The organism is Lebetimonas sp. JS032, from assembly GCF_000523315.1.
Taxonomy (GTDB): domain Bacteria; phylum Campylobacterota; class Campylobacteria; order Campylobacterales; family Nautiliaceae; genus Lebetimonas.
In genome coordinates, this window is record NZ_ATHS01000001.1 from 381,531 (window position 1) to 439,201 (window position 57,671).

At 31.7% G+C, this 57,671-nt stretch carries 57 protein-coding genes (2 of these 57 cut by a window edge); 27 read left to right on the forward strand and 30 right to left on the reverse strand.

The window, feature by feature from the left end; all coding sequences use genetic code 11:
* On the reverse strand, nt 1-345 hold the 5' portion of the coding sequence (gene cobA / locus DZ65_RS10530) for a uroporphyrinogen-III C-methyltransferase (protein ID WP_024790636.1). Its footprint begins 786 nt before the window's first position; 345 of the gene's 1,131 nt are visible here — the first part of the coding sequence; its start codon is at nt 343-345; the stop codon falls past the left edge of the window.
* Between the two features lie 165 nt (nt 346-510).
* Here cobA and DZ65_RS09720 point away from each other — a divergent pair, with 165 nt between their 5' ends.
* The 4 genes from DZ65_RS09720 to DZ65_RS0102055 are packed head-to-tail and all read left to right on the forward strand — an operon-like array spanning nt 511 to nt 3,529.
* Nucleotides 511-1,770 carry a CmpA/NrtA family ABC transporter substrate-binding protein gene (locus DZ65_RS09720; RefSeq protein WP_201767785.1) on the forward strand — a complete coding sequence of 420 codons (1,260 nt, stop codon included), beginning with the start codon at nt 511-513 and terminating at the stop codon, nt 1,768-1,770.
* On the forward strand, nt 1,710-1,907 hold the full coding sequence (locus tag DZ65_RS10830; protein WP_201767786.1) for a hypothetical protein: 198 nt from the start codon (nt 1,710-1,712) through the stop codon (nt 1,905-1,907). Before DZ65_RS09720 ends, DZ65_RS10830 begins: the two co-directional genes overlap by 61 nt.
* A 9-nt stretch (nt 1,908-1,916) precedes the next feature.
* A complete protein-coding gene (gene ntrB / locus DZ65_RS0102050; protein ID WP_024787031.1) occupies nt 1,917-2,732 on the forward strand; it encodes a nitrate ABC transporter permease in 816 nt (271 codons plus the stop codon).
* A complete protein-coding gene (locus DZ65_RS0102055) occupies nt 2,732-3,529 on the forward strand; it encodes an ABC transporter ATP-binding protein (protein ID WP_035003050.1) in 798 nt (265 codons plus the stop codon). The genes ntrB and DZ65_RS0102055 overlap by 1 nt, the downstream gene beginning before the upstream one ends.
* Before the next feature lie 39 nt (nt 3,530-3,568).
* Here the strand turns inward: DZ65_RS0102055 and DZ65_RS0102060 are convergent, their stop codons facing one another.
* From DZ65_RS0102060 to moaA, 12 genes are all read right to left on the reverse strand, one after another.
* Entirely contained in the window at nt 3,569-5,521 is a 1,953-nt protein-coding gene (locus tag DZ65_RS0102060; RefSeq protein ID WP_024789262.1) for a molybdopterin oxidoreductase family protein, read from the reverse strand.
* Entirely contained in the window at nt 5,511-7,274 is a 1,764-nt protein-coding gene (locus DZ65_RS0102065) for a hypothetical protein (protein ID WP_024789263.1), read from the reverse strand. Before DZ65_RS0102065 ends, DZ65_RS0102060 begins: the two co-directional genes overlap by 11 nt.
* A gap of 105 nt (nt 7,275-7,379) precedes the next feature.
* Complete coding sequence (gene xseA / locus DZ65_RS0102070) at nt 7,380-8,723, reverse strand: exodeoxyribonuclease VII large subunit (RefSeq protein ID WP_024789264.1); 1,344 nt, start codon at nt 8,721-8,723, stop codon at nt 7,380-7,382.
* A 40-nt stretch (nt 8,724-8,763) separates the two neighbouring features.
* Nucleotides 8,764-9,747 (reverse strand): alanine racemase, encoded by a 984-nt coding sequence (locus DZ65_RS0102075; RefSeq protein WP_024787035.1) that lies wholly within the window; start codon nt 9,745-9,747, stop codon nt 8,764-8,766.
* Between the two features lie 24 nt (nt 9,748-9,771).
* On the reverse strand, nt 9,772-10,056 hold the full coding sequence (gene rpsR / locus DZ65_RS0102080) for a 30S ribosomal protein S18 (protein ID WP_024787036.1): 285 nt from the start codon (nt 10,054-10,056) through the stop codon (nt 9,772-9,774).
* Nucleotides 10,057-10,066: 10 nt separating this feature from the next.
* On the reverse strand, nt 10,067-10,531 hold the full coding sequence (ssb, locus tag DZ65_RS0102085; RefSeq protein ID WP_024787037.1) for a single-stranded DNA-binding protein: 465 nt from the start codon (nt 10,529-10,531) through the stop codon (nt 10,067-10,069).
* Nucleotides 10,521-10,856: a 30S ribosomal protein S6 gene (gene rpsF, locus DZ65_RS0102090; protein WP_024787038.1), complete on the reverse strand. Its 336-nt coding sequence runs from the start codon at nt 10,854-10,856 to the stop codon at nt 10,521-10,523. The genes ssb and rpsF overlap by 11 nt, the downstream gene beginning before the upstream one ends.
* Nucleotides 10,857-10,935: 79 nt before the next feature.
* Complete coding sequence (locus tag DZ65_RS0102095; RefSeq protein WP_024787039.1) at nt 10,936-12,594, reverse strand: chloride channel protein; 1,659 nt, start codon at nt 12,592-12,594, stop codon at nt 10,936-10,938.
* Complete coding sequence (locus tag DZ65_RS0102100) at nt 12,587-13,975, reverse strand: chloride channel protein (RefSeq protein WP_024787040.1); 1,389 nt, start codon at nt 13,973-13,975, stop codon at nt 12,587-12,589. The genes DZ65_RS0102095 and DZ65_RS0102100 overlap by 8 nt, the downstream gene beginning before the upstream one ends.
* A 92-nt stretch (nt 13,976-14,067) precedes the next feature.
* Nucleotides 14,068-14,451, reverse strand: coding sequence for a hypothetical protein (locus tag DZ65_RS0102105; RefSeq protein WP_024789265.1), 384 nt, complete (start codon nt 14,449-14,451; stop codon nt 14,068-14,070).
* 10 nt (nt 14,452-14,461) lie between these two features.
* Nucleotides 14,462-15,253 (reverse strand): Sir2 family NAD-dependent protein deacetylase, encoded by a 792-nt coding sequence (locus DZ65_RS0102110; protein ID WP_024790637.1) that lies wholly within the window; start codon nt 15,251-15,253, stop codon nt 14,462-14,464.
* A 178-nt stretch (nt 15,254-15,431) separates the two neighbouring features.
* Nucleotides 15,432-16,388: a GTP 3',8-cyclase MoaA gene (gene moaA / locus DZ65_RS0102115; protein ID WP_024790638.1), complete on the reverse strand. Its 957-nt coding sequence runs from the start codon at nt 16,386-16,388 to the stop codon at nt 15,432-15,434.
* A gap of 82 nt (nt 16,389-16,470) precedes the next feature.
* On the opposite strand from moaA, the gene DZ65_RS0102120 reads away from it, so the two are divergent.
* On the forward strand, nt 16,471-17,253 hold the full coding sequence (locus tag DZ65_RS0102120; protein WP_024787043.1) for a ferritin-like domain-containing protein: 783 nt from the start codon (nt 16,471-16,473) through the stop codon (nt 17,251-17,253).
* On the opposite strand, the gene DZ65_RS0102125 is transcribed toward DZ65_RS0102120, so the two are convergent.
* Nucleotides 17,250-17,849 carry a hypothetical protein gene (locus tag DZ65_RS0102125; protein WP_024790639.1) on the reverse strand — a complete coding sequence of 200 codons (600 nt, stop codon included), beginning with the start codon at nt 17,847-17,849 and terminating at the stop codon, nt 17,250-17,252. The two genes, DZ65_RS0102120 and DZ65_RS0102125, sit on opposite strands and share 4 nt — an antisense overlap.
* Nucleotides 17,850-17,924: 75 nt before the next feature.
* On the opposite strand from DZ65_RS0102125, the gene DZ65_RS10305 reads away from it, so the two are divergent.
* The 17 genes from DZ65_RS10305 to DZ65_RS0102215 all read left to right on the forward strand — a co-directional run bounded on the left by DZ65_RS10305 (nt 17,925) and on the right by DZ65_RS0102215 (nt 35,695).
* A complete protein-coding gene (locus DZ65_RS10305) occupies nt 17,925-18,479 on the forward strand; it encodes a TetR/AcrR family transcriptional regulator (RefSeq protein ID WP_024790640.1) in 555 nt (184 codons plus the stop codon).
* Nucleotides 18,476-19,744, forward strand: coding sequence for a TolC family protein (locus DZ65_RS0102140; RefSeq protein WP_024790641.1), 1,269 nt, complete (start codon nt 18,476-18,478; stop codon nt 19,742-19,744). Before DZ65_RS10305 ends, DZ65_RS0102140 begins: the two co-directional genes overlap by 4 nt.
* Nucleotides 19,741-20,826, forward strand: a complete 1,086-nt coding sequence (locus DZ65_RS0102145; RefSeq protein ID WP_024790642.1) for an efflux RND transporter periplasmic adaptor subunit — start codon at nt 19,741-19,743, stop codon at nt 20,824-20,826. Before DZ65_RS0102140 ends, DZ65_RS0102145 begins: the two co-directional genes overlap by 4 nt.
* Nucleotides 20,827-20,972: 146 nt before the next feature.
* The gene (locus DZ65_RS0102150; RefSeq protein WP_024791138.1) at nt 20,973-24,092 is read left to right on the forward strand and encodes an efflux RND transporter permease subunit; all 3,120 of its coding nucleotides are present in this window, start codon (nt 20,973-20,975) and stop codon (nt 24,090-24,092) included.
* A gap of 49 nt (nt 24,093-24,141) precedes the next feature.
* Entirely contained in the window at nt 24,142-24,498 is a 357-nt protein-coding gene (locus DZ65_RS0102155; protein ID WP_024791139.1) for a rhodanese-like domain-containing protein, read from the forward strand.
* A complete protein-coding gene (locus DZ65_RS09730; protein ID WP_051428156.1) occupies nt 24,498-24,704 on the forward strand; it encodes a hypothetical protein in 207 nt (68 codons plus the stop codon). Before DZ65_RS0102155 ends, DZ65_RS09730 begins: the two co-directional genes overlap by 1 nt.
* Nucleotides 24,705-24,807: 103 nt before the next feature.
* Nucleotides 24,808-25,569 carry a sulfite exporter TauE/SafE family protein gene (locus DZ65_RS0102165; protein WP_024790645.1) on the forward strand — a complete coding sequence of 254 codons (762 nt, stop codon included), beginning with the start codon at nt 24,808-24,810 and terminating at the stop codon, nt 25,567-25,569.
* A gap of 9 nt (nt 25,570-25,578) precedes the next feature.
* Nucleotides 25,579-25,857 carry a hypothetical protein gene (locus DZ65_RS0102170; protein ID WP_024790646.1) on the forward strand — a complete coding sequence of 93 codons (279 nt, stop codon included), beginning with the start codon at nt 25,579-25,581 and terminating at the stop codon, nt 25,855-25,857.
* Nucleotides 25,858-25,929: 72 nt separating this feature from the next.
* Nucleotides 25,930-26,589 carry a DNA repair protein RadC gene (radC, locus tag DZ65_RS0102175; protein WP_024787052.1) on the forward strand — a complete coding sequence of 220 codons (660 nt, stop codon included), beginning with the start codon at nt 25,930-25,932 and terminating at the stop codon, nt 26,587-26,589.
* Entirely contained in the window at nt 26,589-28,151 is a 1,563-nt protein-coding gene (locus DZ65_RS0102180) for a class I SAM-dependent DNA methyltransferase (RefSeq protein ID WP_024790647.1), read from the forward strand. Before radC ends, DZ65_RS0102180 begins: the two co-directional genes overlap by 1 nt.
* Nucleotides 28,114-29,583, forward strand: a complete 1,470-nt coding sequence (locus tag DZ65_RS0102185; protein WP_024790648.1) for an RNA-binding domain-containing protein — start codon at nt 28,114-28,116, stop codon at nt 29,581-29,583. Before DZ65_RS0102180 ends, DZ65_RS0102185 begins: the two co-directional genes overlap by 38 nt.
* 114 nt (nt 29,584-29,697) lie before the next feature.
* Nucleotides 29,698-30,858, forward strand: coding sequence for a restriction endonuclease subunit S (locus tag DZ65_RS0102190; RefSeq protein ID WP_024790649.1), 1,161 nt, complete (start codon nt 29,698-29,700; stop codon nt 30,856-30,858).
* Between the two features lie 46 nt (nt 30,859-30,904).
* Nucleotides 30,905-31,297, forward strand: coding sequence for a four helix bundle protein (locus tag DZ65_RS0102195; protein ID WP_201767405.1), 393 nt, complete (start codon nt 30,905-30,907; stop codon nt 31,295-31,297).
* Nucleotides 31,281-34,499 (forward strand): type I restriction endonuclease subunit R, encoded by a 3,219-nt coding sequence (locus DZ65_RS0102200; RefSeq protein ID WP_051428159.1) that lies wholly within the window; start codon nt 31,281-31,283, stop codon nt 34,497-34,499. Before DZ65_RS0102195 ends, DZ65_RS0102200 begins: the two co-directional genes overlap by 17 nt.
* A gap of 68 nt (nt 34,500-34,567) precedes the next feature.
* On the forward strand, nt 34,568-34,723 hold the full coding sequence (locus DZ65_RS10685; protein ID WP_156919562.1) for a hypothetical protein: 156 nt from the start codon (nt 34,568-34,570) through the stop codon (nt 34,721-34,723).
* Nucleotides 34,720-35,190, forward strand: coding sequence for a cyclic pyranopterin monophosphate synthase MoaC (moaC, locus tag DZ65_RS0102210; protein WP_024787057.1), 471 nt, complete (start codon nt 34,720-34,722; stop codon nt 35,188-35,190). Before DZ65_RS10685 ends, moaC begins: the two co-directional genes overlap by 4 nt.
* A 49-nt stretch (nt 35,191-35,239) precedes the next feature.
* Nucleotides 35,240-35,695: a molybdenum cofactor biosynthesis protein MoaC gene (locus DZ65_RS0102215; RefSeq protein WP_369792327.1), complete on the forward strand. Its 456-nt coding sequence runs from the start codon at nt 35,240-35,242 to the stop codon at nt 35,693-35,695.
* Here the strand turns inward: DZ65_RS0102215 and DZ65_RS0102220 are convergent.
* Nucleotides 35,679-37,811 carry a WD40 repeat domain-containing protein gene (locus tag DZ65_RS0102220; protein WP_024790651.1) on the reverse strand — a complete coding sequence of 711 codons (2,133 nt, stop codon included), beginning with the start codon at nt 37,809-37,811 and terminating at the stop codon, nt 35,679-35,681. The genes DZ65_RS0102215 and DZ65_RS0102220 overlap by 17 nt on opposite strands.
* A 48-nt stretch (nt 37,812-37,859) precedes the next feature.
* Between DZ65_RS0102220 and polA the strand changes: the two genes are divergently transcribed.
* Both polA and DZ65_RS0102230 read left to right on the forward strand, forming a co-directional pair.
* Entirely contained in the window at nt 37,860-40,466 is a 2,607-nt protein-coding gene (polA, locus tag DZ65_RS0102225) for a DNA polymerase I (protein ID WP_024787060.1), read from the forward strand.
* Entirely contained in the window at nt 40,463-41,554 is a 1,092-nt protein-coding gene (locus tag DZ65_RS0102230; RefSeq protein ID WP_024787061.1) for a hypothetical protein, read from the forward strand. The genes polA and DZ65_RS0102230 overlap by 4 nt, the downstream gene beginning before the upstream one ends.
* Here the strand turns inward: DZ65_RS0102230 and DZ65_RS0102235 are convergent.
* The 5 genes from DZ65_RS0102235 to DZ65_RS0102265 all read right to left on the reverse strand — a co-directional run bounded on the left by DZ65_RS0102235 (nt 41,526) and on the right by DZ65_RS0102265 (nt 45,771).
* On the reverse strand, nt 41,526-42,032 hold the full coding sequence (locus DZ65_RS0102235; protein ID WP_024787062.1) for an isoprenylcysteine carboxylmethyltransferase family protein: 507 nt from the start codon (nt 42,030-42,032) through the stop codon (nt 41,526-41,528). The genes DZ65_RS0102230 and DZ65_RS0102235 overlap by 29 nt on opposite strands.
* Nucleotides 42,029-43,501 carry a DNA recombination protein RmuC gene (rmuC, locus tag DZ65_RS09735; protein WP_051428162.1) on the reverse strand — a complete coding sequence of 491 codons (1,473 nt, stop codon included), beginning with the start codon at nt 43,499-43,501 and terminating at the stop codon, nt 42,029-42,031. The genes DZ65_RS0102235 and rmuC overlap by 4 nt, the downstream gene beginning before the upstream one ends.
* Before the next feature lie 9 nt (nt 43,502-43,510).
* Nucleotides 43,511-44,074, reverse strand: coding sequence for a M48 family metallopeptidase (locus DZ65_RS0102250; protein WP_024787063.1), 564 nt, complete (start codon nt 44,072-44,074; stop codon nt 43,511-43,513).
* Nucleotides 44,067-44,732, reverse strand: coding sequence for a 3-methyladenine DNA glycosylase (locus tag DZ65_RS0102255; protein WP_024787064.1), 666 nt, complete (start codon nt 44,730-44,732; stop codon nt 44,067-44,069). Before DZ65_RS0102255 ends, DZ65_RS0102250 begins: the two co-directional genes overlap by 8 nt.
* A gap of 217 nt (nt 44,733-44,949) precedes the next feature.
* A complete protein-coding gene (locus DZ65_RS0102265) occupies nt 44,950-45,771 on the reverse strand; it encodes a TIGR00282 family metallophosphoesterase (RefSeq protein ID WP_024790652.1) in 822 nt (273 codons plus the stop codon).
* Between the two features lie 40 nt (nt 45,772-45,811).
* Between DZ65_RS0102265 and DZ65_RS0102270 the strand changes: the two genes are divergently transcribed.
* The 3 genes from DZ65_RS0102270 to speA all read left to right on the forward strand — a co-directional run bounded on the left by DZ65_RS0102270 (nt 45,812) and on the right by speA (nt 49,735).
* Nucleotides 45,812-46,603, forward strand: coding sequence for a hypothetical protein (locus tag DZ65_RS0102270; protein ID WP_024787066.1), 792 nt, complete (start codon nt 45,812-45,814; stop codon nt 46,601-46,603).
* 26 nt (nt 46,604-46,629) lie between these two features.
* Nucleotides 46,630-47,793, forward strand: a complete 1,164-nt coding sequence (hisS, locus tag DZ65_RS0102275) for a histidine--tRNA ligase (protein WP_024790653.1) — start codon at nt 46,630-46,632, stop codon at nt 47,791-47,793.
* 115 nt (nt 47,794-47,908) lie between these two features.
* Nucleotides 47,909-49,735 carry a biosynthetic arginine decarboxylase gene (speA, locus tag DZ65_RS0102280; RefSeq protein WP_024790654.1) on the forward strand — a complete coding sequence of 609 codons (1,827 nt, stop codon included), beginning with the start codon at nt 47,909-47,911 and terminating at the stop codon, nt 49,733-49,735.
* Here speA and DZ65_RS0102285 read toward each other — a convergent pair.
* The 10 genes in view from DZ65_RS0102285 to lpxB are tightly spaced (at most 33 nt apart) and all read right to left on the reverse strand, a layout consistent with a single transcriptional unit that may run on beyond the window.
* Entirely contained in the window at nt 49,732-50,256 is a 525-nt protein-coding gene (locus tag DZ65_RS0102285) for a chemotaxis protein CheW (RefSeq protein ID WP_024790655.1), read from the reverse strand. The genes speA and DZ65_RS0102285 overlap by 4 nt on opposite strands.
* A 9-nt stretch (nt 50,257-50,265) precedes the next feature.
* A complete protein-coding gene (locus DZ65_RS0102290) occupies nt 50,266-52,614 on the reverse strand; it encodes a response regulator (RefSeq protein ID WP_024787069.1) in 2,349 nt (782 codons plus the stop codon).
* A gap of 2 nt (nt 52,615-52,616) precedes the next feature.
* Entirely contained in the window at nt 52,617-53,570 is a 954-nt protein-coding gene (locus DZ65_RS0102295) for a chemotaxis protein (protein WP_024787070.1), read from the reverse strand.
* On the reverse strand, nt 53,560-54,228 hold the full coding sequence (locus tag DZ65_RS0102300; protein WP_024787071.1) for a UDP-2,3-diacylglucosamine diphosphatase: 669 nt from the start codon (nt 54,226-54,228) through the stop codon (nt 53,560-53,562). The genes DZ65_RS0102295 and DZ65_RS0102300 overlap by 11 nt, the downstream gene beginning before the upstream one ends.
* A gap of 26 nt (nt 54,229-54,254) precedes the next feature.
* Nucleotides 54,255-55,232, reverse strand: coding sequence for an N-acetyl-gamma-glutamyl-phosphate reductase (gene argC, locus DZ65_RS0102305; RefSeq protein ID WP_024790656.1), 978 nt, complete (start codon nt 55,230-55,232; stop codon nt 54,255-54,257).
* Nucleotides 55,225-55,593: a DUF86 domain-containing protein gene (locus DZ65_RS0102310; protein ID WP_024787073.1), complete on the reverse strand. Its 369-nt coding sequence runs from the start codon at nt 55,591-55,593 to the stop codon at nt 55,225-55,227. Before DZ65_RS0102310 ends, argC begins: the two co-directional genes overlap by 8 nt.
* On the reverse strand, nt 55,586-55,885 hold the full coding sequence (locus DZ65_RS0102315; protein ID WP_024790657.1) for a nucleotidyltransferase family protein: 300 nt from the start codon (nt 55,883-55,885) through the stop codon (nt 55,586-55,588). The genes DZ65_RS0102310 and DZ65_RS0102315 overlap by 8 nt, the downstream gene beginning before the upstream one ends.
* 15 nt (nt 55,886-55,900) lie before the next feature.
* Nucleotides 55,901-56,329 carry a dUTP diphosphatase gene (dut, locus tag DZ65_RS0102320; RefSeq protein WP_024790658.1) on the reverse strand — a complete coding sequence of 143 codons (429 nt, stop codon included), beginning with the start codon at nt 56,327-56,329 and terminating at the stop codon, nt 55,901-55,903.
* Nucleotides 56,330-56,362: 33 nt separating this feature from the next.
* A complete protein-coding gene (greA, locus tag DZ65_RS0102325) occupies nt 56,363-56,848 on the reverse strand; it encodes a transcription elongation factor GreA (RefSeq protein ID WP_024787076.1) in 486 nt (161 codons plus the stop codon).
* Between the two features lie 32 nt (nt 56,849-56,880).
* On the reverse strand, nt 56,881-57,671 hold the 3' portion of the coding sequence (gene lpxB, locus DZ65_RS0102330) for a lipid-A-disaccharide synthase (RefSeq protein WP_024790659.1). Its footprint extends 241 nt past the window's final position; the window shows 791 of its 1,032 coding nt (coding positions 242-1,032); its start codon lies beyond the right edge, outside the window; the stop codon is at nt 56,881-56,883.

The window sequence follows — 57,671 nt, forward strand, 5'->3', positions numbered from 1 at the left end:
GCCATTTGAACTTACACAGACTTCTAAATCATCCTTTTTAGCGATACTTCCGAAATAAAAATCACAAAATTTCGGCTTATCAACCACATTTAATAAAAATTTTTTATTTTTAACTAATTTTTTAGTTATTTCTTCATTACCCGTTGCATCAATAACTATATCATAATTATTTAAATCGCTTATTTCAAATTCTTTTATTTTTACAGGATAATTAAATTCATCTATTTTTTCTTTTGCTATTACATCAAACTCTACGTAACACTTATTTAAAACATCAGCCTTTTGTTTAGCAACTTTTCCTGCACCTATAATTAAAGCTTTTTTAATTTTTAAATTGATAAGCATTTTCTTCCTTTAATTTTAATGGATTATATCGGAATGTTTTTTTAAGTTTATTTATAAAATGTATAAATTTTTTAATTTTACTGATTAATTTTTATACAATATATTAATACTATTTTTATCTTTTTATTGTTAAAATTCGTCTGTATAAATTTAAAAGGAGATTTTATGAAACTTAAAAAATTATTAACAATCGGACTTGGGGTGTCGGTATTCGCTTCAACACTGCTTGCAGATGTGGAAAAGAAAAAAGTAACAATTGGATTTATTGCACTAACTGACTGTGCACCAATTGTAATTGCAAAAGAGAAAGGTTTCTTTAAAAAAGAAGGACTAAAAGTTAAATTAGTAAAAGAGGGCGCAGGATGGCCTGGAATTCAGCAAAAAGTAATTAATGGACAATATGATTTTTCACATGCTCTTGCTGGTATGCCAATTGCTGCAACTCTTGGACTTATGGGACATGCCCATTTAGTTGCACTTTTAAGCTTAGATTATAATGGAAATGCTATTACTTTTGGTAATAAACTGGTAAAAGAAATGGTTAAATTTGGTCTTGATAAATATAAAAGACCGGTAGGAAGCGAACCACTTAAAAAATATATTGATTACTTAAAACAAAAAGAAGGGAAAAATTATAAACCACTTGTATTTGGTATGGTAGGACCATACTCAACTCATAATTATGAAATTAGATACTGGATGGGAACAAGCGGAATAGACCCAGACAGCGATACAAAATTAAAACCATTCCCGCCTCCAACAATGCCTCAAAACTTAATTGCAGGAAATATTCAAGGTTATTGTGTTGGTGAACCTTGGAATGAAAGAATAGTTATGGCAAGAAAAGGCAGTGCCTTAGTTACAAACTATGATATCTGGAATAACAATCCTGAAAAAGTTTTGCAAGCTAGAGCAGATTTTGTAAAAAAATATCCAAAAACTACAAAAGCTGTAATGAAAGCTATTATTGAAGCCCAAATGTGGCTTGATGAAAGTTGGAAACACAGAAAAGAAGCTGCAAAAATTTTAAGTAAAAAACAATATGTTTATGCACCTGTAAAAGTTCTTGAAAAATCAATGACAGGAACATTCCAATATGTAGCCGGGCATAAGTCAGAGCCAAATCCAATGTTTAACGTATTTGCAAATTATTATGCCGCATATCCGTTTTATTCACACGGAATGTGGTTTATAACTCAAATGTATAGATGGGGACAGTTAAAAAGACCTGTTGATATGAAAAAAGTAATTGAATCAGTTTATAAACCGAAACTGTTCTCAGAAGTTGCAAAAGAAGTTGGTTATAAACTGCCACCAAGTCCATGGAAAGTAGACGGAATTGATAAATATAATAAATTTATGGTATGGATGGAAAAGTATTTGACCCGAACAAAGCTGTTGAATATATTTACAGCTTCAAAGTAAAACATCCGGCAGTTAGTGAAAATGAGCTTAAAAAAGTAAATACTTGGGAAGGAAGCCTTAAAACAGTTCAGCCAAAATATGAATGCCCATATGGTGTAGCCGGATGTGCAGACCCTAAATATGTAACAAAAAAATAAAGGTTTTAGATGAAAAAAGTGAATTGGGTTGTAAAAATAATTTTGCCAATACTTACATTTATTGCAATAATAGGGGTTTGGGATGCCCTTTCAGCCAATATTGAGAATTTACCGGGCCCAAAAGATGTCTGGATTGCAGCATTTGGGGGAAATGTTGACGGAGAAGTTGTAAAAGGGGTTTTAACTGATCCTTTTTATATAAATTCTGATGAGGATAAGGGTATTTTTTGGCAGGTGTTAGCCTCTTTGGAAAGAGTGTTTGGAGGATTTATCCTGGCGATAATAATAGGTGTTCCAATCGGTTTTATGATTGGAATGAGTAAAAAATTTTATTATGCCCTAAATCCTTATATTCAAATATTAAAGCCGGTGTCTCCGCTTGCCTGGCTTCCACTGTTTTTATTAATTTTTCAGGCAATTAACCCAACGGCAATTGCAACAATTTTTATTACATCAATATGGCCGATTATTTCCAATACGGTTTTGGGGGTTCAGAGTGTAAATAAAGATTATATCAATGTTGCAAGAGTACTTAAATTTTCACCGATAGAAATGGTGTATAAAATTATGCTTCCTGTATCGGTACCTTATATTTTTACGGGAATGAGACTATCCCTTGGTATAGCATGGATTGTAATTGTCGCTGCCGAAATGCTAACAGGTGGAACTGGTATCGGTTTTTGGATTTGGGATGAATACAATAATCTAAATTATCCGCATATTATTATTGGAATTATCATAGTTGGGATTGTTGGATGGATATTAGATACCATCATGGGTAAAATAGCAGACTTTTTTGATTACAGAAAAAGAGGGAGAGCGTAATGAGTATTGAAAATTATTTAATTTTAGAAAATATTGAAAAAAGATTTCCTATTCCGGGAAAAGAAGATTATGTGGCCATAACTGATATAAACTTAACTATCAAAAAAAATGAAATAGTCTCAATCATTGGGCACAGCGGCTGTGGTAAATCAACATTGCTTAATGTAATTTCACAGCTTGAGCCTCAGACAAAAGGTAATGTAATTTTAGAAAACAAAGAAATAAAAGGCCCGGGACCTGACAGGGCGGTGGTTTTTCAAAACCATTCTCTTCTTCCTTGGCTTAGTGTTTATAAAAATATTGAAATGGCGGTAAAAAAAGTAATGCCTGATTTATCAAAAAATGAATTAAAAGAAAGAGTGGAAAAATTTATTGACATGGTACATTTAACTCAGGCAAAAGACAAATATCCCGATGAAATTTCAGGCGGTATGAAACAAAGGGTCGGTATTGCAAGAGCAATTGCAGTAAGACCGAAAGTATTGCTTATGGATGAGCCTTTTGGTGCACTTGATTCATTAACAAGAGCAAATTTACAAGATCATTTAATGAGAATTCAGCAAAACGTTAAAAATACAGTTATTATCATTACACACGATGTTGATGAAGCTGTACTTTTAAGTGACAGGGTTGTTATGATGACAAACGGACCTGCTGCCACTATTGGTGAAATCCTTGAAGTAAATCTCCCTCGCCCAAGAGACAGGGTTGCTCTTCAGGAAGACCCTGAATATATCAGATGCAGAGAAGCCATACTCGAATTCTTATATCAAAAATTTGCAAAAGAAGACGAATAATATCCATTCTATTCCTCCTTTTTGCCCTCCTTAAAAAATTTAAATTTTTCTTATATTTACAGGAGTATGGTTGTAGTCCGGCTCTTTACTGACCGGATCTAAAATAGGGTTAGTTAGGAAATTAACTTTTCTATAATGCATTAGAATTGCCACAACTCCTTTTTTTATTTTACTTTTTTTGACTTTCAATGTAACTTTTCCAAATTTAGATTCAATATTAACTAAATCACCTTCTGCAATTCCTAAATCTTTCATATCCTCTTCATTAATTTCTACAAATTCAACTTCATCTTTTATAACCTGTCCTGTTTTTGTCATACTATGCCAGTGGTTTTCATGGCGTGTAGTAATTAGTAAAAACGGATATTTACTATCAGGTTTTAAGCTTCTGTTTTGTTTTTCAACCCATAAAAGATTTGCTTTTTTATTAGGTGTTAAAGCTTCTTTTAAATTTTCTCCCCATCTAAAAGGCTTTTCTTTTAATTTTTCATAATCACACTCATAAACGTTCATATCAGGGCTTAGTCTTGTCATCTCTTTATACTCGTTAAACACTTCTTTACCTGAATTAAAATCAAATCCGCTAAATCCAAGAGCTTTTGCTATATTAGCAAAAACTTCCCAGTCCTGTTTTGTCTGTTTTTTTCTAAAAGGCATTTGCAAAGTAATTAATCTATCCAAATTAGTCTGAGTACCTTCCTTTTCTCCCCAAGGAGCAACCGGAATTATCAAATTAGCAAATTTGCTCGTTTCACTTCCTTTATATGCATTTAGTTCAACTACTAAATCAATTTCACTAAAAGCTTTCTCAGTTTCGCTTCTATTTGGCAAGTGATACACAGGGTCTGTATGAGCTACAATTAAGACTTTTAATTTGCCTTTTTTTACCATTTCATCAGCAGTTAGACCAGGTTTATTTGGAATATTTTCAGTTTTCCAAAATTCTTCTACTTTTTTTACATTCTCAGGAGTATAATCTAAATGAACAGCTAAGGTTGTAGCAAGTCCCCCGACTTCTCTTCCTCCCATAGCATTAGGCTGACCGGTTAGAGATAAAGGACCGTTTAAATCTTTAAACATTTTACCTGTTAATATAAAAAGATTTATAAAAGCAATATTTTTTTCAACCCCCTCGCTGCTTTGATTAAGCCCCATTGTCCAGCTTCCGACAATATTTTCATTTTCTCTCCACATCTCAGCTAATTTTTCAAACTTATCTTTGCTAACCCCGGCAAGTTTTAAATATTTATCAATATCTACTTTTTTTAGTTCTTCAAAATATTCATCATTAAAATTAACTTTTTCTTTTAAAAACTCAAAATCAACCATTCCTTCATCTAAAAACTTTTTAGCAAGAGCTAAAAATAGATAAATATCCCCACCCACATTTATATCAATATACAAATCAGCTATTTTTGCCGTTTTTGTAAATCTTGGATCAATTACTACTACTTTTAATCCATTTTTTTTAGCTCTTTTAATTCTATTGAAAAATACAACATGCGCTTCTGCAATATTGCCTCCGGCTACAATATATAAATCTGAATTAATAGCATCTTCCATAGTTAAAGGCACATAATCGCTTCCTATTGTTTTTTTATATCCTACAACAGCGCTTGCCATACATGTTCTTGAATTAGTATCAACATTTGCTGTATTTATAAATCCTTTACCAAGTTTGTTTGCTATATAATAATCTTCATTTAAAAGCTGGCCTGAGAGATAAAATCCGATTTTCTCAGGAGTTGAAGCTTTTATTTTATCTGTAATGATTTTTATTGCTTCTTCATAGCTTATTTCTTTAAACTCTTCATTTTTATTTTTACGAAATAGTGGTTTTAAGATTCTATTATTTACAACTTTATCTTCAAGACTTCCTTTTTTGCATATAAGCCCTCTATTTGCAGGATAATCTTTTAGAGGTTTTATTCTGTTTTTAATCTCAAATCCGCATCCAACGCCACAATAACTGCAAACACTTTTAAATTTCATCTATCACCTCACTCCATACCTGATATTTCCCGCTTACCATATTATCAATAATTTCATAAATTCCGCCTTTATATCCAAATTCTTTTAAGCTTTTAACTTGTAGCGGATTGAATAGATTGTCAAATGCGTGTGTTTTTGTTATTTGATAAAATAGCTTATCTCCAATTTCTTTTATTTCAAAATATTCAATTTTATTTGATTTGAGAGGCAGGGTTGGTAAAAACTCAAAATGTTTAGCATTGAATTTCATAATAAATCCTACTGCCCACTCGCTCATATTAGTTTCTTTATACCACTCTTCATAAGGCAGTTCACTACCTTTATAAAGTTTCATCATAGGAATAATATATTTTTCAAGTTCATCCAATGCAACTTTTAAAACTTTTTTGCCTTCTTTTTTAGAATTTCCTCCCACATAAATTTCTACACCCGGGACTATACCGGAATCTTTTTTAACTTTTGCGCCTACAAATCCAAAATCTCCAACCCCGTGAATCCCGCAACCTTTAACACATGCAGACCAGTGAAATTTAACAATTCCATCAATCGGCACTAAATCATTAAGCCTGTTTGCCAAATTTATAGCATCGTGTTTATTTTCAATTACCCCAAAAGAGCATGTTTTTATACCTGCACATGCTACGAGATTGTTAAAATATGGATTTGGAGCATATTTTTTATATAATGAACTTTTTTCAACAATACCGGATACTTCAGTAATATAAAAGTTTTGGTCAAATGTTAATTTAATCACACCTCTGACACCTTTTGCAATTCTTGCTGCTTCAATCATATCACTTCCGCTAAAAATTCCAGAAGGAACTATAAATTTATATGCATATTTTCCTGAAACAAGTTCTTCTTTTAGGAAATAATTTATTTTAATATCTGTTAAAAGCTCACTTGTCTTAACAAATTTATAATCTAAATATTCTTCTAATGCTTTTATGAAATTTTCAATTCCGACTTCTCTAATTAAAAATGCAAAGCGGTTTTTATTTCTGTTGTCTCTAAATCCATATTTTTTATAAATTTCTTTAATTCCCCTAAATAACAAAACAGCCTCGTTAATATCTACAAAAATTTTAGAATCAATTCCCATCATACCGACTCTACCGCCCATAAAAACCCTAAATCCGTATTTTCCTCCGCTTTTAGCAAGTGCAAATCCCAAATCCTGGGTAAATACGTTTGAAGTGTTCTTAAAATTTCCACAAATACCAATATTGAATTTTCTAGGAAGCGTGCATACTTCTTTTTTTAAAAACTCTTCTTCTAATTTTTCTCTTAAAATCCTATCATCTATTACCGAGCTTTTAGAAATTCCTGCCATTGGGTCGGTTAAAATACCCCTGAAATTATCAACTCCTGTCTGATAGGTTATTACTCCCACACTTTCAAGTTCATTCAATACTTTATAAAGATTTTCTTCTTTAATATATCTAAGCTCAAGCTGGGCTCTTGTAGTAAGGTCTATATAATTATTTCCGTATTTTTTAGCAATTTCTCCAATTTTAAGAGCTTTTATCGGAGTTAATTCTCCGTCTTGGATTCTTACTCTTAGCATATAATCATCTGTATTTTTTTTATAAAAAGCCCCAAAACATTTTAGAAAAAAATTTCTGTCTTCCGGTAATAATTTGTTATTTTTCAGTCTTTCAAGAGCTTCAAAAGGAGTTGAGGTTTCTTTTATTTTTTCAATTTTATTAATTTTTTTGTGTCTGTTTGAAACTTCTTCTAAAATCTTTAACATTTTATTCCTTTTTTTAAAGATTTTATCAAAAATAGTTCCATTTAATAATCATATTATTGAATAAAATTTATACATTTATGAATAAATTTTTTTATTTATACAGTTTTACTGCCCACCGCTTACTATCTTAAGCGCTTTTGAAAGAATTGAAGTTGTGGCATTTTCAACATAAAATTCATCATCTTTTTTTATACAGTTTAAAGAAACTTTTTTATCCCCTATCCTAACCTGTGCAAAACCTTCTTTTTCTCTGTTTTTCGGATTCATTCTTTCATATGCGTTTTTAACGGAGTTTAATTCTTTTTCTTTAAAATAAATTATTTCATTCATTTTGTTTTTTAACTGATTTTTCAACAAATTTATTTCTTTTTCAAATTCTTCTATTTTTCTAAGCGGAGAAGAAAGAATCATACTTTTTTGAAGATTTATAAAATCATTCTCTTTTTTTCTTAAAATTCCATCCGTTAAAATATAAAAATTTTTTTGTAAAACCCTTATTTCATCAAGCCTCATATCAAATTTTTTAACAGGTGAATTTGATATAAAAAGCTCTTTTGTATGAATAAGTATTTTTTCTTTTTTTTGCAGAATCTGATTTATTTTATAATTAAAACTTTCCATCATTTCATCAATTGAAAGTAAAATTTCATTTTTATCAGGAAGTGCAATTTCCATGGCGTTCGAAGGAGTTGCGGCTCTTTTGTCCGCCACAAAATCACTTATTAAATAATCAATCTCATGTCCTACCCCTGAAATTACCGGTGTTTTTGCCTTAAATATCGCATCAGCCACAATTCTTTCATTAAAAGCCCATAAATCTTCACGGCTTCCGCCTCCTCTTCCGAGTATTATTAAATCAAAACCTTTTCCGTCATCAAAAATATATTCATCCGCCATTTTTATTTTCATTGCAATATCGCCAGGGGCGCCATCCCCCTGAACCAAAGTATTAAAAAGATAAAATTCACTTAAAAGCCATCTTTTTTTTGCAATCCTCAGCATATCCTGCAAAGCCGCCGCCGTTCTTGAAGTAACAATTGCTATTCTTTTTGGAAATTTCGGAAGCGGTTTTTTATTTTTTTCATCAAAATATCCGAGGTTTTTTAATTCTTCTTTTAACTGTTCATAAGCTTTTTGCAGCGCCCCTATTCCGCTTGGGGTAATACTTTGAGCTATTAGTTTGTATTCCCCTCTGGGAACATAAATATTTACAGCTCCGTAAACCAGGACTTTTTCACCCTCAGTGAGTTTAAATTTCATTCTTGAAAGATTACTTCTCCACATTGCACAGTTTATAGAAGAATTTTCATCTTTTAGTGTAAAATAGAGATGCCCTGAATTATGATAAACAGCTTTGCTCACTTCCCCTTCGACATAAACTATTTCAAAATGAGAATCAACAACGGATTTTATCTGATTGTTAAGCTGGGTTACACTTATTGCTTTCATTTATTGCCTTTTACTCTTCTCACCACTCACTACTCACCACTCACAACTCACTATTTATAACTTCTCTTTTTATTCTCGGGGAAATTTTCACTAAAATATCATAAGTTATAGTGTCAAAATTTTTAACAAACTCTTTCACATCATCAAACACAACCACTTCGTCAAAATCACCTTCAACTATCATGGAATCCATAGAAATTTTTCCAAGTGCATTTGTGTTTTTTAATTTGCACCCCTCTGTGAAACAAGGCAGTCCGTCACCGTATCCCACATCAACGGTTGAAACCGTTATATTTTTATCACTCATAAATTTTTTATTATATCCCACACCCTGAAGCGAAAAAATTTTTCTTTTTGAAATTGTTTTTGCAACTAATTTCATAACTGGTTTAAACCCTTCAATTCCACCGTACATTGCAATTCCGGGACGTACATAATCAAAAGTATAAGGCAGTTTGTCTAAAGCGGCTGAATTTGCTAAATGAAAATACGGTATTTTTAAACTGTTTTTTTCACAAAAATTAATAACTTTTTTTCTTATTTCTTCAAATCTCTTAAGTTGTATAAATGTATCGTTCCCAATTTCATCCGCACAGCAAAAATGGGAAAAAACGCCTCTTAATTCAAAATTTTTTTCTTTTATAATATTTAAAGCCTCATTTAACTCATCCGTTAAAATTCCGTTTCTGTGCATTCCTGTATCAATTTTTAAATGAATATAAGGGTGACGGTTTTTTTTAAGCTGAATTACTGAATTAATTCCGTAAGAAATATTTTTCGCATTTCTGTTAGTACCGGGGTAAAATACAATTACTTCTTCAAAAAAGCTTTTTACCATTTCGGCTTCAGAATTGTTTTTAACACAGACTTTTTTAATACCGTATTCATTTAGCATTTTTGAAAAAGTAATTATTCCGTGTCCGTAAGCATTGTCTTTAATTACGGCAAGTATATTAGGATTTATTTTTGAAATTTTATCGAGGTTAAAAAAAAGATTTTTTTTGTTTAAATAAACTGTAGCCATAAATAAGCCCCGAAAAAGGGGGAATTATTTGGCTTTAAGAGGTTTGATGGCCTCAAACGGATTTTCGACAACTCTTTTTCTGTCAACTACATAAGGGATTAACGCCACTTGTCTTGCTCTTTTAATGGCTTTTTGAACCATATCCTGATGTTTTTTACAGGTACCTGTTAATCTTCTTGGCATAATTTTATATCTTTCAGACAAAGAATATTTAATTAAGTCAATATCTTTGTATCCGATATAATCTACTTTCATTTCACAATATTTACATCTTTTTTTTCCGTATTTTTTCTTTGGATCCTGTGCCATTATCTATCCTTTAAAATGGTATTTCGTCTTCGTCAATATCTATTGACGGTATATCTTTGTTTTGTTTAGGCTGTGAATGTTCTTTAGGTGCTTGCGGCTGAGGAGCTTGATAAGAATTTTCATAATTTCTGTTTCTCTCAGCTTCCGCTTTTGTTTCCATAAACTGTATTTTTTCAGCAACTACAGAATGTTTGCTTCTTTTTTGTCCGCTGCTGTCAACCCACTGGTCTAATACCAATCTTCCCTCAACTAATACTTTAGAGCCTTTTCTTAAATATTGATTGGCTATTTCCGCGCTTCTACCAAAAACAGTGACATCTATAAACATAACTTCTTTTTTGTTTTCTCCGCTCACACTGTCTTTATATGTTCTGTTTGTTGCAATTCCGAATTTCGCTATTGCCGTCCCTGCAGGGGAATATCTGAGTTCAACGTCTCTTGTCAAATTCCCTACAAGGATAATTTTATTGTACATTTTTTGCCATTTCTTCGAAACGTTTTATTTCTTTTTTATTTTCATATTTAACTGTCATAAATCTTAACAAATCTTCGTTATATCTCATTTGTCTTTCAAGTTCAAGCATTGCGCCTGATGGAGCTTTGTAATAAATTATATAATAATCTCCTCTTTCAAACTTTTTAATAGGATATGCCAACTGTCTGATTCCTATTTTATCCATAGCAACAACTTCTCCACCTTCTTTAGAAATTACATCCTGAATATTTTGAAGGTTTTTTTCCTTGTCTTCGTCCGTTAATGTCGGTTTTAAAATAAACATTGTTTCATAATGTCTGAGCATTAATTCTCCTTCTGGCTAATTTAGCCCCTTAGCTTGGAGCAAGGAGGCATTGAAACGAAATTATACTAAAAATAAATTTTTATTTCAAATAGTATGCCGAATTAGCGGTCGAGAGCTCTTTTACAAGTTTTCTTAAATCAATAAACCCAAGATATTTCCCATTTTTATCAACAAACGGAACAAATCTGTTTCCTATAAGGCTTATCGCTTTAATCAACTCTTCCATAGACGGATTTTCTTTTATACAAAAAGGTTCCCTGGTCATTATGTCTTTTATTTTTATGTTTTTTTTATGCAGCAGGACACTTTTTCTTATATCTGTAAGGGTAACTATGCCTATTAATTTTTCCTCTTCATCTACTATAGGCAAAATTGCATACCTGCTTTTTTTTAAAATTTTTGAAGCCATATATACTGAGAGATTTTCTTTTAGGGGATTTATTTTCACTAAATATTTTTCCAGTTTACAGTTTTTTAAAAAGTTATAAATATCTTTATTATCAATATCTATACCTTTTTGAAGCAATGCCCTTTTAAAAAAAGAATCTCCCTGAAAACATGAAATTAAATAAACGCTGATGCTTGAAGCCACCAAAATAGGCAAAATCAACTGATAAGAATGGGTAAGTTCGGTTATAATAATTGAACTTCTAAGAGGTGTTTTTGTAATTCCGGCAAGCATTGAAGAAGCCCCCACCACCGCAAAAATTCTCGGATCTATCCCGTATTTTGTAAAAATATCTCCAAACCAGAAGCCTCCGAATGAACCTATAAAAATACTCGGAGACATTATTCCTCCAAAAAGCCCGCTTCCTATACTTAAAATAAGCCCTGCCGTTTTTGCGAGAAAAATTATTAAGATATAATCAAGTGAATAATTATTATTATTTAAAAGTGCGGTAATATGTTCATATCCCACTCCGGCACTTTCCGGGACAAATGCAACAATCATCCCTACAGCAAAACCTGAAAAAACAATATATCTGTGCCAGTAATGCCTGTTTTTTAACTTAAAAATTCTTAAATATTCAAGACCCTTTATAATTACAAGACACAACAAAGCAATAAAAACCGCCTCAAAAGGCACAAATATGACATATTCCTCATTCCAATGTAAATGAGGGACAATAAAAGCCGCAAAATTACCTATAAACTCCCTTGAAATAAAGGTTGCGGTTACAACCGAAACAATAAGGGGGATAATAACATATGAATTTATTTTACCGATTATTATTTCAAGCCCCAAAAGCGCCCCGGCTATCGGTGCATTAAATGTTGCGGCAATGGCGGAAGCAATGGCGGCTCCCAGATAAATAGGAAAATTTATTTTCTCTATTTTCAGTTTTTCCAAAAAAACTTCGCTCAAAAGTCCTCCCATTTTTGCTATAGGGCCTTCCCTTCCGACAGGCACACCGAATCCTATGCTTACGCTTGTTAAAAACAGAACCAAAAAGCCTTTTATTTTGGAAAATTTACCTTTTAAAAGAATCACCTTTTTTGCAATAAGCTCAAGCGTGACATTTTCAGAAGATATTTTAAATTTTTTTACCAAATAATCTGATATAAAAAACAAAAAAGGAACAGAAATCAAATAAAAATAATGGGTTTGAAAAATGTTCAGTTTATCATTTAAAAATGTAAAAATTTTTATCAGCCACCTGAATAAAATAGCTGAAAAACCGCCTATTGCCCCCAAAAGAAGAGGAATTATAAAAAAATGCCCCGTATTTTTAAGCATTTTTGTTTTTCATATGAGAATGTAGTGATTTCAAATCCCCTCTGAAAGGATTTTCAAGTCCAAGATAGAGACTGTAACCGAAACTTGTAAGATAACTTGTAATAACAGCCGCCGTCATAGGTATCACAACATCATCATGACTCATTTCCGTAATCATTACAATTGCGGCAAGCGGTGTTTTTGCAGCCGCACTCAAAGCAGCCCCCATACCGGCCAGTGTAAACATAGCAATTTCATCTGGAAAATAATTTCCGAAAATATTACCCACTGCAGCACCTATTATCAAAACAGGCAAAACAAGACCGCCGGGAATTCCAAAAGCCAGAGTAAAAGATGTTATAACTATTGTATATAAAATAAAGGCAATGTCCATTTTTATTGTAAAATGATTCTGGGCTAAATTTGAGAGAATTTCCATATTCGCAGGAGCAGAGAGTATATCGATATTATTGGTGGAATAATAAATTCCTATCAAAAAAGGAATTGAAATAAGCGTTCCGATTAACGGTCTTCTGTTGACAGGAATTATCCTTGATGTTTTTTGAAGAAAATGAAAAGTTATTGTATAAACATAAATAATTATTGAAATTACAATTCCCATTAATATAATATACGGAATATCATTTAAATACCAAATAGGCTTTTTAACCAAATTGATAAATGCGTGATTACCCCTGAAAAATGAAAAAGTCAGATAACTCGTAATGGATGCAACAATCATAGGCACAAAAGGCCTGTAATCAAAATCATAAGTATTTTCAAGCTCCATTGCAAAAATTGAACTTCCAAGGGGCGCTTTCAGTAATGCCCCTGTAAAGGCGCCCCCTCCGATTAAACCAAGCATATTTTTAAATTTTCTTGAAAATCCGTATGCTTTGCCAAGCCACTCTCCTAAACCTACCCCCAGGAAAAAAGAAGGCCCTTCCCTTCCCGCGATAAACCCTCCGGATAAGGTGAAAATAGAAACTATAAGTTTTAATAAAAGAGTTTTAACCTTTAAATAAAGAGGGGTTTTTAGATGTAAAACGGCAAAACCTATTCCAGGTCCCCCTATTTTTGAATCCTGGTTTAGGGCAAATCCGGTAATAACAGAAACCAAAAAAGGATAAATAAATAAATAAATTATATTGGTATTAAGATATTTGTTTATATGAACTATCAACAAATCCATAAAAGAGGCTATTACACCTGTAGTAATACCGATAGCAATGGCAAACGGGAGCCATTTACCGACAAAAAACAAAATTGAAAGCATATCCACTTTCATAACCTGGGAATGTATGATATTTTTATATGTTTTTTTTATGTAATCAATGAAATCCAAATGCTCGTTTTTTCCAAGAATTAGTTTGGCAAAAAAATTTTCCAATTTTTCTTTCATTTTTATCCCCTTGGGATATTATACAAAAATTAAAAATAAATTTAATAAAGTTTTAAAAAAAACTTTATTTTTTATCTAAAAAGTAACAATTTTTATTTACACTGATAATATATGACTATCTGCTGGGAAGGTATTTTTAATGCGATTTGTGAAACGTTTTTATCTGCGAAAACAATTACCTGTTTATCTTTTGTTACATAAACGTCAAACTGGTTTTTTATAGTCTGTATATAAGGCAGTGTGTCGTTTTTATCACCTATTTTTAAAAACAAAGAATTATTTAAGGGTTTTATATCTATTTTGTATAAGTTCTTCAAATCTTTTCTAATCTGTTTATTTGTTTTTACATCATTGGGCACATTAAATATTTTCCCGTTTTTTTTAAACGCAAAACCGAGTGTTTCACAACTGTAATTTTGATTCAGGTTAAAACCAAAAGAAAATACTGCAATTAAAAATAAAAAAATTTTTTTCATAAATTTTCCTTTATAAATATTTTCTGATTTTTTTTAGCGCATCAAGAGCGCCTTTTTTAATCTCAATATCAGCCCCGTGACTCTCAAGCGGATTTATTCTGATAAGAGTAGCGCCAAAGCTGTTTTTTACTTTTTCGCTCATATTTCTAACGGTAGGCACTTCACTTCCGGCCCCTATTTCAATAATAACCAGATTATCAACCCTTTGAAGCCAATATTCAAATCTGGCAATCTGAAGATTTACTCTTTTTTCAATAAATCTGAAATCTCCAAACATTAAAATATTCGGTCTTGCTATTATGCCACAATTTTTGCATTTAGGAAAGTTTAAAGCTTCAAACTTTTCTTCATCAATTTCAATATTTTCATTGTTTTCCCAAATTTCACTGCTGCACGGTTTAGTGCATTGCAAATAATGAATACTGCCGTGAATTTCTACAATTTTAAGTTCGCTAAATCCGGCTTTTTGAAACTGAGAGTCAACATTTGAAGTAAAAACAAATTTATCCTGCGGAAGATTTAGTAAAATATTAAAGCCTTCATGCGGCGTGGTTTCTCTATACATTTTGAGTCTATGACCATAAAAAGCCCATGCTAGTTTTGGATTAATATCAAACCATTTTGGATTTGCCAAAGCTTCAAATGAAAGTCCAAGATTTTTTGCTATAGGATAAGCTCTCCAAAATCCTTCTTTTCCTCTAAAATCAGGCAAACCACTATCAACCCCCATCCCGGCCCCGGCTGTTATTAATATATGGCTTGATTTTTTTATAGCTTCTGCGGCTTTTTTTATATTTTCCATTTTCCCCCTTAATTTTCCATTTTTAACTTTATTGGCTTCTTGGCAACTTGGTACTTGACTACTAACAACTCACCACCACGCCGCTTTATAAGCGGCCGGGCAGACTCACAATTCACCACTCACCATTTTCACTACTCACCATTTTCACCACTCACTATTTTCACCAATCACTATTTAATCACCCTCCTGTCTCCCAAAACGCCCTGTCACTTATTTTTTCTTCCTGCCAGTCATTTTTTTCCGGCTTATTTTTTACAACATCCCTTAAAATTTCGGCCGCTTTTTGTATGTTTCCCTCTCTTATGGCTTCTTTAATATTATAACTTTCAGTAAAGAAAAGACATGGTATCAAATATCCTTCAGCAGTAAGCCTAATTCTGTTACAGCTTTTACAAAATTCTTCATTGTGAGGCTCTATAATACCGAATATATTACCATCCTCCAACATAAAATTTTTACTCGCCTCGTTTTTTTTCGGAAGTTCTTTAAAAGAATATCTGCTTCTTATTTTTTCCAAAACCTCTTTTGAATCCACCCTTTTAATTCCGGGATATGCCCTTTCGTTTTCCATAAACTCAATAAATCTGATTATCACATTTTTATTTTTTGCAAATTCCAGCAAATCTAAAATTTCATTATCGTTAATTCCCTTCATAACCACTGTATTTAATTTCACTTGAAAGCCAACCTTTATTGCCTCGTCAATTCCTTCTAAAACATTATTCAAGCAGTCTCTTTGAGCTATTTTTTTGGCAACTTCAGGTTTTAGGGAATCTATTGAAATATTAACTCTTTTAAGCCCGGCATCTTTTAATCTTTTAGCATATTTTTTCAGATAATATCCGTTCGTGGTTATGGCCAAATCAAGCTCCGGTTTATAATCATGGAGCATTTTTACAAATTTATCCAAATCTTTCCTGACCAAAGGCTCACCGCCTGTTATTCTTATTTTTTTAACACCTTCATCAATGGCAAGGCGTAAAAATTCAAACATTTCTTCATACCTCATAACATTTTCATGTGGTATCCATTCAAAAGGGGTATTCGGCATACAGTAAAGACACCTGAAATTACACCTGCTTGTAACCGAAACCCGTATATAGTCTATTGTCCTGTTAAACGAATCTATTAACATAATTAGCCTTATATATAATATTATATAGCGGATTGTAACATAAAAAATAAAAAAATGCTATAATTTATAAAAAGGTTTTTAAATGTATTCCATTTTGGAAAAAGCTATAATTTCAACTGATGCCAATGAAAAAGAAAAATTAATAAAAGAAATTAACGTTAATCCCGAATCAAAAGAAAAACCGAAATTTTTTGAAAAACCAAGTTACGCAACACTCTGCAAAATTGTCCCTCCCGCCAATGTGCCAAGAAGAAGAGGATTTGAAACAGATGAAAAAAAAGCGGTATTGCTTCATGCTTTAATTCATATTGAATATTCAGCCATTGATCTGGCACTTGACGCCTGTTACAGGTTTAGAAATTTACCGGTTGAATTTTATAAAGACTGGCTGGAAGTTGCCGCTGATGAAATAAGGCATTTTAGACTCATAAATAATTTATTAGAAAAAACAGGGCATAAATACGGGGATTTTCCCGTTCACAATTCACTGTTCGAAGCCGCTCAGAAAACCCAGGATTTGATTTCACGTATGGCCGTAATTCCGAGATGGTATGAGGCAAACGGGCTTGATGCTAATGAAAAGATAATCCGTAGAGTGCAAAAATATAACGACCCTTTTGCACAAGAAGTAATTGCAGTGCTTAAAATTATTTTAAAAGAGGAAATCCCACATGTAAAAAAAGGCGATAAATGGTTTAAATTCTCTTGTGAAAAAGAAAATTTAAAACCCGTACAAACATATTTTCAAATAGTGGATAACTTTTTTAAAGACTGGAAGAAAAAAGATTTAAATGTGGCCGCAAGGCTAAAAGCCGGTTTCAGCTGTGATGAGCTTAATATTTTAAGCGGAGAAAAAGTCTGTTAAAAAATTCCGCACTCAACCCTTCCTCCGTCAGCCAAATCAGCCCTTATTACTTCAAAAATAAGTTTTAAATTTTCAGGTTTTTCCCCTGCAAGATTTTTTTCCATATCATTTGTAACCGTATGGACTTTTTTTATTGTAATGCTTTGTCCGGGGGCTAAATCCACATCTCTGTCTATATAATCCTGCAGAATTTTAACCTCGTCTTTATCTTCAATAATTAAATCACCTTTTAAATGAACAATTTTTTTAGGATATTTATTCGTAAGCGTATATGTAAGAGTATAATAAGGAATTACATCGCCATTATATTTGTAAGAGAAATTACTTACTTTTATATTTTTACAGCTGTTAAGCACCAATTTATTTTCAAGCTCTTTTTTTTGAGTTTCCTGCTGTTTTTGAACCTGCTCTTGAATTTTTTGTTGAGATTGATTTAACTCTTTTTTTAAACTTTCAATTTCTTTATCCCTCTGGTCAACTTTTTTTTCAAGCATATTCATCTTTTGAAGTATTAAATCAAGTTTTTTATTTATATCATCGCTGTTTGCCGCAAACATAACTGAGACAATTGCCAAAACAGAAATTATTTTTTTCATTTTATTCCTTTTTTATTGACATTTTAGCAAAAAAATTTTATAATTCAATTTACTTATTAGTAAGTAAGGAAACAAATGAAACAAAAAATTATTAAAACTGGACTTAAACATTTTGCCCTTAACGGATATAAAAACACGTCTATGCAGGACATAGCTGAAGAGCTTAATATTACAAAACCTGCACTTTATTATCATTTTAAAAATAAAAATGATTTATATAATGCAATTTTTATTTATTATTTTTCAAAATTGGAATTTAACATCTCGGGCGATATTTTTAAAGACTTAGAACATTATATTGACACATTGGATAATTTTTTTAAAAAAGAGCCTCTCCTGGCAAAGCTGCTTTCAAAAGAAATATCATGTGAATTTAGAAATTTAAACGAAGAATCAGTTTCTATAATAAGCAAAATGATACAGGCTTTAAACAAAATATTAAAAGGCACAAATATAAATCCTTTTTTTATTCAAAATTTAATTATTTCATCTTTTACAACATATTTAAATACTATAGAAATAAGAAAAAAAATAACATCTCTTATAACGTGTTGTGAAATTTCTCCTGAATTTAATTTAAAAAATGAATTAATTTTAACAATAACAAACTACATAAAGGCTAAACAATGAAAAAATTATCTTTCGGATTAATTTTGGCAATTTCCTTAAACGCAGCTAACTTAAACGAACTTTTTAATGCAATCAAAAAAACACCGGATACAAAAATTGACAATTTACTGACAAGACAAACAAAAGTTATCAAAAAAGAAATTACAAGCAGTTTATATCCGAACATTTCTCTTTTTGCAAGTAGTGAGCATTTTTCATCTCCAACCAATATAAAGCCGCTTCCTCCAACTAAATCACAAGAAATTGGAATGCAGCATGGAGGTTACTGGTTTTCTCAAAACATTCAAAAAATAGGATTTATTGCAAATATGCCAATTTTTGTAAAAAGCATCTATGATACAAAAGATAAAATTTCCCATCTTTTAATTGCAACCAAATACAAAGCAAAAATTAATCTTTTAAAAAGAGAAAGTCTTTTAATAACTGTGCTTAGCAAATATAATTATTTAATAAAATTAAAAAATGCCCTAAATGATGAAAAAAATTCAATACAAACAACTTTAGACGCAATTAAAGTGGGCGTCAATGTAGGCAGAATTCCGGCATTTAACGCTCTAAGATTAAAAGATGCCCTAAATCAGATAAACATCAAAATTTCAGGCCTTAATATGCAAATTGATGAAATAATTTCTGAAATTTATCAGTTAACAAAAATTAAATTAAATAAACCGTTACCAATTGAAATAGACTCAAATATAAATAAACAAAGCTTTTTAGCGCTAAAACCTTTAAAAGAAAATTTAAAAGCAAGTGAATATGATGTAAAAACAGCAAAAGATTCATTCTGGCCAAAACTTATGCTTCAAATCAAAGGATTTAGAGCATTTGCAAATGCATATAATAATGACGAGCATTTAGCACTAAACTATGCAAGTGCAGGAATTTATATAAACTGGAATATTTTTAACAGAAAAAACAGTGCCGAGGTACAAAAAGCTAAAATAGAAAAACTAAAAAATGCCCTAACAATTCAAAAAACAATAAAAGATTTAAATGCAAATGTTTTAAAAATAACATCATCTCTTAAAGAGATTAAAAAATCAATTTCTTTAGCACAAGATTCAATTGAAATAAGGGAAGAGCTATTAAAAGGAGCAAAAGTTGCTTTTAAATTAAATAGAATGACAGTAGATGATTATTTAAAATATGAAAACAATCTGGCCTTGGCAAAAGCAAATTTAGCAAACTTAATTGCTACAAAAAATTCATTAATTGCTAACTTAGCATTTATTTACGGAAATAACTTAGAAAGGATATTCAAATGAAAAAAATAATTGCTTGGAGTGTTGTAATATTAATTACAATAGGTTTGGTAATAGGTGGAGTAAAACTGGTTAAAAAAAGAAAAGCCGAGGATGCGAAATTAGCAGCAGCAAAAATTTATCCAATCGTTGTAAAAACTGTTAATCCTAAGAATCAGGCTACATTAACATATCCGTATTTAGCATTAGTTAAAAATAATTCGCAAGTTACAGTTACAACAAAATTTGCAGGGAAAATTAAATGTATTGCAAATCTTGGAGGATATGTAACAAAAGGTCAAACAGTTGCAAAAATAGATGATTCACATTTAAAAGCTTCTCTTAAAGCCACAAATGAAAAAATCAAATCAATTAAAGATAAACTAAATGCAGAATATGTAACGCTTAAAAATTTAATTGCTACTCATAAAAGAACAAAAGCTCTTTTAAATGTAAAAATGGCAAGTATTGAACAATATCAAGCAGAAGAGAGTAAAATTGCAGGTTTAAAAGCTCAGATTGCAGCAGATAAAAACACTTTACATTCTTTAAAAGCTCAAAAAAAAGCAATTTTAAATGATTTAGAGTATACCGAAATAAAATCCCCAATTAATGGTATTATTGCTCAAAAATTTGTAAATAAAGGTGATAATGCTTTCCCCGGAAAACCGCTTTTAACAATCGCTTCAGCCAAAGGAAATTATCTGTTTATAGCGGTACCGGACAATTTCAAAAAAGCTATTTATAAAAATAAAATGTATAATTTAATTCCACTTCATTCCACATTTAACGGAGTTCCTGCTTATAAAATTGATGTAAACGACCCTGATTTAATCTTGGGAGAAAAAGTAAAAATTAAACTTGTAAGCTTCAATGGAAATGCAACAATATTGCCTTATGATGCAATACTTAGTATTAACGGTAAAAATTATGTATTTATTCCAAATGGAAATAAAGCTCAAATTAAAGAAATTCATATTTTAGCCCAAGGGACTGAAGGTGTGGCAATAAAAGAAAATATTTCTTCATCTGTAATAGAAGCAAAACCTGATATTTTATTGAGAATTAAAGCAGGATACCCTATAAAAATAGTGAGTAGTGAGTAGTGAGTGGTGAGTGGTGAGTGGTGAGTGGTGAGCAGTGAGTAGTGAAAATTGTCAAGAAACCAAGTTCAAAGTGAAAAGTGAGCTTTGCTCACCTGGCTGCTTGAAAAGCGGCCATGATGAAAAGTATAAAGTGTAAAGGATAGGAAATGTTTGAATTTTTTTATAAAAGAGGTTACCTATTAACCGCGATAATTATAGGAATGTTTGTATTTGGGGTTTTAGGGCTTATTAAAATGCCAAAAAATCTTTTTCCTGATGCAAACAGACCTGAAGTTGTAATATTCACAACCGTCCCCGGTGCAACTCCAAGCGTAGTTGCAACAATGGTATCAAAACCTATTGAAGAAGAGATGGGAACGCTTAGTAATGTATATGAAATTAAATCCACAAATGTTCCAAATTTCTCAATAGTTCATGTTGTATTTGATTATAAAAAAGGACTCCAGGCAGCAGCAGTTGATGTAAATAATGCACTAAACCGTATAAAAGATAAATTACCACCAAATGCTACACCTGCAATATATTTAGTAGGAGATTTTACACTTCCTGTTGATGTATTTGCTTTGTATCCAAAAAACAATTCTATTAATTTAGCTGAAATTAGAAAAATAGCTGAAAGCTACATAAAACCAAAACTATTATCTTCTCCTAATATTGGAAATGTAGAAGTTTTTGGTGGATTTCAAAGCTCTATTATGATAAAACTTGACCCTAAAAAAATGAAAAAATATAACCTAACACTTGATAAAATAATAAATATTATTAGAGCTACAAATAAAGATTTGCCTATCGGTTTTATAAAAAGCAAAGACGGATTTTTAACTTTAAGTTTTTACGGTGAAAAAGATGATGTAAAAGAGCTAAAAGATAGCTTTATTTTACCAAATATTAAATTAAAAGATATAGCCGATATTAAATGGACGTATCAAACAAATAACAGCGGATATATAGGGGATGACAAACCATCAATTGCAATTTCAGTTCAGAGGGCTCCTGGCGGCAGTGTTCTTGATACAGCAATGGCCGCAAGGAAAATAATGAAACAAATTGAAAAAGAATATCCAAATATCGGTGTAAAAATAGCAGATACACAGGTAGAGCTTGTTGAAACCGCAAATACTAATATGCTAGAAGCTTTACGTGATGCAATTATTTACACACTTTTAGTATTACTCTTTTTCCTTGGAAATTTCAGGGCAATTATTGCAGCCGGTTTTTCAATTCCGATGGTATTTTTTGGAACAATTGCTTTTCTTTACCTAACGGGTCAGGGATTAAACATCGTAATTTACACCGCTATTATATTGGCCCTCGGAATGCTAACAGACGATGCGGTTGTTGTGCTTGAAAATATAGAAAGACACCTTGAAGAGAAAGAAAATTTAAAAGATGCCATTTATCACGGAACAAAAGAAGTTTTAAAGCCAATTTTTGCAGGAACAATTTCTACAATTGCAATTACATTTCCATTAATGTTTGTTGGAGGTTTCCCACAAAAAATATTCAGACCGTTAATTGAAACATTGATTATAGCGCTTCTTATCAGCTGGTTTTTATCTGTTACATTTATTCCAAAACTATCAATTCTTTTATATAAAAACGGATTTTCTAAAACAAAAATAGAACAATTTTTTGAAATGCTCTATCAAAAAACAATAGGTAAACTTATAATTCCTTATCTTGGAATTATTAAATTTTCAAACGGAAAATTTTATCCTCTTAGAAGAATGCTTATTATGGCGGCGGCAGTACTCACATTAATGATAAGCCTTAAAAACATTATGCCAACAATCGGAAGAGATGTTATGCCTCCAATGGATACAGGTATTATGAAAGTAAGTCTTGAATTTTCAAATAATATAAATGCAGATGAAACAAAAAAAAGATTGGCACCATTTTTTGCTTGGCTAGATAAACAACCTTGGCTTGAGAGAAGTTCAGTTTCAATCGGAACTGAAAAAGGTGTTTTATCTCTTGGCGGAGGAGGAGCTGGTAATAGTGTAAGTATGACTATTACCGCAGTTAACAGATTTGAGAGAAAAAAAACAATCTGGCAGCTTGAAGATAAAATTAGAAAACATTTAGCACAGCTTCAAGGTATTAAAAAATTAGCGGTATTTGATTTTGGAGCAACAGCACTTTCAACTATTAACGCACCACTTGATGTAGAAATTAGAAGTGAAAATTACGAAAACTTACCAGAAATTGCACACAAGGTAGAAAAACTGTTTTATCAAATAAAAGGTCTTACAACTATAAAAACAAGCTGGGACAGGGATATGCAGGAGGCTGTCATTAAAATTGACAAAAACAAAGCTTTAAGTTACGGAATAACGCCCCTTCAGGTAATTTCACAAATTGCTCTAAATGATAAAGTGGTAACCATAAACTCAGATCTCAGCAGTATGAATGTACAGTTTGTAAGAATTAGATTTAATAAAAATTATGAAAATCCTGAAAGTTTAAAATATTTACTAATCAGTACACCAAAAGGGGTTATTCCTCTAAAAGAAATAGCCGAAATTAAACCTAATTTTACATACAATAAAATTACAAGAGACGGATTACTCTACTCAATTGATGTGGAAGGATACAGAGCTAAAAGACCTGTCAGTAAAATTACAGCTAACGCTGATAATATATTACATAAAGCGGGAATCAAAAATTACGAACAGACCGGTGACATAAAAGAGATGAAAGATTCATTTTCAAGAATGATTAAAGCAATTGCTATTGGTATAATTGTATTAATTCTAACTTTAAGCGTAGTTTATGAATCATTTAGACTTGCATTTATTATGATTTTAGTATTACCTCTTTCTATGATTGGAGCTGCTTGGGGAATGCTGATTATGCATAAACCATCCTGTATGCCAAGTCTTGTTGGTATTTTACTTTTATTTGGTATTATTATTAAAAATGCGGTATTACTAATTGATTTTTACAAAGAGTATAAAAAAGAAGGAAATCGCCCATTTGAAGCTGCACTTCAAGCTATTAGAGTTAGATTTAGACCAGTTATGATGACTGCTTTTGGTACAATTGCCGGAATGATCCCTATTGCTCTTGAACAAGCCGTAGGGCTTGAGAGACTCTCACCTCTTGCAGATGTTGCAATTGGCGGACTTTTAATAGGAACTCTTCTTACACTTGTATATGTTCCAATGATTTCATACGCAACAGACCCCGATAATAAAAAAACAAATATATTTGAAGAAATTGATGAAAAATTAGAAAAACAATTCTTCTTTTTCTTGCAGAATTAAAAAAAATGAGTTATAATTCGCTTACTAACTAGTAAGTAAGGAGAACAAAATGACAAAATACGCTACACCAAAAGGTCAAAAAGAAATTAGAATTTCACTTGAAAAGTTTAAAAAAGAATTCAATGAAGAAAATGCTGTATTAATTGATATAAGAATGCCTTTTGAGAAAAAAGTTTGGAATTTACCATTTGCAATTGATATTCCGGCAAATGAGCTTGAAAACAGACTAAACGAACTTCCAAAAGATAAACTTATTGTAACAGCATGTCCTGAAAACAGCAGAGCTGCTTTTGCAGCGGCTTTTCTAAAGGAAAAAGGATACAATGCAAAATTTTTAGCAGAAGGTCTGCTTGAACTTATGAAAGCTTTTAAAGGCGGAAAGGCAAAAGAGCTTAAAGTTGATTAATGCAAAATGCTTGTTATCCTCTAAATGAAGGAGAAATATTACACGAGGTTCATAAAGAGTGGCCTCTTTTTGTTTTGCATATTTACGGAAGTAAATTAGAAACTCTTAAAATTTCAAAAAGAATTATGTGTACTTTAAAACATCTGCCTTTGCGTTTACAGGTTTTTTACCATCACGATACTATGCAAGCAATTGAAGAAGGATGAGGAAATGACCCCTGCATTAAAATGAATGGAAAAATTCTGTTTGAAGGTTTAATTCAGGCAGAAGAAATAAAAGAAATTTTTGAAAAACTGTTAAAGGAAAGAAATGAATGAATTAATCTATTATGGAACTTATTTTATTTTAACTTTAATATTTTCCACAATATTTGCAACGGGAGGGGTCGGTTCGGCCATTGTTTTAGTACCCCTTTTTAATTCACTTGGACTTCCTTTAAATGTGGCAAAGGCTTTCGGGCTTTTTATAAATTCAATGAGCACAATTACTGCCAGTATTATGAACTTTTTAAGGGGAGTTCTTGATATAAGAGCCACTCTTCCTCTTGCAATTTCTTCAATTATAGGGGCGCCTATCGGCGCATATTCAAGCAAATTTATCCCGCCTGTTTATGTAAAAATTCTTCTGGCTTTATTTATTATATTAGCTGTATTTTTAATGTTTAAAAAGAAAAAAGTGGCCAAATTTCATTATACCAAACAGTGGGTAATGGTTGCTTTGGGTTTAAGTGTCGGGTTTTTATCCGGACTTATGGGAGTAGGTGGAGGGAGTTTAATTTTACCTGCTTTGATTTTACTCGGATTTGATGCAAAAGTGTCCGCTTATATGGTAAGTTTTGTCCTTCCGTTTTCAACGCTCAGCGGATTTTTTATGTACTTAAGCATTACACATATAGACTGGATTATGCTTTTAAATGTAAGTGCAGCCGCAATTTTAGGAGGATATTTAGGTGATAAAATAATGCATTACCGCTTAACTCCGCAGCAGGTTAAAAAACTGATTGCTATTATTTTAATTTTGCTGGATATAAAAATTATTTATTCCATTTTACATTATTATCATTTGGTTTAAGGAGAAAAAATGCATACACTTTTAGCAAAACTTGCAGACTGGCTGATAGAAAAAGAAGAAAAAGATGCTGAAAAATGTGATATTCCGGATGAAATAATAGACGAATGGCTTGAAATTTTAAAAAAAAGAAGAGAGCATATTCTAAAAGAAGCCGGAAAAGATTCGGAAGAATATGATATGATAAAAGAATTAATTAAAAAAGTTGAGCATATTAAACATTTAAGAGAAAAAAATGTGAAATTAAAAAATAAGACAATGATTAAATATAAATATCTAAAACTACATTGATAAAAATATTACCGCCAAGCCCTTTTTTGCTATACTTATAAAATATTACAAAAAAGGCATATTGGGTATACAATGAAAAAAATTAAAGAGCTTGAAAAATTTGAAAAGCCAAGAGAAAAACTTTTGGAAAAAGGGGCAAAGGCTCTTAAAGATTATGAGCTGGTTGCCGTATTGCTTGGAAGCGGTGTTAAAGGAAAAGATGTTATTAAACTTTCACGGGAAATTGTAAAAATTTTAAAAAATGACTTTGATGAAATCAACATAGAAAAACTTCTTCAAATCCACGGGCTTGGTATTGCAAAAGCCTCTCAGATAATAAGTGCAATAGAACTCTCAAAAAGATATCTTTTAAAACAATATAAAACTGTCACCTCAGCTAAAGATATTTATGAAGAACTGAAAGAATTCTATGATAAAAAACAGGAATATTTTATAGCGATCTATCTTGACGGGGCAAACAGGATTTGTGAAAAAAGAGTTATAACCATAGGCACGTTAAATCAAACTCTTATACATCCAAGAGAGGTGTTTGCACCTGCAGTTGAAAATAGATGTGCAAGTATTATTGTAGCGCATAACCATCCATCAGGAAATCTTACTCCAAGCAAAGAAGACATATTTATTACTCAAAAATTAAAACAAAGCGGCAAAATTCTCGGAATTGAACTGTTAGACCATATAATTTTTAGTAAAAATGGATTTATAAGTTTGCAACAAAAAGGAATTTTATAATGGCAAAGAAAAAAAACAGTGAAACTTTTGAGCAAAGCTTATGGAAAGCGGCCGATAAACTGAGGAAAAATATTGATGCGGCAGAATATAAGCATGTGGTTTTAGGGCTTATATTTTTACGCTACATATCAGAAGCATTTGAGGATTTGTATGAAAAACTCAAAAAAGGAGAAGGTGAATACGAAGGAGCAGACCCCGAAGATATAGACGAATACAAAGCCGAAAATGTCTTTTTTATTCCTCCTGAAGCCAGATGGAGCTATTTAAAAGAAAGAGCAAAAAATCCGGAAATAGGAAAGATAATAGATAATGCAATGGAACTTATAGAAAAAATTAACCCTTCTCTTAAAGGTGTTTTACCAAAGGTTTATGCAAGGGGGAATATTGACCCTATTGCTCTTGGGGGATTAATTGATTTATTTAGCAATATTGCAATAAACGAGGCAAAAGAAAAAACTTCAGATATTTTAGGGCATGTGTTTGAATATTTTTTAGGGGAATTTGCGCTTGCTGAAGGAAAAAAAGGCGGTCAATTCTATACTCCAAGAAGTGTTGTTGAGCTTTTAGTTGAGATGCTTGAACCATACCGTGGAAGAGTGTTTGACCCATGCTGTGGAAGTGGCGGGATGTTTGTGCAATCAGAAAAATTTGTGCAGGAACATCAAGGAAAAATCAACGATATATCCATTTACGGGCAGGAGAGCAACCAGACAACCTGGCGGCTTTGTAAAATGAATCTTGCAATTAGAGGTATTGACAGCTCACAGGTAAAATGGAATCCAGAAGGCTCTTTTCTAAACGATGCCCACAAAGACTTAAAGTCCGATTTTGTCATAGCAAATCCTCCCTTTAACGACAGCGACTGGAGCGGAGAGCTTTTAAGAAAAGATGCAAGATGGAAATATGGCGTGCCGCCTGCTGGCAACGCAAACTATGCATGGATTCAACACTTCATCTTTCACCTTGCACCTCATGGAAAAGCTGGCTTTGTCTTAGCAAAAGGAGCACTTACTACAAAACAGAGTGCAGAATATGAGATAAGAAAAAATATGATTGAAGATGATATTGTAGATTGTATTGTAAATTTACCTGCAAAACTATTTTTAAATACGCAAATTCCGGCATCTTTATGGTTTTTGAGAAAAAATAAAACTACAAGAAAAAAACAGATACTATTTATTGATGCAAGGGATATGGGCAAGCTTATCAACAGAAGACAGAGAATTTTAACCAAGGAAGATATTAAAAAAATAGCAGACACTTACCATAAATGGCAAAAAGAAGATAAAAACTATGAAGATATAAAAGGATTTTGCAAATCCGCTACCATTGAAGAGGTAAGAGAGCTTGATTATGTATTAACACCCGGGCGTTATGTGGGACTTGCCCAAGAAGAGGATGATTTTGATTTTGAAGAAAGGTTTAATAAATTAAAAGCCCAGTTTTTAGAGCAGTTAGCTGAAGAAGAGAAGCTCAATAAATTGATATTAGAGAATTTGGCAAAGATAGATATGAAGGGTAAAAGTGAAATTAGAAAAAATTTTAAAACAGCCGGAAAATAGAAAACTTGAATTTAAAGAAACTCTTCCTAATAAATCTGATTTATGCAAAACTGTTGTATCTTTTGCCAATGATGCCGGAGGTGAAATATATATAGGTATAAAAGATAATCCAAGAGAGGTAATTGGAGTGCCTGAAGAAGATTTATTAAAAATAGAAGAAATAATAAGCAATGTTATCCATGATAACTGCTATCCTCTTATTTTGCCTGAAATTTCATTTGTAAATCATAATGGAAAATATGTTGTTAAAATTAAAATTTACAAAGGTAATAACCCGCCTTATTATCTTAAAAGCAAAGGAAAAGAAAAAGGAACATATATTAGAGTCGGTTCTTCAAACAGGCTTGCTAATAACGATATGATAGAAGAGTTAGAAAGAGAAAAACAGGGCATTTCTTTTGATTCGCTTCCGGTATATTCAAAAACTATTGATGAATTGAATTTTTCTCTGTTTTCAAAACAGTTTGAACAAATCACAGGTGAAAAGCTCACCAAAACCATTTTAAAAAAATTAAATCTTATAATTTCAGACCAAAACAGAGAATTTCCCACAAATGCATTTTTACTGCTTTCTAATGATGAAATAAGAAATGTACGTTTTCCCTACGCAAAAATAGAATGCGCAAGATTTAAAGGAACAATACCCGGAGATTTTATAGACCAGAAGAGCATTAATGAGCCTATAAGTTTTCAGGCAGAAGAAGCATATAAATTTGTTCTTAGACACATTTCTCAAGGCTCAACATATGAGGGAGTTTATAGAAAAGACAGATGGGAATATCCAGTTATTGCAATTCGTGAAGCAATAAGAAATGCAGTTATTCATCGTGATTATTCTTTAACAGGAAAAGATATAAAAATTGCCATATTTGATGATAAGATTGAAATTACTAGTCCGGGTAAACTAATGCCCACTATCGATTTTGATGATATGGAATCTGGCCAGTCTGATATTAGAAACAGAGTGCTTGCTTTAGTCTTTAAAAAACTTGGAATAATAGAGCAGTGGGGAAATGGATTAAGATTGATTGCCAAAGAGTTAAAAAAATATCCTGAAATTAGGTTTGAGTGGAGCGAGCCCGGAATTTCATTTAGAATAACATTTAGAAAAGTAAACTACCGTCCAGAAACCCAAAAGAGTGTTTCAACAGAATCCGCGACCAATTACGACCGATTACGACCGATTGCGGACAATTACGAACGATTACGAACGATTACGAACGATTACGAACGATTAACATTGGAAGAAAAGAAGATATTACTTTATCTTTTAGATAATGGAAAAATCACGAGAAAGAAAGCAACTGAAATTCTTAATGTTCAAAACACTAAAGCATATGAAACATTAACATCATTAGTCGAAAAAAATCTTATTCAAAGGCAAGGGAAAGGTAGAAGCACTTATTATGTTTTAAAGAAGGATGAATTGTGAAGGGTGAAGGATGAAGGATGAAGGATGAAGGATGAAGGATGAAGGATGAAGGATGAAGGATGAAGGATGAAGGATGAAGGATGAAGGATGAAGGATAAAAAGGAGATTTAAGGGATGAGTGAAAAATTGCCTAATGGGTGGAAAAGGGTTAAGTTGGGAGAGGTTGCTGTATTTAATTACGGAAAATCTCTTCCTGAAAAAAATCGAATTAAAGGAAATATACCTGTTTACAGTTCTGCTGGTATTACTGGATGGCATAATGAAGCTTTAGTAAAATCAAAAGGAATTATTGTTGGTAGAAAAGGAACAATAGGGAAAGTTTATAAAGCAAAAGTTCCTTTTTATCCAATTGATACTTGTTATTATATTTTACCAAATGAAAATTACGATTTTGATTTTATGTATTATTTGCTCATTTATTTGAAGTTAGATGAATTAAATGAAGACAGTGCTGTTCCTGGTCTAAACAGAAACACAGCTTATTCTCAGGAAATTCTTCTCCCACCTCTCCCCGAACAAAAAGCCATAGCCTCTGTGCTTTCATCTCTTGACGATAAAATTGACCTACTTAACCGCCAAAACCAAACACTTGAAAAAATGACCGAGACACTTTTTAGAAAATGGTTTATAGAAGACGCAAAAGAGGATTGGGAAATAGTTTCATTAGAAGAAATTGCAGAAGTAAAAAATGGGTTTGCTTTTAAAAGTAAAGACTATGTTGAATATCAACCTGAACATTTAGAAGTATTAAAAATGGGACATATTGATAAAAATGGCGGATTAAAAACAAATCCAAAACATAATTATATTCCAAGAGATAAAAAATTTGAAAAATATATTCTTAATAAAGGAGATATTGTAATAGCAATGACTGATATGAAAGATAATGTTGTCATTTTAGGAGTACCAGCAATGGTTGATAAAAATAATCATTATGTTCTTAATCAGCGTGTAGCAAGAATATCCTTAAAAGATAATAAAAAATTAATAAATAATTATTTATTATATTTACAACTAAAAGATAAAGAAAATATAGCAATACTTCGTACTAAAGCTAATAGCGGAGTTCAAGTCAATTTGACAATTCAATCAATTAGAAATATTGATATAATCATACCACCTTTACCTCTCCAAATTGAAAAAGGAAAAATTATTGAAAAATTGTATAATAAAATTGAAATTAATAATAACCAAATCCGCACCCTTGAAAAATTGCGAGACATACTTTTACCAAAACTCATAAGCGGGGAAGTGAGGATGAAGGATGAAGGATGAAGGATGAAGGATGAAGAATGGAAGGATGAAGGATGAAGGATGAAGAATGAAAGGGAATATGAAAAAAGTTTTTGATATAAAAGATAGAACTTTCCAATATGCTCTAAAAGCAATTGAAATTTACAACAAATTACAATCTCAAAAAAATAGTGCAGGTTGGATTATTGGAAAACAGTATTTAAGGTCTGCAACAAGTATAGGTGCGAACATTCAAGAAGCCCAGTCAGGAGAAAGTAAAGCCGATTTTATACATAAATATAGCATTGCACAAAAAGAAGCAAGAGAGAGTTTATATTGGCTCAGATTATTAAAAACTTCCAAAATTTTACATAATAAAGATTTGGAATATCTTATAAAAGAAACAAATGAAGTAATATCTGTAATTACAAAAATTATCGTTAACACTAAAAAAGGTTTTAAAAATGATAAAAAACAATAATTTTCATACTTCAAAATTCAGCCTTCATAATTCAATTTCTGAAACAGAAATTGAAAACTTCACCATAGACCTTCTAAAATCCCAGGGATATGACTATCTTTACGGCGGGGATATTGCTCCAGATGGTGAAAATCCACTGAGAGAATCTTTTGAAAATGTGATTTTGTTTGAAAGATTAAGAAATGCCATAAGAAGATTTAATCCGGAATTGCCTCAAAGTGCCATTGATGATGCCATAAAACAGCTAACGGAAATTCATACACCAGATTTAATAACAAATAATGAAATTTTCCACAGAATGCTAACAGATGGTATAAAAGTTACATATCAAAAAGACGGTATTGAAAAAGGCGATATTGTTTGGCTTATTGATTTTAAAAATCCAGAAAATAACGATTTTTTAGTAGTAAATCAATTTACAGTTATAGAAAACCATAAAAACAAAAGGCCTGATATTGTAATATTTATAAACGGACTGCCGCTTATTGTGATGGAGCTAAAAAATCCAACAGATGAAAACGCCACTATAAAATCAGCCTATAACCAGCTTCAAACTTATAAAAAAACCATTCCCTCACTTTTTACATACAATGAAATTTTAATAATATCTGATGGACTTGAAGCAAAAATGGGGAGTTTATCTGCTGGGTATGATAGATTTATGACATGGAAAAGTGCTGATGGTAAAAAAGAAGCTTCACATTTGATAAGCCAGCTTGAAACACTGATATATGGACTTTTGAATAAAGAAACTCTTATTGATTACATAAGGTATTTTATACTTTTTGAAAAATCAAAAAAAGAAACTAACGGACAAATTACCATCCAGACTGTAAAAAAAATTGCGGCATATCATCAATATTATGCAGTAAATAAAGCCATTAAATCAACCCTTAGAGCGATTGGTCAAAATCAATGTTTTATAGTAAAAGAGCCGCCTGCAATGTATGGATTGCCCGATGTAAAAGAACAAAAAGAAGGAGACAAAAAAGCGGGTGTTGTCTGGCATACCCAGGGCTCTGGCAAATCTCTTTCTATGCTTTTTTATGCCGGAAAAATCATTCAGACTATTAATAACCCGACAATTGTGGTTATTACAGACAGAAACGACCTTGACGATCAGCTTTTTAACACTTTTGCTTCAGCTTCAAAACTCCTAAGGCAAGAGCCTGTGCAGGCAAAAAGCAGAGAGGAGTTAAAGAAGCTGTTAAAAGTAGAAAGCGGCGGCGTTGTATTTACAACAATTCATAAATTCTGGCCTGAAGAGGGAAATGTTTATGAAACTTTGTCTAATAGAGACAATATCATCGTAATTGTTGATGAAGCACACAGAACTCAATATGGTTTTAGAGGTAAAGTGGATAAAAAAAGCGGTGAGATAAAATACGGATTTGCAAAATATCTAAGAGATGCCCTCCCAAATGCAACTTATATCGCCTTTACGGGAACACCGATTGAAAAAACAGACAAAAACACACCAGCTGTATTTGGAAACTATATAGATATTTATGATATTGCAAATGCTGTTGAAGATGGAGCAACGGTGCCTATATATTATGAAAGCAGGCTTGTCAAGATAGATTTAACAGATGAAGGTAAAAAACTGATAGAAGAGTATGAGCAAGAGCTGGAAAACGGACTTAGCGAAGTTGAAAAAGCAAAAGCAAAATATTCTAAACTTGAAGCGTTGGTCGGGGCTAAGCCAAGAATAAAAGAAATAGCTAAAGATATTGTGAATCATTTTGAAAGCCGTCTTGAAGTAATGGATGGAAAAGGTATGATAGTTACCATGACTCGGCAAATTGCGGCAAACCTTTATGATGAAATCATCAAACTGCGCCCCGAGTGGCACAGTGATGAGCTAAAAAAAGGAAAAATAAAAGTTGTAATGACTACTTCATCGTCAGATGAGCCGAAAATTGCAAGATTTTATTTAACAAAAGAAGAAAGAAGAACGCTCGCTGAGAGATTTAAAGATCCAGAGGATGAGCTAAAACTTGTAATTGTTGTAGATATGTGGCTTACAGGCTTTGATGTGCCTTGCCTTCATACAATGTATATAGACAAACCTATGAAAGGCCATACTCTTATGCAGGCTATTGCAAGGGTAAACAGAGTTTATAAAGATAAAACAGGCGGACTTATAGTTGATTATATAGGAATTGCAAGCGATTTAAAGGAAGCTTTGTCTTTTTACAGTGACAGCGGTGGCAAAGGAGAGCCTGCAAAACTACAAGAGGAAGCCGTAAAAGTGATGCTTGAAAAATTAGAAGTTGTAAGGGATATGCTGTATGGGTTTGAATATCAAAGATATTTTAGTACTGATACGAAAGAGAGATTAAATATTATCCTTGAAGCTGAAGATTTTATACTTGGGCTTGAAAACGGCAAAAAAAGATTTGTTGATGCAGTTAGCGCATTATCAAAAGCATTTGCAATAGCCGTGCCGCATAAGGAAGCGATGAACATAAAAGATGAAGTGGCATTTTTTCAGGCTGTAAAGTCAAGACTTGTTAAATTTAATACTGACAATAATAATGGTTTTGACTATGAAACGGCAATCAAACAGATAGTAGATAAAGCGGTATCTTCAAACGGAGTTATTGATATATTTGATGCAGCGGGACTTAAAAAGCCGGATATTTCAATTTTATCCGACGAGTTTTTAGAAGAAATAAAAGGAATGAAGCATAAAAATTTAGCCATTGAAACATTAAAAAAACTTATTAATGATGAAATTAAAGGCAGGATAAAAGCCAATATTGTAAAAAGTAAAACTTTGAAAGAATCTTTAGAAGAGCTGGTAAGAAAATATAACAACAGACTCCTAACCGCCGCTGAGGTTATTGATGAGCTCATACATTTGGCAAAAGAAATAAAACAAAGCGATAAAGAACCGCAGGAGATGGGATTAACTCCTTATGAGTATGCATTTTACTGTGCGGTTGCGGAAAATGAGAGTGCAAGAGAGCTTATGGGAAAAGAAAAACTAAAAGAGCTTGCTGTGGTTTTATTTCAAAAAGTAAAACAAAACACTACAATAGACTGGGCTATAAGAGAAAGTGCAAGAGCAAAACTAAAAGTTATTATCAAAAGAACTTTGAGAAAATATGGATATCCACCAGATATGCAAAAACTTGCAACAAAGACCGTTTTAGAACAGGCCGAAGCTTTGGCAAATGAACTGGTGGAAGTATGCTGATTTTTTAAATTTAATAAAAAAACAATACAAAAGAAAATAAATATATTATAATTCTCAAAAAGGCCAAAATGAAAGATTTAATTCCCCTGATAGTTTCTTTATTAATAACTTTAATAATTTTAAATATTTTAAAACTCTCTTTTGTCCCGGGTTTTATTCTGGGAAGCATAACATGGTCGATTTTACATTATAATATTAAAAAATTTTTAAAAGGAAAATTATGAAACTGACACATATAAACGAAAAACATAATCCCAAAATGGTGGATGTGGGAGAAAAAAAAGTTACAAAAAGAGTGGCTACGGCAAGCGGTGAAATACATATGCAAAAAGAAACAAAAAAAGCTATTTTGGAAGAAAAAACAAAAAAAGGTGCGGTTTTGCAAACAGCAATAATAGCTGCAATTATGGGCGGTAAAAAAACAAGCGAATTAATTCCGATGTGTCATAATATTTTAATAGACGGAATAGATGTGGATGTAGAAGAAATTGAAAACGGGTTTAAACTAATTGCAACCGCAAAAACCACTTCAAAAACCGGTATTGAAATGGAAGCCCTAACTGCCGTAAGTATCGGGCTTCTTGCTATTTATGATATGGCAAAAGCAATAGACAGAAGTATGGAAATAACAAATATTCATTTAGATTATAAAGCCGGTGGAAAATCGGGGGAATTTAAAAGAAGTGAATAGTGAGTAGTGAGTAGTGAAAAGAGAAATATATATTACATGTTTTATTTTAGTGGGTGGAAAATCGAGCAGGTTCGGTGAGGATAAATCAAAACTTTTTTATAAAATTCAATTTGATAAATGTAAAAAAATATTTAAAAAGGTCTGTTTTGTGGCAAAAAACAAAAAATTTAAAAATTACCCTTTTTTTATAGAAAAATCTAAAATATACGCTCCAATTTTTGCTTTGGAAGAAATTATAAAAAAAGAAAAAAAAGTTTTTGTTTTAAGTGTTGACACCCCTTTAATATCTGAAAAATCAATAAAAAAGCTCCTTTTTTCACACGCTACAGCTTCACAAAATCCCTTAATCGGATATTATGATTATACAATGCTGCCGAAAATAAAAGAATCGATTAAAACAGATTTGAGACTTTTTAAAATAAATCCCAAAAAAATAAAAATTAACAATAAAGAATTAATTAATATAAATAAAAAAAGCGATTTAAAACTTATTCGTAAATTCTAAAAGGCAGATTTTTATATATTAAATTATTTATATTCCCTTCACTTACTCCGCTTAAATCAACATTTATTTTCAATTTTTTGGCTTTTTCTATCATATCCCCTATTTCCAAATCAAAACCGAACAAATTTATATATCTTTTAAAAGCCCTGATTATTTTTTCGTCAACTTTTTCACCTTTTAATTTTAAAGCCAAAAGATAAATAATCTGCTGTAAATACGCACTTTTTATTAAATTGGCGATTCTGAGGGAATATTCTTTAATTTTAAATAAATTCCCCACGGTATTTAAAATAGCTTCGATATCGCCTTTTGCGGCAAATTTTTCCGCAATTGCCAGTTTTTCTTTTATTTCGTTTTGAATCTCTTTAAAATCATTTACATCTTCCAAAAACGGATACATTTTTACATATTCAAAAATTGCGTGATAATCTTTTGATGCAAGCAGTCTTTGAAAATCCATCAAAATTTTTGCTTTATCTTTATATTCATCTGCTTTTTCTTCATATCCGGGGAAATTTTCCAAAATCCCGGCGTAAGATAAAACTTTTTTATAATCTCCGTCTTTTAATAAAATCTGAATATTCCGATCAAGTGTTTTAGCAAAATTTATTGCTCTTTTATACTCTTCTGTTTCTGTTAAAAACGGAAATCTTTTAACTAAAATAAAAAACTCTTTAAAATCTTTTTTTGCCAGTTTTTCTTTTAATAAATTATAGAGCTGCTTTTCATTAAAAAGAGCCTGAATTAACGGTGTTTTTTGAGAAACTCCCCTAAAAGGTTTTAATAAATCTCTTGCTTTTTCAATATTGTTTTCTTTTAACATTGCCTCTTTTGCCAAATCAAAAACTTTTTTCCAGTCGTCTTCCATTTTTTTATAATAAATTGTATCTTTAAATGAAGGATACTGATTGGCCAGAGAATATGCCAAAGGATATTTTAAGGTAAACACCGCATTTTTAAATTTGTCAAATTCCCTGAAATCCCTAAGCAAATTTTGTATGATAGCTCTTTTTACAGGGATATCCGCAAAAGGTTTAAAAAGCTCTTTTGCACTTTCGATATCACCTTTTTCCAAAAATTTATGAGCTATATTTAATGTTTTATTCCATTCGTTTTCAAGCAGCTTATATGCGTTTGTAGACTGTAAAAAAGGATTTTTGTTTATAAGCTCATAAGCCATAGAATATTTTTTGGAAGAAATTAACGACCTTAGTTCCCTCTCTTCTGAAAGTAAATCATAAATGTATATATCCCCATCGAGTGTTCCTACAAGCAGATAATTTTTATCTTTAATATATTCTATAGAACTTGGAGATGAAGGGAGTTTAATAAATTCATTTGTTATCAGTTCATAGTTTTCCAGAGAATATAAAGCCACTTTTTTATCAGTGGAAACAACAAAAAGAAACCTGCCATTTTTATCTATGCATAAATCAACAATCTGATCGGTCATATTGGGCAGCCTTTTTAAGACTTTTCCTTTTGCATAATTCCATACAATCAATTCCCCTGTTTTATCTCCGCTTATCATCTGTTGATTGGGGATAAATTTAAGCTTTGTAACAGCGCCTCTGTGTGATTTTTTTCTGAAAGACAAATCCATTGACGCAATGTTTGTAATAGTTATGCTTCTGTCATAACTTCCTGTGGCAGCCCACAAAGAATTCAGGCTGAAATCGGTTGAAAGTATATAATCGGCATGCGGAGGAAGTGCCCCTACCATTTTTCCGGTAGATATTGACCATAAATATGCCCTGCCGTCTTCTCCGCCTGTTAAAATATATTTTTCCTCTTTATCAAAACTTACGCTTAATACATTTCCTTTATGCCATCCAAGCAAAAAAAGCTGTTTTTTATTCTCTATATCCCAGACAGATGTTTTTTTCTTTCCGTCAACGGCAATCGCCAAATATTTGCCATTCTCAGAAATATCCACACCGTTTTCCAAAGGTCTATTTTTAGGAAGTTTTATCCTAAATCCTCCAACAAGTTTATAATCTTCAATAGAATATATTCTTAATGTATTTTCTTCATCCACCACACAGAATTTACTGTTTCCAATATATTTAATCTTATTTATAGCTGTTTTTATAACCAGTCTTTTTATTGCTTCCAAAACCCATCCTTTAAAATTATGCTAATATTTTAACAAAAAAGGCAATTTATGACCACACTTACAATTATTGACACATTCGGATTTTTATTTAGAAATTTTTACGCCCTGCCTCCGCTTAAAAGCAAAAAAGGCATTCCTACAGGAATGATTACAGGATTTATGAATTTTATAGCAAGCCTCGGGCGTGATTTTCCAACCGATTATGTGGTATTTACACTCGATTCAAAAGAAAAAGAAACTTTTAGAAAAGAACTTTATAAAGATTATAAGGCAAACCGTCCGGAAGCACCTGAGGAACTTAAAGCCCAGCTTCCGATTGCCATAGATTTAATTAAGGAAATGGGTTTTAAGATGATAGAAAAACCCGGATTTGAAAGTGACGATTTAATTGCAAGCTTAGCCAAAACAGCAGCTAAAAACGGGATAAAAGTAAAAATAGTAAGCCATGATAAGGATATGTATCAGTTGATTGACGATGATAAAATAGTGATTTTTGACCCAATTAAAAAAACAGAAATAAACGAAGTTGAATGTTTTAAAAAATTCGGGGTTTATCCAAAAGATTTTAAAGATTTTCAGGCATTAGTCGGAGATTCAAGCGATAATGTCCCCGGAGTCAGAGGAATAGGAGTAAAAACAGCCTCAAAACTCATAAACGAATATCATACGCTTGAAAATATATACGCCTATATTGATGAAATAAAAGGGGCTGTAAAAAAAAGACTCCTTGATGGAAAAGAGAGTGCATTTTTAAGTAGAAAGCTTGTAACCTTAAAAACAGATTTGTTTGAAAATATAAATTTAGAAGAATTTAAATACCCTGAAATAAACCCTGTTTTGAAAGTGGCCGACAAACTTATAGATCTTGATATTCAAAGCATAGTGGACAGAGTAAAAAAAGACGGCCTTTTTGTTAAAACTAAAGCACCCGAGATAAAAAGAATTGAATTTAACGCCGTTTTAATAGAAAATGAAAAAGAGCTCTTTGAGATGATTGATTCAATTAAAGATGAAATTGTGGCATTCGATACAGAAACCGATTCTCTTGAAAATCCCAATATAGTCGGATTCAGTTTTGCCTTTAGGGAAAATGAGGCCTATTATGTGCCTGTGAATCATAATTATCTTGGGGTTACCAAACAGATACCCGAAAATAAAGCAATTGAAGCGATTAAAAAATTATTATCCAAAAAAATAATAGGGCACAATTTAAAATTTGATTTTAAAATGTTGAGAAAATACGGAATTGACACCCCCGCCCCGTTTGCCGACACAATGATTCTTGCCTGGATAATTGACCCCGATTCTCCGGTAGGGCTTGACAGTGTTGCGAAAAGATATCTTGAGCATACAAATATAAAATTTAAGGAAGTTGTGGGAAAAAATCAAAATTTCTCAAATATAGACATCCAAAGTGCCTGCAAATATGCCGCCGAAGATGCTTTTATAACATTAAAACTGTATCATAAACTAAAAGAAAAATTATGGAAAGAAGTTAAATGGGATTTGGAAGAAATTGAGTGGCAATTTATAAATTTGTTAATTGATATGGAAAACGAGGGGATAAAACTTGATATAGAATATATGAATAAACTCCAGAAAAAAATAACCGAAAAATTAGACTCCCTTACCAAAGAGATTTATTCTCTTGCGGGAAGCGAATTTAATATAAAAAGTCCTAAACAGCTTGGATACATACTTTTTGAAACCTTGAAACTTCCTGCAAAAAGAAAAACAAAAACCGGATTTTCCACCGATGAAAAAGTGTTAAAATCATTAAAATCCGCTCATCCTATAATAGAAAAACTGCTTGAATACAGAAAATTTGACAAATTACTTTCAACATATATAATACCGCTGAGCGAGCATGCAAAAAAAGACAAATTCCATAAAATTTACACCAATTTTCTTCAGACAGGAACATCCACGGGAAGACTTTCAAGCAAAAATCCAAATCTTCAAAACATCCCGACATCAACCGAAATAAACATAAGAAACGCTTTTTATACAGATAAGCTTTTTGTAAGCCTTGATTATTCCCAAATTGAACTTAGACTCCTTGCACATTTCAGTGAAGATTCTTCAATGATAAAAGCTTTTTTGGAAAATGCCGACATACACCAGAAAACAGCCGATATTATAGGAACCACAAGAAGTATTGCAAAATCTATAAATTTCGGTCTAATCTACGGAATGGGGCCTAAAAAGCTCAGTGAAACCATAAATGTTTCCATAAAAGAGGCAAAAGAATTTATAGAAAAATATTTTTCATCATTCCCTACAGTAAAAGATTTTCTGGAAAAAATCAAAATAAATGCAAGGGATAATGGATTCGTGGAAACACTTTTTAAAAGAAGAAGATTTTTCGATTTTGCAAGTGCAAACGCGCGGACATTGGCAATGTTTGAAAGAGAAGCGGTTAATACAATTTTTCAGGGAAGTGCGGCAGATATTATTAAAAAAGCAATGCTTGATATTAAAAATTTTAACCCAAGTGCAAAAATGATTCTTCAAATCCACGACGAACTTATTTTTGAAATAGAAGATGAAAGTGAAGCCGAAGAATATAAAAAAATAATGGAAAATGTTGTAAAACTAAAAGTACCTTTAAAAGTAGGAATTAGTTTTGGAAAAAGGTGGGGGGAGCTTAAATGAATGTAAAATGGATAATGAAAAATGGGAAATTAATATTTTTACTGTTTTTAATATTTTTTACCGCTTGTAGCGAAAAGCAGATAAATATTTATGCAGTTGCAAAACCCAATGAAATACAAAACGAAAAAATAAGATTTATAAAAATAGATAAAATTCAAAATGACAAAACAGACCTTAAAGACAAAATTATTCAAAAAATAAAAGTTGTTAATAATATAAAACCAGACTATTTTCATATAAATCCAACAAATTACAAATCTGTTTTGAGCGGAACAGAAAAAATAAACAAAAATGATATTTTTTATTACAAAAAAGTAAAAATAATCTATAAAAACAACAGATGTAAAGTAACCCTTTATCCCTGTAGGGAAATAGGAGGCAGATTTTTCTGCAACTATTCAAACCCGATTCATTATTCTTTAAAAAATTTTAAAAATATCAGAAAAAACAGCTATCAAAACGGTAATTATATTTTAATTAATAACTTTATTTATAAAGAACGGATATATTGTAAATCTGAATTTACCACAATAAAATGCGAAAAAAAAGAAATTACTCTTAAAACCAAATTAAACATAAAAGATAAAAACAGTAATTTACTTTTTTCAAAAACCTATAAAAAATTATCAATAGACGACGCGTGTCAAAATATAAAAGAAATTTACCCAAATGAAACAAAAGAATATAAAGCATATTTAGATTTTAATCAAAAAGCCATCACCCTTGCATATGATACAGCCTCTAATTTTATAGAAGATATAGCCCCCCATTATATTACTTTCAGTGCAAAATTATTTGACAATGCGGATATAAGTATGAAACATTTTGATAAAAAAACATTTGAAAATATTATAGATACAATAAACAAAAACCCGTCCGAAACAAAAAATTTATTAAATAAAATGCAAAAACTTTCAATTAAATACCCAAAAAGCTGTGTTATAAAATACGATTTGGCCGTTATGTATTTGAAAATAAAAAATTTCAAAAAAGCAAAAAATTTATTAATAAATCTAAATAATTGCAATGAAGATATTCAAAAAGAAAGGGATAGATTATTCAATATTTTACAAAAGGTTTATTTCTGATAACCTCAATCCCCATTTTCAAGCACTTAAGTGAAAATCTAAATGGAGGTGTTTTTGCAATATATTTGCAATAATTTTCGCCAAATTTTTTAATAGCTTCGCTCTCTTCCACAAACAAAATAAACATAGCCCCTAAAAATACAAGCCAGCCTGAAAATAAAATAGCAATTAATTTAGAGCTTAAAAAAGCAACTCCTACCATCAAAAACATATTTCCGAACTGCCCGGGATGTCTCATACAGCTGAAAATTCCAATATTAACAAATTTATCCGGAGGGGAAAATTTTTCTGATTTTTCCTTATGCCCGTAAAGTTTTAGTGTTCTTCCTGCAATCGAATTTAAGACAACGGCATAAATTATAAACAAAACCCCTAAAATTTCTAAAAACAGATTTTTTTCAATTAATCTCGGGGCAAAAAAGCAAACTCCTAAATCGGCTAAAAACAAAACTATCCAGTATGTAAATCTTTTTTTCATTTTTCACTTTCTATTTTTGCAATTTCAACATAATCTTTCGGCAACTCTTTTTTAGGTTTAATCCCCGCTTTGTCTTTTAATCTGCTGATTTGTGAAATTACATTTCCCCTTCCGGTAATCAGTTTGTTTTTTGCGCTTTCAAAAGATTTGCCGGCTTTGTCTATTGAGTCTCCCACTTTTTCAAAATCTTCTATAAAACCTCTTATTTTATCGTATAAGTTTTCGGCAGATTTAACAACTTCGGCAATGTTTTTTGCCTGTTTTTCGTATCTCCAGGAAACTTCAATACTTCTAAGAGCAGCCAAAAGGGTAGTAGGAGATGTTAAAATTATCCTTTTTTTAAATGCATATTCAAATAAACCCGGCTCATTTTCAAGTGCCAGCATCAAAGCCCCTTCAATCGGTACAAACATTAAAATAAAATCAAGTGAATTATGATTTAGGGATTCATATTTTTTTTCGGCCAGTGTGTCAATGTGTCTTTTTACCGAAATCAGATGATTTTTAAGCGCTTCTTCTTTTCCCCCAACATATTCGTCATATGCATTTAAAGAGACTTTTGAATCTATTATGACAATTCTTTCATTTGGAAGATATACCACCACATCCGGTCTTAATATTTTATTTCCGTCTTTAAACACCACTTCCCTTTTAAACTCTTCCCCTTCCCTTAAACCGCTCATTTCAAGTATTCTCTCAAGCACAACCTCACCCCAGTTTCCAACCTTTTTAACATCCCCTTTTAAGGCTTTTGTCAGATTATTTGCATCCTGGCTTAGCTGCTGGTTTAATTCTTTCAAATTCTTAAGTTCATTAAAAAGTGAAGATATGTTTTTAATTTCACTTTCATACAGTTTATTTACTCTTTCTTTAAAATCTTTTAAATTATTGTTAAGAGGATTTAATATATTTTCAAAATTTTTAATACCGTCGTTTGAAAGTTTTTTGGCATTTTCTTCTAAAATTTTATTTGCAACATTTTCAAAAGCCGTTTTTAACTCTTCTTCGCTTTTTTTGATAATTGAGAGTTTTTCTTCGTAAGCTTTTTGCTCTTCATTTAGCTTTGTCTGAAGTTCTTTTATTAACGCTTTGTCTTTTTGGTTTTCTTTCAAAAGAGCGTCATATTTTTCTTTTATCTCTTCCAAAAACGAAAGTTTTTCACTGAAAGCCGATTTTTCTTCAGAAAGTCTGTTTTTTTCGTTTCTTAATTTTTCATATTCTGTTTTTAGATTTTCATATTCTTTTATTTTTTCTTCTAAATTTTCAATCTCTTTTTGCATAACGGCTGCCTGAGCCATATGATTTTGAAAATTCTCTTTTGTTTGTCCGTATATTTTATTCAATTCTTCAAACTCGGCTTTGACTTTTTCATTTTCCGATTTTGTTTTATTCATCACATAATACATAAAGCCTATAGCCACAAAAGCTAAAACAACAATTAAAATAACAATTAAATAAATTTCTTTCATCCCGTCTCCTTAAATTATTTTTTCAAATTTTCTCAAATTTTTACGTCTGATTTTGACGCCCGGCAGATACTTTTCAACCAAAGTCCAAAAATTCCTGCCGTGATTTTTATGTTTAATATGGGCTAGTTCATGCACAACAACATATTCAATCAGCTCTATAGGAAGTTTTGCAAGAAAATAATTAAAACTGACGGAATTTTTATAACTGCAGCTTCCCCATCTTGTTTTATTGAATCTAAAAGATATTTTAGCAGGATGCAGATTCATTTTATTAGCATACTTATAAACAATCGGCAAAATAACTTCAGGCAGTTTATTTTTATAGATTTCTTTTTCGTCAATTCCGTTTTTTATATATTTTTTTCCAAAAAGATAATAATAATTCACATTTTTTTGTTTTTCAATTATGTGGTCAATATGCTTTAAAATGGACTTTTTTACAAAATCATTTGACACAAATCTGTTTGCACTAACCTCCACATGAGAATCATAAATTCTTAAATAAATATGCTTTATAGGCTTTTTTATTATTTTATATTTTATTTCAACCCCGTTAAAAAAAAGTTTATCCATTTTTCATAAACTCCACTATTTTACCATGAAACCTTGCATAACACAAATTCAAATCGTTTTCATAAATTTCAGCCAATTTACCCCAGTTTTCTTCCACTCCCCGCTCAAACCACTCTTTCATATCATCATAACTTTCAAACTCAAAGCCTTTTTTCTTAAGGAGTCTTTTTGTGTATGCATCCATAACCATAGTTTCTTTGAAACAGGCATAGCATAATATACTGTCAGCCGTTTCGAATCCTATTCCTTTTTGGCTTAAAAGCCACTCACGGGTTACATTTTCTTTAAAATTTTCAAAATCACCAAAATCTCTTAAAATATTTCTTGAAAGTGCTATCAGTCTTTTTGCTTTTTGATTGTAAAATCCGGCAGATTTAATAAGCTCAGCCAAATAAGAAGGCTCAAAACTTGCCACTTCTTCAATTCTCCATTCTCCATCACGGCCGCTTGAAAAGCGGCCAGATGAGCAAAGCTCACTTTTCATTTTTAACTGATTTAACGCTTTTTCAACATTCTCCCATTTAGTATTTTGCGTTAAAACCGCCCCTACCACCACTTCAAAAGTACCTACATTAGGCCACCAGTATTTTGGCTTATTTTTTAACAGCTCTTTTTTTCTAAGTTCTTCTAACAGTTCATATGAATTGCTAAATTCCATCTCTCCTCCATTTTCCACCATGGCCGCTTTTCAAGCAGCCAGGTGAGCTTAATTCGCTTTGCTCATTTTCGCTCATTTTTCACTTTTCACTTTTCATCATGGCCGCTTTTCAAGCAGCCAGATGAGCTTAATTCGCTTTACTCATTTGCGCTCATTTTTCACTTTTCACTTGAAACTTGGCTACTTGGAACTTGGCAACTTGTCAACTCCCAACTCACTACTCACAACTCACAACTCCCAACTCACTACTCACTACTTTCGCTTCCTGCGTTACAATAAGTTCTCCATCATCAAAAGCTTTATATTTTTTGGCTGAAATCGATTTTTTAGCATCCGTATTAATAACAACCGCCTGAAAAATTGTTTTGCATTTCTTAGGCACGTCAAAATTATGCTTAAGCCCTGTGAGAGAGTTCATAATAGGGGCGTTTTCTTTTATGCCTATTACATTATCCCTGCATCCGCTAAGCCCTATATCCGTTAAATAACAAGTCCCATCATTTATTTGTAAATCATCGGTTCCTATATGTGTATGGGTTCCGATAATCGCTCCAACTTTTCCTTTTAGCAGATGAAAAAGAGTTCTTTTTTCAGCAGTGGCTTCTGCATGAAAATCTATAAAAACAAATTTTTCTTCTTTTAAATTATCTACAAAATTTTTAATCTCAATAAAAGGGTTTTTTCCGTAAGGCATCGTAAAATTCCCCATAGCACTTATGACAATTATATTTTCATCTTCATAATACCATCTGCCCGGTGCTTCAAAATAATTAAGCGGCCTTAGGATTTTTTCTTCACTAAGAAGTGTAAGTGCATCTTTTTTCTTATCAAACGTATGGTTTCCGCCCGTGAAAACATCAATACCTGCTTTTTTCATCTCTTCATATGTTTTAACTGTAATTCCAAATCCATGGGTAATATTTTCATAATTTCCTATTACATAGTCAATATTTTCTGTTTCTTTTATAAGCGGCAGATATTTTTTTACCGTTTTTCTGCCCGGCTTTCCCACAATATCACCTATAAAAAGTATATTCATTTATCACCTTTGATATAATTTGATTATGAAAAAGTTTATATTGTTTGTAATTATAGTCAATTTATTCGCCGGCAGTATCAATGACACTAATTCAACCCATAAAATAATAGTAGGCTATAAAAAAAATTTTATTGACAAAATAAATTATTTTGTACCGGACTTTTTAAAAATTTCAACGGAGACATCATTTGTAAATATAAGAATTTATGAAGATACATTAACTCAAAAAACACCTTCGGCTTCTGTGGGTATAAATATTAAACTGCCCGAATTTTTTGTAAAAAAAATTAAAACAAAAAATAAAAATGTAAACAATGCCAAAAAAAAAGAGTATTCGTCAATCATTTTTAAATTAAGGCCGTTTATAAGAATAAAAAAACACAGAATTTTTTTCTTTCAAAACATAATCGAATATAAAAAAACTTATTTAAACAATGAATTTGGAATATCAAATAAAATAAATTATTATCCGTTTGAAAATTATTGGGAAGAAAATATCAATTTTGCCTATTTCAAATATTTAAAAAACATTTTTGGAGCCAATTTAAATATTTCTACAGATAAAGAAAATTTCCCGACAAAATATTATTCTTTAAATTTTTCTGTTTCTAATTTCAAAAGAAAATTTATCTCTTCTTATGGATATGAAATCGGGGGAAGCACTGATAATAATCCTTTTATTTATTATCATAAGTTATTTATAAATTTCAGAAAAACACTTTTTAATAAAAAATATATATATCTGGAATTAATGCCTTATTTTTTAATTTCAAAAGATTATGACTTCAAATTAAAACCGGCTGTTTCTTCATCTATAAATATAAAATTTTAGATAAAATTTCAATAAAAAGGCTATTGATGATTAAAGCTCTAAGAGGCATGAAAGATATTATCGAAGATAAAAGATTTTTAAAAATTTACGACACAGCAAGAGAAGTCGCCGAAAGTTACGGATACGGATATATAGAAACGCCTATTTTGGAAGAAACCGGACTTTTTAAAAGAAGTGTCGGGGAAAGCAGTGATATTGTAAACAAAGAAATGTACGAGTTTAAAGACAGGGGCGGAAATGATGTATGTCTCCGTCCCGAAGGCACCGCAGGGGTTGTAAGAAGTTTTATCGAGCATAAATTTGACAGAGTGCAAACTCCTAAAAGATTTTGGTATTTCGGCCCTATGTTTAGATACGAAAGGCCCCAAAAAGGAAGACTCAGAGAATTTCACCAGTTCGGAATCGAAAGTTTCGGAGAATCAAGCGTATATGAAGATGTTTTAATAATCGCCGTTGCAGCCGATATTTTTAAAAAATTAAACATCGATTTTACATTAAAAATAAATTCTCTTGGCTGTGAAAAATGCATGCCTGAATATAAAAACAAATTAGTTTCATTTCTTGAAAAAAACAAAGACAAATTATGCGAAGACTGCCAAAGAAGAATAAACCAAAATCCGATTCGTACACTTGATTGTAAAAACTCTTCATGCCAGACGATTTTAAAAAACGCTCCGAAAATTACAGACAATCTGTGCGAAAACTGTTTGAGTGATTTTGAAAAATTAAAAGAAGGGCTAAACGCTTTAAAAATACCTTTTGAAATAGATAAACACTTAGTAAGAGGTCTTGATTATTACACAAAAACAACATTTGAATTTATAAGTAACAGTATCGGTGCTCAAAGTGCAATTTGCGGCGGCGGAAGATATGACAGACTGGTTGAAATGCTTGGAGGAAAACCGACTCCCGGTGTCGGATTTGCGATAGGAATTGAAAGGATTATGGATTTGATTTATATAAACAGCGAAAGAAACGGTATCTATATGGGTGCATTAATTCAGGAGGCTCTCCCTTTTATATTAAAAAAAGCAAACGAACTTAGAAGAGAAGAAAAAGTATTTGCAGAAGTTAAAATAAAATCACTTAAAGCGCATTTAAAAGCTGCGGATAAAGGAAACTATAAAAAAGCCCTGATTGTGGGGGAAGACGAATTAAAAAGCGGAAAATTTTTTGAAAAAGAACTATAAAATAGTGAGTAGTGAGTTGTGAGCCTGCCCGGCCGTTTGAAAAACGGCGGGGTGGTTAGTGGTGAGTAGTCAAGTTGCCAAGTAAACTTTTAACTTTTAATTAAAAGGATTTTTTATGGATTACGGCCTAAATATTTGGGGTGAAAATAATTTTTTTATAGACAATGACAGACTGAGAATAAATTATGCAAACCAGCCGGCACTTATTGATATAGTAAAAGACCTTGAAGCTCAGGGTATAAAAGGCCCTATTTTACTTCGTTTTCCGCATTTAATAAGAAAACAGATAAATTCACTTTACCAAAATTTCAATCAGGCCATAAAAGAATTTGATTACAAAGGTGAATTTAAAGCTGTATTTCCCCTAAAAGTCAATCAGTTTCCTACATTTGTAAAACCTTTAATTAAAATAGCCAAAAATTATAATTACGGCCTTGAAGCCGGAAGTAAGGCGGAGCTTATTCTGGCAATGACTTACAATAATAAAAATTATCCCATTACCATAAACGGTTTTAAAGACAGAGAAATGATACGACTTGCGTTTATTGCCGGATTTATGGGTTATAACGTAACTATTACCATAGAAGGGCTTAACGAGCTCAATTCCATTTTGGAAGTAAGCCGTGAATATAAAAAAGTACCGGTATTTATAGGAATCAGAATAAGGCTTCATACAAGCGGAGTGGGAATATGGGCAAAATCAGGGGGATATGAATCAAAATTCGGGCTTAATTCCACTGAAATTATTGAAGCTGTTGAAATACTGAAAAAAGAAAATCTTATCGACAAAATTAAAATGATTCATTTTCATATAGGAAGCCAGATAAATGACATAGGACCCCTTAAAAAGGCAATAAGGGAAGCCGGAAATATTTATGCAGACCTCAGAAAAATGGGCTCAGTTAATTTAAGCGCCATTAATATAGGCGGAGGTTTGGCAATAGAATATTCCCAGTGGGAACATAAAAGGGACAGAAATTATTCCATCAGAGAATTCAGCAATGATGTAATATATCTGTTAAAAGAAATTGCTTCTAAAAAAAATGTCCCTATGCCGGACATTTATACAGAAAGCGGCCGTTTTATCGCTTCCCCCTCAACAGTGCTTATAGCGCCTGTAATTGAACTTTTTTCCCAGGAGTATAATGAAAAAGCCCTTAGACTCAAAGAAAAAAATCCGGATTTGATTGAAGAACTTCTCGATTTATTCAAACTGATAAATGAAACTAATTATATAGAATATTTTCATGATGCACTTGATCATTTTGAAAGCCTCTTAACACTCTTTGATTTGGGAATAATAGATTTAACAGACAGAAGCAATGCGGAAATTCTGGTTAATTTAATAATAAAAAAAGCAATTGTTTTTGCGACATACAGGGGATTTAAAAATAAAGAATTAAAAGCGATAAATGAAAAAATACAGGAAAAATATTTAGCAAACTTTTCCATTTTTCAAAGCCTTCCCGATTTTTGGGGATTAAAACAGCGCTTTCCTTTAATGCCTATAACAAAACTTAATATAAATCCAAACAGAAGTGCCACAATTTGGGATATCACCTGCGACAGTGACGGTGAAATACCTTTTAATAAAGAAACGCCTCTTTATCTGCATGATGTAGATTTAAACAAAGAAAATTATTATCTTGCATTCTTTTTGGTTGGAGCTTATCAGGAAATTTTAGGAATGAAACATAATCTGTTCAGCTATACCAACGAAGCGGTTATAACTTTTGATGAAAACGGAAATTACAAAATAGATTTTCTTGAAAGAACTCAAAAAATAAGGGATATTTTAATAGATTTGGATTATGAAATAGATGAAATAGAGCATCTGTTAAAAAGCAAAATTAAAAAAAGCAGTTTAAACGGAGAAGAGCAAAAAGAACTTTTAGGAGAGCTTTTTATTTTATTAAACGATACGGTTTATTTAAAAGATTAACCGTTATTTCCCACTATTTCCTCTTTTTTTACTAAATTATCAACTTTTAATATTGTAACAATTCTTCCGTCATCCATTCTGCCGATACCTTCTATGATTTCATCATCATTTTCATAGGTGCTCGGAGGCGGCGCAATATTTTTTTTGGGAATTCTCAGGGCTGAGGTAAGCCTGTCTATTATAAAAGCGACATCTTCGTTTTTTATTTTCATTACAATAAATCTTGTGGCATCCGGATCTATTTCCGGCTCAGCGGCGGTATTGAATTTTATTCTCAAATCTATCAGAGGCAAAACATTGCCTCTTAAATTAAACACCCCTAAAACATAAGGGGGAGTAAAAGGGACTTTGGTCCATTCTATAGGTTTGATAATTTCCTGAATGGATAAAATAGGTACTGCAAATTCCTCTTCTCCAACTATAAATCCCACAACCTGAATATAATCATCCAATACATTTTTTTCTTCATCGCTCCCTAAAGCTTTTTTCTGCTGTTTTAATATTTCGTTTAATCTGCCCATTTATTATCCTTATAATCCCAAATTTCTTCTGACTACATTTTGCAAATATTCCGGTGTGTACGGTTTGGTGATATATTCATTCATTCCCACCTCAACCCCTCTGACCCTGTCCGATTTTGTAGTTCTGCTTGTCACCGCTATTAAAGGCAGTTTTCTGTATTTATTGTATTTTCTGATTTCCTGAGCCAGTGTATATCCGTCCATTCTCGGCATTTCTATATCTATAAGCATAGCATCGATATCGTTTTTTTTGAGTTTTTCAAGAGCTTCCATACCGTCTTTGGCTTCTATAACCTGTACTCCGAGAGGCTCAAGTGATTGTTTCATTATTTTTCTGTCCATCGGTGAATCATCTATTATCATTACAACATAATCTTCGGGTTTTTCCTTTTTCTTTTTACTTTCTCCGATAGCCGCTGTGGCATTAACCCTGTTATGTGTTTCTTTTGCAAGTTTCATTAAACTGCCCACATCAAGAATCAATGTAACCTTGCCGTCACCTCTGATTGTCGCACCTGCAATTCCCGGAATTCCTTTTAAAAATTCCCCCAGTGATTTAATAACTATTTCTTCCTGGCCAATAAAACTGTCAACTATCAAACCTATTTTTGTCGCTCCAAGACCCAAAATTACCACATATAAATATTTATCCGGTTCAAGAACTTTTTCTATTTTAAAAACATCAGCCATATTAACAAGAGGCAGTATTTCATCTCGCAGTTTCAATACACTTTTTCCTTCAATTGTATAAATATCTTCTTCGACAATTCTAACGGTTTCGATTACATTTGAAAGAGGTACGGCGAAAAGCTCTTCCTGACTGGCTACCAGCAATGCCTGAATAATAGCAAGGGTTAGAGGAATTTTAAGTTTAAAGGTTGTGCCTTTACCTGGGATTGAATCCACTTCTATAATACCGTTTAATTTTTCAATATTTGTTTTTACAACATCCATTCCCACACCGCGGCCGGAAACTGATGTAACTTTAGCAGCAGTTGAAAAGCCGGGTTTAAAAATAAGCATAAACGCTTCTTTATCGCTCATATTTTCAGCTTCCTGGGAAGTAATAAGCCCTTTTTCTATAGCTTTTTGTTTTAAAGCATCAGGGTCCATTCCGGCACCGTCATCTTTTATTTCAATTACAATCATATTACCTTCGTTATATGCTTTAAGCCAAACTGTGCCTTCTTCGGGTTTTCCTTTTGCTTTTCTTTTTTCAGGCTCTTCAATTCCATGGTCAATGGAATTTCTAATCATATGCACCAGAGGGTCACCGATTTCTTCTATAATGGATTTATCAAGCTCTGTTTCTTCACCTTCAATAATTAACCTCACTTTTTTACCAAGCTCACGGGAAAGGTCTCTTACCAGGCGGGGAAATTTATTAAACACTTTTCCAATAGGAAGCATTCTTGTCTTCATAACTGCTATTTGTAAATCGGTTGTAACAATTGATATACTTGAGACCACTTGATTAAGTTCTTCTAAAAATTTTTCGCCTTCATATCTTTCTTCCACGTCGTTATAAATTTTAATAAGCCTGTTTTTTGCTAAAACAAGTTCTCCGATTAAATTCATAAGCTGGTCAAGCCTTTTTACATCAACTCTGATTGTCTGTTCGGCGGTAGAAATTTTTTTAATCTCTTTTTTCTTTGAAACTGAAGGTTTGGTTTCCTGTGGCTTTGCAGGTTTTGTTTCCTGTTTTTGAGCCGGAATATTTTTTTCCTCTTTTTTTTCTTCGGTTTTTTCTTCTTTATTTCCTTCAGAGTTTCTAAGTTTCACCAAATGCTCTAACACTGCGTCAAGCTCTTCCGGAGAGAGAGAATCCAAATCAAGTTCATCCGCATTTTCAAGTGTAATTTCGTCCAGATTAATATTACCTACAGCATTTCCTTCTTTTTTTTCATTTTTACCATTTTCACTGCTTTCACTACTTACATTTTCACTGTTTTCACCGCCTAAACTTTTTCCATTTGCAATTGCATCAAGTTTTTTAACCACTTCGTCAATATCTATTTCAGGTGAACTGTCATCCCCGTTGTCCCTTATATATTCAAGAATTGCTTTCATCAAATCAACTGATTCCAAAATAACATCCATAATATCCGGCGTTATCTTAAGTTCCCCTTTTCTCGCCTTATCAAGAACAGCTTCCATATGATGGGTTAAATGAGCCAGTTTTTCAAAATTTAAAAAACCGCTGCTTCCTTTAATGGTATGGGCAACCCTGAATATTTTATTAAGTAAATCCAAATCATCCGGATTATTTTCAAGCTCAATCAAATCCTGGTCCATCTCTTCTATCATTTCGAAAGCTTCTATTAAAAAATCTTCCAATAATTCCTGAATATCATCCATTTTTATTCCTTATTTGAATTTTTAAGCACATCTGCTATAGATTTATAAAATTTACTCGGATCGAATTTGACAAGATAGCCTTCAGCACCGACGGCTTTCCCCCTCTCGTCTGAAAATGCGTCCGAAATTGAAGAAGAGAATATTAAAGGGATATTTTTAAATCTTGAATCGTTATGAATTTTAGCAGCCATATGATACCCGTCCATTTTCGGCATTTCAACATCACTTAAAATAAGTTTTAATTTTTCTTTTAAATTATCGCCGTATACAGAATAAAGCTCTTCTAATTTCTGAAGCCCTTCCTCACCGTTTTTAGCTTCAATAACATCAAATCCCATTTTTTCCAATGCTTCTTTTTCCATTTTTCTTGCGGTAAGAGAATCGTCTACTAAAAGCACAAGACCGGAAAATTTTTCTATTTTATCTGTTTCAAATTCCAGATTTGCTTCAAAAAGCCCCATTTCTTCAACAATGCTTTCCAAATCCAAAATAAGCATTATTTCACCGTTTTCAAGTTTTGTAATTCCTGTTATTTTACTTTTATCAAGTTTTCCCTGCCCAACTCCAAAACTTGCAGGTTCTATATCCGCCCATGAAATTCTTCTTATCCTTTTTGCATCATGAACAATAAAACCTATAAGCATATTGTTAAATTCAGCAATAATTACTCTTTTTTTTATAGGAGCTTCGTTTTCATTAGGCTCTTTTATCCCCATCCATTTGGCAAGATTGACTACAGGGACAACCACTCCCCTCAAATCAAAAATTCCCTCAACAAAATCTTCACTGCCGGGCAATTCGGTAAGTTCGGGCATTTTAATTATTTCTCTGACTTTAGCGACATTTATACCGTAAATTCCTTCATATATTTTACCGTCTGCATCTTTTTTAAACAGTCTGAAATCGACAAGCTCCAGTTCGTTTGAGCCGGCTTTTAATATTTTGTCATCGGCCATAATTTAATTCCTTAAATGTTATTTTGTTATCTAATTGTATTATATTATATTTTCCGCTGCAAAAAAAAGACGGAAGAATCTTTATTGAAGAGATACTTTTGGAAATATGATAATGCCCTATGATTATATAATCATATTTTTTAGCAATATTTAAATTTAAATCTATTTTTTGACATTTTATTTTCTTATTCAAAAATTTTTTAAACAGCCAGTTATTTATAAAATTAAAACTCAGTATATGAATCAAATTAAGCGTTATTTTATTTCTTATTATCATTGAATACAATTTATAAAAAAAGCTTTCGTTATCCAAATCCCCGTGAGATAAATAAACAGATTTTTCAATGTCTGTAAACGCATCTGCAAAAGTAACCGCGGGGAAAAATTCATCAATACAAAAATCGTGATTTCCGTAGATATAATAAACTTCTGTTTTTTTAGATAATTTATTAATAAGTTCAATCGCTTCTTGATTGTATTTTTTTAAATATTCAAAAGGCAAAAGAAGATGAAAAATATCCCCCATAAAAAAAACCTGAGGAGGATTTTTTTTAACTAAAAAATTTAAAAAATTTAAAAAGCTCTTATCACCTTTTTTATAATGCGAATCGGCTATAAAAACAGCCCCGTTTTTTATATCAATCTCTTTTATTCTCACTACTCACCACTCACTACTCACTATATTTATGGTACATAAGCTATTTTGGGAAGTGCCGTATTTTCAGGCAAATCAAAAAGCAGATTTGCATTTGCAACAGCCTGGGAAGAGGCTCCTCTTAATAAATTGTCAATTACACTGTTGATAAAAAGCATATTTTTGTTTTTCATGGCAAAAATATCGCAAAAATGGGTTCCAGCCACATTTTTTATTTCCACCGGGTTGTTTCTTACTCTTATAAATTCTTCATTTTTATAAACTTCTTTTAAAACTTCCATCGGGTTTATATCTTTTTTCAGTTTGGCATAAATACTGATTTGCATACCCCTTGTAATAGGCAAAAGCTGAGGCACAAATGTTACATTAAGGCCGGTTTTTTCAGCTATTTCTATACTGTGGCGGTGTTTAACCGGATTATAAGCGAAAAAATTTTCATTGTCTTTTACAAAATGGGTTGTAGATTTTAGCCCTTTTCCGGCCCCGCTGACCCCGCTTTTAGCATCTACAAACACATCTTTTTCAATATAATCCAAAAACGGATAAAGCCCCAGAATGGTTGCTGTGGGATAACATCCCGGATTTGCCACAAGAGACACTTTTTTAATATAATCCCTAAATATTTCAGGAAGTCCATAAGCCGAATTTTCTAAATTCTCTGGGTTTATGTGAGAACAGTAAAAATCTTCATAATTTTTTTGATTAAGTCTGTAATCAGCTGAAAAATCAACAATTTTTGTATATCCATAAATTTCTTTAACAATTGCCATAGCTGTTTTATGAGGTACCGCTAAAAACACCAAATCAAAACTTTTTAATTTTTCAATATCTAATTTTTCAATTTCAGATTCAAACACACCTTTTAGAGCAGGATAAATATCTTCTATTCTATCTCCCCCTTCACTTCCAAAAAGGCCTTTTATTTCAAAATGAGGATGATTAAGTAAAATTTTTATAAGTTCAATTCCTGTATATCCGCTCGCCCCTACAATAGCCGTTTTAATCATTTAGTTCCTTTAATTTTCTTATTAACTTTTCAAGTTCAGCTAATTTATTAGCACATATTTCATAAATTATTTCTGAATCAACATCAATATAATGATGTGAAAGTATTTCTCTTGTTCTAATAATTTTTGACCAATATTTTTTATCATTTACTTTTAATAACAGCTTATCATTTTTTTTATAAATATTTTTAACTGCTTCTCCTATTGCTTGAAGTCTCATAGAAATACTGTCTAATCTCATTAAATTTTCTTCATTTTTTAAAAAATCATCACTACAAGAAATAGGCTGAAATCTAAATCTAATATGCCTAATACTCTCAAGAATAAAATCTAAAAGTTTATTTGTATCAGATTTATCCATAAATTACTTCTTTTTTAATATTTTCTAAAAATTTAGCGTTTTTATGAGGATAAACTATATCAATCTTTTTTTTGAAAAACTTTTCTAAAAACAAAAGAACTCCAGTTACATTATCAAAGTTTTTTTCTTCAAATTCAACATAAAAATCTATATCACTATCTTTTCTAAAATTTTCATTTGCAAAACTTCCAAAAATACCTATTTTTTTTACTGAATATTTCTTTCTTAAAACAGGTTTAATTTTATCAAGCTTTCTTAAAATATATTCTTTACTTAATTTTGCATTATCCATTATTCATTCTCCATTTTATTTTCCCGTGCTTCCAAATCCGCCACTGCCTCTTTTTGTATCATTTAAATCATCAACTTCAACTATTTTAGCCTGAACCACCGGTGCAACTACAGCCTGTGCCATTCTTTCACCTTTTTTTATTTTAAATTCTTCATCACTTAAATTTATAAGCAAAACTTTTATCTCTCCTCTGTAATCAGAATCGATGGTGCCAGGTGTATTTAAAACCGTAATTCCGTGCTTATACGCCAGCCCGCTCCTTGGCCTGATTTGAATTTCATATCCTCTTTCTATTTCAAACGCCAGAGCGGTTTTTATTAATCTTCTCTCTCCAGGCTTTATTATAATATCTTCAACAGAATGCAAATCAAATCCGGCTGCCTCTTCGCTTTTGTATTCAGGAATTATTGCTTCATTACTCAATTTCTTAACTTTTAAAACCATATTTTTCCCTCATTTTACATTTTCAATTTTTCATTAACTAAAGCAGATATCTTCATAACATATTTTATCTATTTCATATGCTTTAATTCCTCCCGGAAGATTAACTTCAACCTCATCCCCTACTTCTTTTCCTATTAATGCCTTTGCAAGCGGGGAATTATAAGAAATTAATCCTTTTTCAGGATTGGATTCAGGGCCTCCCACTATTGTATATTTTACCTCTTCGTCACTGTCCAGATCTATTAAATAAACAGTGCTTCCAAATGCCACCCTGTTGTGAGCATGCTCTTTAGGATCCACTACCACAGCCCTGCTTAAAATATCACTCAGTTCTGCTATTCTTCTTTCTATATGGGACTGTTTTTCTTTTGCCGCATGATATTCCGCATTTTCTTTCAAATCCCCAAGCTCTCTTGCCGCATCAATTTCTTTTGCGACTTCCGGTCTTGCAATTGTTTTTAAATAATCAAGTTCTTTTGCTAATTTTTCAAAACCGTATTTGGTCATAGGTTCTTTCATCTACAACCTTTTTTATAGAAATTATATCAAATTTATTCAGTTAATAATTCAACAACTCTCTTAGAACTGCCATATTTCAAAAGTTCCCTTAATTTTTTCGATTTTTTTTGAAATTCTTCTAAATTGCTCGTTTTATAATCTTTCAAAAGCTCATTAATATCAAATTTTTGAAGATATTCTTTATGAAACTCCCCTAAATTCTCTTTTTCAAAAATAATATTTGCTAAACCTACATAATTTAGTTTAACAAACATTTTTGCAATTAAATATTCAATCTCCCTTGCTTTATACATTAAAACAAAAGGAGTTCCAATTATTGCCGCTTCAAGCGTTGCGGTACCTGAGCAGATATAAGCAAAATCACTTTTTAAAAGGGCTTCGTGAGTATCAAATTCTATTTTAAATTCACTTACATCGCCGTAAATTTCATTAATTTTGTTTTTATATACAGGATGAACCACCAAAATTTTGTTTTTATCAATTTTTTTGGCTAAATTTCTAAAAACCGGCATTAATGATTTTATTTCACTTTTCCTGCTTCCCGGCAAAAACGCAACATTCCCGTATTCTTGTTCGTCTCTGAATTCAGTTATTTCATCAAGTAATGGGTTTCCCACATATATTCCATCAGACCAGTATTCTTTTTCAAAAGGGAAAATATAAGCCTTTTTATCCACAAATCTATTTACCTCTTTAATCCTTCCTTTTTTCCAGGCCCACACCTTTGGCAGAATATAATAAATTATCTCTTTTTTAGGATATTTCTCTTTAATTGCCTTTGCAAGTCTTAAATTAAAAGAAGGGGCATCAATTAGCAAAATCT

Bases quoted from the DNA above. Each gene is read 5' to 3' on its own strand.
- DZ65_RS09720 (WP_201767785.1), top strand. From the start codon at position 511: ATGAAACTTAAAAAATTATTAACAATCGGACTTGGGGTGTCGGTATTC.
- DZ65_RS10830 (WP_201767786.1), top strand. From the start codon at position 1,710: ATGGATGGAAAAGTATTTGACCCGAACAAAGCTGTTGAATATATTTAC.
- ntrB (WP_024787031.1), top strand. From the start codon at position 1,917: ATGAAAAAAGTGAATTGGGTTGTAAAAATAATTTTGCCAATACTTACA.
- DZ65_RS0102055 (WP_035003050.1), top strand. From the start codon at position 2,732: ATGAGTATTGAAAATTATTTAATTTTAGAAAATATTGAAAAAAGATTT.
- DZ65_RS0102060 (WP_024789262.1), bottom strand. From the start codon at position 5,521: ATGAAATTTAAAAGTGTTTGCAGTTATTGTGGCGTTGGATGCGGATTT.
- DZ65_RS0102065 (WP_024789263.1), bottom strand. From the start codon at position 7,274: ATGTTAAAGATTTTAGAAGAAGTTTCAAACAGACACAAAAAAATTAAT.
- xseA (WP_024789264.1), bottom strand. From the start codon at position 8,723: ATGAAAGCAATAAGTGTAACCCAGCTTAACAATCAGATAAAATCCGTT.
- DZ65_RS0102075 (WP_024787035.1), bottom strand. From the start codon at position 9,747: ATGGCTACAGTTTATTTAAACAAAAAAAATCTTTTTTTTAACCTCGAT.
- rpsR (WP_024787036.1), bottom strand. From the start codon at position 10,056: ATGGCACAGGATCCAAAGAAAAAATACGGAAAAAAAAGATGTAAATAT.
- ssb (WP_024787037.1), bottom strand. From the start codon at position 10,531: ATGTACAATAAAATTATCCTTGTAGGGAATTTGACAAGAGACGTTGAA.
- rpsF (WP_024787038.1), bottom strand. From the start codon at position 10,856: ATGCTCAGACATTATGAAACAATGTTTATTTTAAAACCGACATTAACG.
- DZ65_RS0102095 (WP_024787039.1), bottom strand. From the start codon at position 12,594: ATGCTTAAAAATACGGGGCATTTTTTTATAATTCCTCTTCTTTTGGGG.
- DZ65_RS0102100 (WP_024787040.1), bottom strand. From the start codon at position 13,975: ATGAAAGAAAAATTGGAAAATTTTTTTGCCAAACTAATTCTTGGAAAA.
- DZ65_RS0102105 (WP_024789265.1), bottom strand. From the start codon at position 14,451: ATGAAAAAAATTTTTTTATTTTTAATTGCAGTATTTTCTTTTGGTTTT.
- DZ65_RS0102110 (WP_024790637.1), bottom strand. From the start codon at position 15,253: ATGGAAAATATAAAAAAAGCCGCAGAAGCTATAAAAAAATCAAGCCAT.
- moaA (WP_024790638.1), bottom strand. From the start codon at position 16,388: ATGTTAATAGATTCGTTTAACAGGACAATAGACTATATACGGGTTTCG.
- DZ65_RS0102120 (WP_024787043.1), top strand. From the start codon at position 16,471: ATGTATTCCATTTTGGAAAAAGCTATAATTTCAACTGATGCCAATGAA.
- DZ65_RS0102125 (WP_024790639.1), bottom strand. From the start codon at position 17,849: ATGAAAAAAATAATTTCTGTTTTGGCAATTGTCTCAGTTATGTTTGCG.
- DZ65_RS10305 (WP_024790640.1), top strand. From the start codon at position 17,925: ATGAAACAAAAAATTATTAAAACTGGACTTAAACATTTTGCCCTTAAC.
- DZ65_RS0102140 (WP_024790641.1), top strand. From the start codon at position 18,476: ATGAAAAAATTATCTTTCGGATTAATTTTGGCAATTTCCTTAAACGCA.
- DZ65_RS0102145 (WP_024790642.1), top strand. From the start codon at position 19,741: ATGAAAAAAATAATTGCTTGGAGTGTTGTAATATTAATTACAATAGGT.
- DZ65_RS0102150 (WP_024791138.1), top strand. From the start codon at position 20,973: ATGTTTGAATTTTTTTATAAAAGAGGTTACCTATTAACCGCGATAATT.
- DZ65_RS0102155 (WP_024791139.1), top strand. From the start codon at position 24,142: ATGACAAAATACGCTACACCAAAAGGTCAAAAAGAAATTAGAATTTCA.
- DZ65_RS09730 (WP_051428156.1), top strand. From the start codon at position 24,498: ATGCAAAATGCTTGTTATCCTCTAAATGAAGGAGAAATATTACACGAG.
- DZ65_RS0102165 (WP_024790645.1), top strand. From the start codon at position 24,808: ATGAATGAATTAATCTATTATGGAACTTATTTTATTTTAACTTTAATA.
- DZ65_RS0102170 (WP_024790646.1), top strand. From the start codon at position 25,579: ATGCATACACTTTTAGCAAAACTTGCAGACTGGCTGATAGAAAAAGAA.
- radC (WP_024787052.1), top strand. From the start codon at position 25,930: ATGAAAAAAATTAAAGAGCTTGAAAAATTTGAAAAGCCAAGAGAAAAA.
- DZ65_RS0102180 (WP_024790647.1), top strand. From the start codon at position 26,589: ATGGCAAAGAAAAAAAACAGTGAAACTTTTGAGCAAAGCTTATGGAAA.
- DZ65_RS0102190 (WP_024790649.1), top strand. From the start codon at position 29,698: ATGAGTGAAAAATTGCCTAATGGGTGGAAAAGGGTTAAGTTGGGAGAG.
- DZ65_RS0102195 (WP_201767405.1), top strand. From the start codon at position 30,905: ATGAAAGGGAATATGAAAAAAGTTTTTGATATAAAAGATAGAACTTTC.
- DZ65_RS0102200 (WP_051428159.1), top strand. From the start codon at position 31,281: ATGATAAAAAACAATAATTTTCATACTTCAAAATTCAGCCTTCATAAT.
- DZ65_RS10685 (WP_156919562.1), top strand. From the start codon at position 34,568: ATGAAAGATTTAATTCCCCTGATAGTTTCTTTATTAATAACTTTAATA.
- moaC (WP_024787057.1), top strand. From the start codon at position 34,720: ATGAAACTGACACATATAAACGAAAAACATAATCCCAAAATGGTGGAT.
- polA (WP_024787060.1), top strand. From the start codon at position 37,860: ATGACCACACTTACAATTATTGACACATTCGGATTTTTATTTAGAAAT.
- DZ65_RS0102230 (WP_024787061.1), top strand. From the start codon at position 40,463: ATGAATGTAAAATGGATAATGAAAAATGGGAAATTAATATTTTTACTG.
- DZ65_RS0102235 (WP_024787062.1), bottom strand. From the start codon at position 42,032: ATGAAAAAAAGATTTACATACTGGATAGTTTTGTTTTTAGCCGATTTA.
- rmuC (WP_051428162.1), bottom strand. From the start codon at position 43,501: ATGAAAGAAATTTATTTAATTGTTATTTTAATTGTTGTTTTAGCTTTT.
- DZ65_RS0102250 (WP_024787063.1), bottom strand. From the start codon at position 44,074: ATGGATAAACTTTTTTTTAACGGGGTTGAAATAAAATATAAAATAATA.
- DZ65_RS0102255 (WP_024787064.1), bottom strand. From the start codon at position 44,732: ATGGAATTTAGCAATTCATATGAACTGTTAGAAGAACTTAGAAAAAAA.
- DZ65_RS0102265 (WP_024790652.1), bottom strand. From the start codon at position 45,771: ATGAATATACTTTTTATAGGTGATATTGTGGGAAAGCCGGGCAGAAAA.
- hisS (WP_024790653.1), top strand. From the start codon at position 46,630: ATGATTAAAGCTCTAAGAGGCATGAAAGATATTATCGAAGATAAAAGA.
- speA (WP_024790654.1), top strand. From the start codon at position 47,909: ATGGATTACGGCCTAAATATTTGGGGTGAAAATAATTTTTTTATAGAC.
- DZ65_RS0102285 (WP_024790655.1), bottom strand. From the start codon at position 50,256: ATGGGCAGATTAAACGAAATATTAAAACAGCAGAAAAAAGCTTTAGGG.
- DZ65_RS0102290 (WP_024787069.1), bottom strand. From the start codon at position 52,614: ATGGATGATATTCAGGAATTATTGGAAGATTTTTTAATAGAAGCTTTC.
- DZ65_RS0102295 (WP_024787070.1), bottom strand. From the start codon at position 53,570: ATGGCCGATGACAAAATATTAAAAGCCGGCTCAAACGAACTGGAGCTT.
- argC (WP_024790656.1), bottom strand. From the start codon at position 55,232: ATGATTAAAACGGCTATTGTAGGGGCGAGCGGATATACAGGAATTGAA.
- DZ65_RS0102310 (WP_024787073.1), bottom strand. From the start codon at position 55,593: ATGGATAAATCTGATACAAATAAACTTTTAGATTTTATTCTTGAGAGT.
- DZ65_RS0102315 (WP_024790657.1), bottom strand. From the start codon at position 55,885: ATGGATAATGCAAAATTAAGTAAAGAATATATTTTAAGAAAGCTTGAT.
- dut (WP_024790658.1), bottom strand. From the start codon at position 56,329: ATGGTTTTAAAAGTTAAGAAATTGAGTAATGAAGCAATAATTCCTGAA.
- greA (WP_024787076.1), bottom strand. From the start codon at position 56,848: ATGAAAGAACCTATGACCAAATACGGTTTTGAAAAATTAGCAAAAGAA.